This is a genomic window from uncultured Gimesia sp., from assembly GCF_963976445.1.
GTDB lineage: Bacteria > Planctomycetota > Planctomycetia > Planctomycetales > Planctomycetaceae > Gimesia.
This window is the reverse complement of sequence record NZ_CAXBKP010000004.1, coordinates 288,357-346,027: the sequence shown is the minus strand read 5'-3', so window position 1 is coordinate 346,027 and position 57,671 is coordinate 288,357. Positions and strand designations below refer to the sequence as shown.

Below are 57,671 nucleotides of genomic sequence, written 5' to 3'. Positions count from 1 at the left end.
TGAAATCGTAAGATTATCTTCGTCAACCTGAGCGTCACCGATCGAGACTTGCGGGGCATCATCATCGATGATTGTGATTTTTACTGGTGAACTATCAAAGTAAATATTCCAACCAGTTATCTCTAGACCTAGAGAACCAAAGAACTCTTCATTGAACTCTTCCTGAAGATCATTGATAAGGGTTACATTAAAACTGTGAGATTCTCCGGCTGCTCCTGAAAATTCGATAGTTTCATATAGGCTTATATAATCTACACCAGGTTGTGCATTCCCACCATACGTGATAAGCCGAACATTAAAAGGTTCTACGACTTCGGTTTGGTCCTGAGTGACAGTCACTGTTGCAGTTCCATCCTCATGCACAATGACATCACTAACGGAAAGTGCAGTACTGTCGTTGTCATTTATGATGCCGAAGGTTATGTCGGTTAATCCATAGACAGATTCATGGATAACTAAATTCGTGGAAGGGTTCTCATACCGAATACCTAGGTAGTCAGGCCCATCAACAACATTATCACCATATACATCAACTGTAAAAGTTAAGATTTGAAATCGAGCGGTTGGGTCAGCGGTAAAAGTCAAGGTCGCGGGAGGGGCAATTACTTCGTGTAGTGAAGAGTTCGAGCCAAGAGTCCTGTAATCGATAGTTGCAACAGAATTGAGATCACCGGCATCTTTTCCGGCGCGCAAAACAGAAAATGTGACTGATTTGTCTTCACCATCATCACCTTCAATAATTTCTTCGCCGTAGTATGGTGCGAAAAAACCAGCATCATCATTGAGGATGGTTCCTGTTCCCTCATTTGCAACCTGAATCAGCGGAGCATCTCGTTGATTTAGTAAGCCACTAGTTCTTTGAATGTTAACAAGCCTGAATGTGAGATCTTTGTCAAAACTAATCAAGTCGTCGTCCGGAATTGCAACATTAATAATTTTCTGCTCATTTAGAGTTCCGTTGAAGGTGAGCGTCCCGGAAGCAATTCTGTTTGTAGGGCCAGGTGTCGCTCCAAGGAGTCCGCCAGGTAATGGTTCGAACCCTCCGTATGGTGTCCCATTCACCATACCAAGGCTAGGAGTAGTGCTGTCAATATAATAACTCACAGTGATCTCTTGACCTTCCTGGAGAGTAATCTCAGAATCGAGCGTTACGGTAAAAGTGGCGGTTTCCCCTTCATAAACTGGAGGGGCATCACCGACTATGAATGATGCGATATCATCATTGTTGATTTTTCCCAAGCCATAAATCGAACCTTCCGCATCTGAATTTCCCGCAAGTTCAATATTTCTGCCATGTGCCTGCAAGTTGTCAATCGTTACCTGGTACTCATACAGGGCCTCTACTACTGAATCATTATCGATAATATCTACGACGATATATTTTTTCTCGTTTGCATCGCCTGTAAACGTTAATTGCCCCGTCTGAACCGGTGAGTTATTGGATGTTTCGAAAAACAGGTAATTGGGAATGTAGTCATATACCAGCGGTCTGTATTGGGGACTGCCAACTAAAAAATCAACAGTAATATCAGCATCTAATTCGACATCCTGGTCGAGTGTGACAGTGAAAACAGCCTGTCCAGCACCTTCCAGAACCGTGATATCATCAATGGTGATTGATGCAGAGTCATTATCAACAATGGTTGCGATTGCCGATGATTTACTAATTGGAGTTGATGAAGAGTTCTGAATCGTAACTGTAATTGTTTCATCGAGTTCAACCCGATCATCGCCTATAATCTCTATCGTGATTGTTTCATACTGGAAATTACTTTGTGAGTCGGCAGTGAAATTAATGGTACCGGTTGAATTTGTGGCTGTGTAGTCAACTCCGTTCTCTGCTGAACCTGCTGAAATAAAATATTCGACGCTGGCTGACTGAGATAAATCGCCCCCCCTGGTAACATTCAATGTGATAAATTGGGTCGAACCGGCATCACCTTCGGTAACGACAACATCTCCGATTGAAATACCAACGTCATCATTTTGGATGGTTCCTATTCCAATGGTGTCAGAAATGTAGGAACCAGGGGTGACTGGCAATAGCTCAACAAAAACTGTTTCTTCGAATTCAGTTTCATGATCACCATAGATGGGGATCGAAATTTGTTGTGTTTGCACTGTTGCTGTTGGATCAGCTGCAAACGAAATCGTGGTCAAGTCTACTTCAGGGTAATCAAGACCAACGATGGAAGTCCCTCCAGCAATGGTTTTATAGGCCACAGAAACTTCTTCATTTAAATCCCCCGGAATTTCTCCTGAGCGGGTGATAGTAAATGTCAGATTTTGAGTACCCGTATCTCCTTCGATAACCATTGCGTCGCTGATCGCGATTCCAGAGTTTATTGAATTAAAAAACCTATCATCTGCAACGAGCGTGTTTCCATCTAAAGCGACATTAATATCATGGTTATAAAAAGTGTAGGCTTCATCACGCTCTACGGGAATACTTTGTGATAGAGTCCATGTGCCATCTGTCAATTGATATATATGTACAAAACGGTCTGTAGTAACTTGAGGATTAGGTGGCACAATGTCACCCCAGTCTCGAATATGCCCTTCTCTGGTTTTAATCGCAATTGTTTCACCGCTGATTGCAACAGCGTCAATGGTGGTATTCCAGTACCATGGTGTGCCATTAATCACAGTATCATTTTCTTGAGGTAGTTCGAGTAGTAGTTGTTGCCACTCATTTTCTGTTTTTGTGAAAACCGTAGCGCTACCATTTGACTGAGCCACTATTGTGTCATCATCAATGTCGAATACAGAACCTCCAAAGATCAAGTTGCTACTACCCGAAAGGCCATGTGCTGGTGCTAAAAAAGTTTCCCCACCCCAAATCCCTCCTTGTTGAGTGAAAATGGAGAGGGTTCCATTATTTGTGTTGGATGCAACCAGTGTGTCTCCATCAACTTTGATATATGACGCAAAGTCAATACTTTCATAATGATGGGGATAGGGAGTATAATATTCGTAATCTGATGTTGTGATTTTTTGTGTTTCGTTCCAAGTTGATCCTGTGCGCGTATAAACGTAGACAGCACCTGCATCCTCTCCATACTCATCATCGCCTGGTGCACCGACAAAAATTGTATCTCCGCTAATGCTAACACTGACTCCAAATAAGTCATAATCATTAGCATCTTCTGAGTTGGGAGTTAGTTCAGCTTGCTGCGACCATGTTGCACCGGATCGAGTATAAACATACACAGAACCACGAGTTTCACCATGAACATCGTCAAACCCAACTCCGATGACAATCGTATCACCGCTAATATCTGTGGAAGTAATACTTTCAGAAGAGTCGAGGCTGGGAAGTATCAATTCGGACTGATATTCCCAAGTGTCATCTGTCGAATCGGAAGGAGTTCCATTTTCGTTTCTGACGTACACATACGCGCCAACATTATCTGCAATTGGTGCTACATCGTTGATCGGATTGGTGACTACCATGTAATCACCATCAATAGTGGTTTGAGAACTGAATGAGTGGTCTGAATGGTTTGCAAATGGAGTCCCTTCAGGATCAAATCCGGTCAGCATCGTTCGCTCTTCGAGCGAATCGACGGTGGTCAGGCGGTTTTGTTGGACGGCTTGCCATCGTTTTCGAATGGTTCTTCGGGCACGAGAATTATAGCGAGGACGGCGACGAATACGGGAAACCAAGGCAGATAGCCAATTGGATATGAGCACGGCGAACTCCTTCTCGACTAAATATGAATCTATTGCAAATATGTGTGGGGGAGGTAACTACCAGATCAATGAGACTTAGTACATAAAGTACTGACGTAGTATACGCAACAGTCCTGTAGACGGACGTAGAAATGACATTATGTATAACTCTCAAGAGGAGGAATCTACCGTGCACAGGAAACGATATCTATACAAAAATAACGATTTCGTTGATATTAACTCAAATACAAATGGGATGTTAAAATAGGTATCTTTAATCATGGGTTTTGTGCATGAAAAAAACACTTCTTAAAACAGAATCCGTTCGCTGTTTTTCAAGCTGGATTTCTATGTGGTATCAACGATCGGAATTTAAGTTTGATGGGGAATAATGTATTTCCCGTCTGACATGAAAGCGGCGCTACGCCACTGCACTATTGGATCCTAAACGCGAACTCTTTTGACTAGTTCGCTTCCCTTGAAGCACGTCGTAGACAGGAATGCAGATAGACCGTACTACAGTTCTCTACAGTTCAGTTCCATTTTAAAGATGACCAACATCAACCAGATCATCTTCACTGCTGAAATACCGTAACTCCCTGCTGAAAAAATCTGTCTTGACCGAGTCATGGCATTTCAAATAATTCCCTGTTACCTGCGTCACGCGCGAGAACACTACTGGTTCAGCTGAAGTCCTCGAACCTCTGAGGAAATCAGCACTATAAAACCGGCTCGTTTCAGCAAGATTTGCAAAAACACTGCTCGCCCGCACCTCAGTTATCAAACGACATCGCAGCACTTCACACCGCCTTCGCTTACTTTCACAATAACTTCCCGAGCGATCACGTGTCGTTCGCAAGAAAAATAAACGACTCCCCATTGACGGCCCCACGCCCTTGCAGATGATCTGCCTATCAAACAATCGCATAAACAAAAGGAGCAGCGATCCCAAATGTTTAATTACATTATCTAGGGTAGGCCCGGAGGCACATTCAAGCCGAGCGCAGCGAGTAGAAAATGGACAAATCAATTCACAAAAACAGAGCACGAAACCATCCTCGAAAGTAGGAGCGGAACCCATGTGTCCGCCCGCAGAGTAACTGCGCCCCAACCAGAAACACGATCCAGAATCTTCAGAATGTCTACCAAATATGAGCGGATCGGCGCCAGCCGCCGTTTCGAACCAAAGTGCGAAAACAAACCAACGGCAAACAAATCCTACCAGATATCACCAGCACACTCTCAGGTGAACTTTCAGAGCAATCCGGGGACATAAAAAGAGCCGCAATCCTCACTCTCTCAGCGTTACCATAACGCAACAGATGCTGAAAGATGCCCAGAAAGAACTCGATTCCCAACGGCAGGATTACGATGAGCAGAGCCCCCACAGTGCACTGGGAACCAAACGACGCTGATGTTTGCAAATTTCCAATGGGATCATCATTTGGGGCAAGGTCACGAAAGCAAATGCGAAGCCATGTGACTGGTGTCAGGCCCGGGGAAATTCATGTCAAACACTGAAATACCTGAGTATTCTACGCTCTAATTTCTTGACTTAAGTATCCAAGACAATATATAAGTAAACTAAAGAAACATATTTGCGAACAAGTATACACAAACCCAGAACCCCTGCCGCTTACTACACCCCACTTTGCCCGCCCATACTAAAACCCTTGCAAAAATCCAACCTGACTTTTTTTACAATCCAGTGCTTTGTCAAGCTAGAAATTGAGGGTTGGGAGTGTTGTTTACGTGCTCCGTTGTCGCACTCTCGTAATATCCATCAACCCCATATTTAAAAATGACACTCCACTAGTCGCTCTCAAATAGTTTTCCGCAATACAATCCCATTGATTATTCAGAAGAGTCATTGAAAATGAAGCTTTCAAAAAAACACGGATTTACCCTGATAGAACTATTGGTCGTGATTGCCATCATTGCAATCTTGATCGCCTTACTGCTGCCGGCGGTTCAGCAGGCTCGTGAAGCAGCCCGCAGGAGTACCTGTAAAAACAACCTGAAACAAATGGGGATCGCATTACACAACTATCATGATACCCATAGCGTCTTTCCCTATGGATTTATGGTCAAAGGGAGCTACGGGGCTTCTCCGAACTATGGCTCGTATCACGACCGTGATACCTGGGCGCATCAAATTTTACCCTATGTCGATCAGGCCCCGCTTTATAACATCTACGCAGCTGACAATTCTTATTTCGTGCATCAGATTACTAATACGGCCATCTCGCGGGCTGTGATTCCAGTCTACCTCTGCCCTTCTGATCCCTCCACACCTGGGAATGCGGACAATTCCTATCGAAATCAAGGAAGTTATGTAGGATGTGCTGGAAATACCAGAATCACAAATAGTAGCAGTCCTTTACCAGGAATGTTCTATAGAAACTCCAAAACCAAAATCCGTGATATTCTAGACGGGTCATCCAATACGATTGCTGCCAGCGAAATCGTGATCCGAGGGAACGCAGCCACGACAACTTATTGGGGTTGCCCAGGCTGCTTCGGTATCGGCGGGGCGCATGGAGAAATGTCATTCTCGACCCACGAGACGCCGAATACCTCAATTTCCGATCAAAACTACACCTGTAAGTCAACGACTTGGCCTAATTCTCCTTGTGTCACGCGCGGCGCTTCGGGGTCGGACCCCACATTCAACTTCGCACGAAGTTATCATGTTGGTGGTGTCCATGTTTTATTGGCGGATGGCGCTGTGCGATTTATATCTTCGAATATAGACCGTGCCACATTTCAGGATCTGGGAGACCGCGCTGATGGCCGTGTGATCGGCGAATTCTAAAGTTCATCAATTGGTATATTACTCTCACCAAAGCAGGACGAGTATTGTCTCGGCCTGCTTTTAAATAGTTCGTGCTAGAGGAAACTGTGACTCATGTTCAATATCACCTTAAAACGTTTTAAATCAGATTTTTTTGCGCTGTGTCTGCTATCTATCTGTATGCTGACAGGACTCTCCGGATGTGGCGGTGAGACTGGCCCCAAAAAATATTCTGTTTCAGGAAAGGTGACGTTCAATGGGGAACCGGTTCCGTCTGGAGAAATCTTATTTCGCCCGGAAGAGGGTCAGGGAAACCGTGATGCAGGACGAATTCTTGATGGCGCGTATGAAATAGAATCTCTTCCCGGAAATAAGGTTGTTGAAATCACAGCTTACCGCGAATCAAAAACCAAATTTGACGAGTCAAACCCAGGCGAACGGACCCCCATCCAGGAACAATACATTCCAGAAAACTATAATCAAAAGAGCGAACTGAAATTCGAAGTCAAAAAATCCGGCCTCGACAGCATCGACTTCGATCTTAAAAATTAAAAAAGACAACATTCGTGTCAGCGGCAGTGCCATTCGAGTCAGTAACGAGTTCTTCGGGCGAGTAAAAGGGATCAGTCACCGCTTGCGTTCAAAGAGCCAGCCCTTGCGATAAAAGAACAGCAGCATCCCCAACGCGACGGTTCCCATTGCAATCCACAGAATTGTGTAGGAATACTCGTAGTGAAGTTCCGGCATATGTTCGAAATTCATACCATAGATGCCCGCCATGAAGGTTAATGGAATGAAAATGCTGGCCATGATCGTTAAAACCTTCATTACTTCATTCGTCCGATTGGCGACCGACGACAGATAAGTATTCATCAGACCGCTCACCATTTCACGATACATTTCGGCAACTTCCGACGTCTGGATACAATGGTCATAAGTATCACGCAGATAAACGCCGACCTCTTCGGAAATCAGCTTATGATCCCCTCGCACGAGTTTATTGAGCGCTTCACGTTGAGGCCAGATGGCCCGGCGCAGGTTGATCAGTTGGTTCTTGAGCCGATTGAGTTCGCCTAACACTGTCGGAGATGGGTTGTCAATCACGACGCTTTCAAGTGATTCCAAGTGATTTCCGACCGCTTCCAGCACAGGGTAATACCCATCGATGATCGTGTCTGCGATGACATAACTAAGATAGTCCGGGCCGCGTTTTCTGATGATACCCTTTTTGGAGACCAGTCGATTACGAACGGAATCGAGAATATCGCCCGGTTTCTCCTGAAATGTAATCAGATAATTTTTAGCAATTACTATGCTGACCTGTTCCATGTCGACGACGGGTTCGCCGGTGCGCTTGTCTTCCCCCATCCGCACCATGCGCACGACGACTAACAACTGGTCGTCGTACGACTCGGTCTTAGGTCGCTGCGGTACATTAACAACGTCTTCGAGTAGCAAAGGATGCAAGTTGAAGATCGTTCCGAGTTTTTTCATGATGCTGCGATTGCCGAAGCCCTGGATGTCCACCCAGGTGACTTCATTTTCATTGAAGGCTTCCGCCAAATCGTCGATATTGTCCACCGTTGACGTACTATGCGTTGACTCAGAATAGTGAATTAACGAGATTTTTGGCGGCGGTGCCTCTTTGGAAATCACCAGTGTTCCAGGAAGTGCACCAATCTTAGGTTGCTTCTTGCGAAATAGACTAGAGTTCATATGAATTCTCAAATATTGGAGGAAGGTAACGTGTTGTGAAGAAGAGCGAATCTGGCACTCCCAGATTCACAGAGTTGTCGGCAGCCTTCTCACCCAGTGTTCCGGCTTGCCCAAGCCCGCTGGACGTCATTGTTAGAACGAGAAATGGGAGGAGCAGACATTGTTGACCAGAATGAAAACGCGGCAAATCATTCTCCCAGATAGCGATACAGGAGCGCATCCCATGGATCGCTCTCGCGGTATCGCAGCAGTTCCTCATTCAGTGGTTTGCGAAGATCGCTGTTGATTTGCAATGCGATCGCGTACTCCTGAATGTTGAACAAGACTGGCAGGACGTCAATACGGTTGCTGAATTCTTCACGTGCCAGGTATTTCAGCAGGGCGGCATCGTATACGACCGCATCAGCCCTGTCTTCAACGACTGCCTGGATTGCTTCTTGCGGCGTGCTGTAACCGTGAAAGAAGATACGACGTTGCCGCAGATATTCAGCACTGGTACTCGATGTCACCGATGCCACGCGGACATGGTGTAAATCGGTCACGCGCGTGATTCCTGAATTGAGTTGTTGCACAGTCATCACTGAAGTGATCACGCCAGTTAATATTAATAACACGATAATGCTGGCAAACATCGCAACCAATGCAAGCAAGCGCCCCATCTTGCTAACCGGAACGATGCCTTTGTGTCCTAGCAGCATAATGAGAGCCCACCAGACGCCCATACCAATTCCCTGGCGACGCTGACTCCCAAACGTTGTTGTATTATTCTCTCGCTCAAACAGCCAGAATAGAAATCCACAAACAACGACGATGGCGACCATGGCCAGGACAAGCTTAACCAGCCGACTTGAAAACACACTACCCAACAGTGACCATGGACTGGCTCGCCTCCGTGAACTGACTGCAACACCCAGTCCCGTCGAAAAGTGGGGGTGACAGAAACCGACACGTTCGTGGCGATCCGAGGTGACGCTAATCGCGGCGACTGCAGCATCGAGTTCGCCTGTTTCCAATTTCGAGAGCATCTCTTTAAGAGGGAGTTCCTGAAACTCATACTCTAAATTCAACTCATGCGCTAAATGTTTCCAAAGCTCAATACTAATTCCGGTCCACGTTCCGTCAGCGTTCTTAATCGCAAACGGCGGACTTTGCTTAGTCCCGACTTTCAGAACAATTTTCTCCTTGGCCTCTGGCTTCAAGGAGGTCGTTTCTTGAGACCAGAGCGTTGATGAATCGTTCAACATCGTAAATACGATCGTCGCGAGCCATACCGGGCGGAACAACCAATTAATCATATCAATGGCCCCGTGTCGTCGAGATTGACGGAACGCGTCGCATTAGCGGCAATAATGGTTTCTTAGCAGGCAAATCCAATGTATCTGCGTGAGCCGAGATCTGTATCGCCGTGAATGAAATCGCTCGTTCCGCAGAGGCATAGCCCTCCAAACCATCACGAACGATAGAATGTTCCAGCGACTCGTTAATTAAACATTGATCTTCGTTCCCGTTTCGATTCAATCCTCGGTCGCGCAGCGCAGACGTAACTACTTTCATGACGGGTTGATTCCTGACAAAATAACCAACTTATATCGAACGAACTTTCTGAAAGGGCATTTCAGGATTGAGCATATCGTATCAGACTCAATCCATTACACCTACCCCAATAGAGTTTAATACCAAGCAATGCATGCAGGCACACTAGACGACGCGTGGGACTGATTTGTAATTGTGACCTGCCAACAAAACATGTCCCTGGTCTCATGTGACAGGCCATCCTGCGCGACTCTGAGAGGTCTGTAATATGGTTGATATCTGCTATTACTTTTCTGCTTCAATCGATTAAACTGTATCTCGTTATTTTTCGTGTCCTTGAGGTAGTTCATATGTCTGAAAATAAACGCTGGAGAATTTTTCGGTTTTTATTCTTTAAAACCCCAGTTTTTATAGCGGTCTACATTTTGAGCATTGGACCGATGGCTGCAATTGTTTATGACGCAAGTGGGAAACCTATCAATCCTGAAGTTGAAAAATGGGTAGGATTTTTCTATATCCCATTGTCGGTAGCGTTTGAAAGCAGTACTTCGTTTAAGTCGTACCTTTTAACATACATCACTTTCTGGACTAAGCTTTTTTAAACGTCATCTCGCATACATTGAGAGTTCCGGTTCTCAGACGCTATGGTACCTAAAAGGGGCAGCGACTAGTTCTGCATTTTCAATCCAACTGCTTTGCCGTCGAGTTGCCATTGTGGGTCGACTGATCCGAGCAGATGTGCCAGAGCGGTTGCGGTGACGTCGACCAGATAGGCCTGTTTGGGAATTCGTCCTGGTTGCACTGACGGGCCATGGGCAATCAGAAACACCCGCCGGATTTCCGGCACCTTCAGTCCCTTACTGTGACTGCGTTTCAAACCGCCATGATCGGTGCAGATAATCGTCAGCCAGTCCTCGTTTTCAAAGTTCGGGCGTGACTGCATCGCTTTGAGGACCCTGTTCACGCGGGCATCGATATTTTCAATCGCCGTGATGTATTCGGGAACCTGGGGACTGAAGCCGATCGCATGTCCGGTGGCATCGGTCTGATGGAAGTAGACAAACAGCGCCGTGGGGTCCTCTTCGCGCAAGATCCGCGCCGCCTTTTCTGCAATCGTTTTATCTCGTTTACCTTCCCGCGCAAGGGCACCCGAATCCTGGGGATTGGGTCGCTGAAAATAAACACGCACCGAATTGTTTTCGTGTAGCTCTAGATTCAAGGCCCCTGCTTTTCCATTATAATTGCCGAGCAGAATGCTACGCCCTTTGTCGGTCGTCCGAAAACGGGTTTCCACGGTAAAGTCAGACCGGGTGATGTCTCTCAACGGATCTGACAACGGGATCCGCAAGCCATGCGTTTTGTCTCCCGCAGTCGGCAGGTCGAGTGCCTGTGATTTGGAACCCGACGATCCCTTTATCAACTTCACCGAAGCAGTTTTGGAAAGTGTCTTTGCTGGAAAGGGACCTTCAGAGTGACCCGCGGTATCCGCGAACTGATCTTCAAACAGATATTCGGCGAGCAGACCTTTGCGATTTACCGACGGCCCGTTCGCTGCCGTCTGTGCGATTTCCTCAGCCGTCAATGACCGTTTCCACAGCCTGACATCATCTAGTTGTCCTTCAAAAGTGATTTGACCTGTTCGGGAATCCCGACCGAGATAATAGAAGTCACCTTCGAGTGTCGAATTCAAATCAACCCCAGAGAGCGTGTCGATCAGTTTTCCGTCGAGATAGAGCTTCAACTCATCCTTTTGTCGAGTCGCCAACAAGTGATGCCATTTCCCATCGCGTGTATCAATCTTGAGTTTATCCGCAGAGACGCGCAAATCAGCTGACTGAGTTTTGCCCCGTGGCAAGGGAAAGACTTCGGCGATATCCGCTTCCGACAAAATATGTTCATGAATCGGCCCCCAGGAGACCAGTGACGCCGTTTTCGCATCAGGTCGCTGACGTTTCAGCCGTTTGAAGAAATGCGGAAACAGTTCGTAGTTCTTGCCCTTGAATTTATTATCGTGCACTCCATGTTTGTCGGCCCAGACACCGGTCAGAATACTCGACCAGCCGGGCCCGCTGATGGTATCGTTCTTCTGATAACGTGTCCCCAGGATATCTGCCTCGTCGGTAAACGCTCCCTCACGAATCAGCCTGTCAAAGGTTGGCGTCTTCGCTTTCGCCAGCGCATCGGGCCGGGTCCCATCCATGCCGATAATGAGCACTCGTTTCTGTGATCGCTCCCCCACCGGTTCCTTCGCCGACAAGGACGGCAACAAAAATGTTGCCACAATCACACATGAGAGAATTCCCACAATCGGCTTCGATAGACGCATCACAAGATTTCTTTCTATGAGAGAACAAAAATAGACTAGCAGCAGACAACAATCTTGTCAGTCTAATCACCCTTCAGTATAGAGCGGCTTCCGGAGTGAATTCAATTAAGAGAACATGAAGAAACGTAATTGGCCCATTTACTGAGAGAACTGTCCTTTCAAGTCTTTCCCTGTCTATCCGAGACTCGCTTCGAAAATTCCTTTCGTTAGGTCGCCTCTGCAATACAACATGTGATAACCAAACATTTCACCATCATCGAACCAAAACTCAAATGAACCATCATCGTTCACCAGAATCGTTTCCAAATCAATATTGGAGTTGAATTGCTGTGCGTCTATTTCTGCTTCACCATCATCCCGCCAGCTTTCATTTTTAAATGGTAGCAATTCCTGCACTAAATAGTCACGAACGCGCTGTTTCCAATCAGCCTGCTGGTCCCATAGTTGATGTGCCGTTTGTAATGCAGCATCGAGTTCATCGAGATCACTCACATTCAGGGTTAATTCCACATTTTGGTTTTGCCACTGAGTCTTTGTCGTGAAAATATTGTGATCGCGATTGAGCGTAAAGATTCCTAACTGAGGGTCGGTATAAGTTACAGATTTTTGTAGATCAGCCAAGCACTTGTTTAGTTCTGAATCTGATGTATCAATCCCGATGAACTCAATAAGCCGAGCACCATTCCAGTTAAATTCTTCTGAAGCATAAAAAACGCGTGCTTTAACGCGATAAATATTATAGGGAACTAATAATTCACGTAATACATCACATTCTTCTTGACTACTAGTAAAATGAATCGCAAGTTCTTTTTTCTTGAGGTCACCATACGGTATCTTCCAAGCATCAAATTCAAACGTCAGTGTCGTTTGGCCGTCAGATTCATTTCGCCCTCCACCTCCATTAATAAAAACACCTAATACATCAACAATTGGGCTTGTGGAATATAGTTCCTCAATCTTTCGCCTTCTGTCGGCAAAAGGATCATCAGAGTTTGAAGTATCAGAATTATGATTAACCATGTTGAATATCTTTGAATTAGCAATTTAGAGACAGGGCAGATAACAGGGGCAAGAATTTTATTCATAGATACCTGCCCCTTTCAAGTTCCCTATTGGCCCTGGAACAGCTCAGTCAAACGTTAGTTTCACGCGATCCAGCATCGGCTTGGACTTGTTCTTCGTCGTGTCCGTCATGCGGAGTTCGAATCCGAAACCAGTACCGGCGGGCAAGTCGTTCAGGTCGGCCTTAGCGGGGGTCTTCTTGACGTGTTTCGACAAGCCGGGCGTATAATCGTAGGTCTCTTTGACTTCCGTCCAGTCGGTCCACTTGTCGAGCTTGCCGTCGTCGTTTGTATCGACGCCGACGCGGACTTCGACTTTCTCAACCCAGGGACCGGGGCTGACGTAATCTGTTTTTTGCTGTGTGAACAGATAGAAGCGTCCGTCAGCGAATCCAATGTCGGGGTCCGGGTGGCCGTTCCCGATCTTGTCGCACCAGGTATATGGTCCATCGATAGTGGGACTCGTGAACCAGCCGACGCTCATGTGGCCGCCACCCGCGGGGTCATAGTCGCCGAACAGATAGTACTGCGTGCCGACACAGATCGCTGCCCAGTCACCATAGGCTTCCTGCTCCGGTTCATGAACGTTGTACTTGCCGATGTTCGTGTTCCAGTCCGGGTGCTGTAACCAATGCGGGTGTTTGTATTCGGCAACCTTACCGGTATCTTTCGTGCGATTATCCACAGGGGGCGCGAGGAACTTCCAGTCCTTTACACCGTCATCGCTGACAGCGTGTGCGGCGAGCGGCGAATCCCAGGACCGCTTACTGGCGTTGATCGGGCTCCAGTCTTCCAGAATGACATGGAAGCGCCCCTCTTTATCACGAATGAAACCCGCGTCCGATCCGTGCGATGGATCTTTCACCGCCAAGCCCATATTCTTGCCGGGTTTGCCATCAGTCAAATCGTCGTCGATATAGACATGCGGGTCCTGGTCATTGGGGTAGTCGTAATAGATATAAACCTTGCCATCTTTCTGCTCCGCACTGGTCACCCAGCGAGAAAAGCCTTCGGTAACTGGCCCATGATGAACCCAGTTGACCATGTCGCGGCTCTGCCACCCATGGTACCCGCCGAGTCCCTTTTCCAATCCGCCCGGCGCATCATATTGATGCGACCAGGGTGTCGTCTGCAATTTGACGTCGAAACCATCGAGCGTCACGGGCTTTGCTTGGAACCCTTTCTTTCGCTTGCCGCCGCCATAGCGACCAAACACCCAATAGTTATTCGGCCCGATCGTCAGAAAGACCGGCGCGTCCTGTAGATTCGCCGGCCCCAAATTCGAAACCGGTTCCCAGTTCTGCCAGACAGGTGATTGATCCAGTACGATCGAACGGGCCTGACGCTTCTTGTCGAACCGCCGCACTTTGCTGGAGAAGGTGGCGATCTTGTCGGTCGGGATCGCCGTACCGTCTTTGAGTTCCATATTAGATTGCTTGGCCGTAGCAGCCTTCCAATCGTCTTGAGTGTCGATCACCCAGTTATCAGCGGCGAACGCCGATGTTGTGAGGGCGGTAAACAGGACGCTTAGCAAAAGGGACATCTTCATATGATGCATTTATGTGGTCTCCATGTTCTGTCGAGCGGTCTCAGAATAAAATCGCCTGAATGCCATCGCGATCGTGACGACAAGGCAATTCGCGGCATGCTTTAGATTAGCCTCCCCCGTAACGGATTACAACACTCGTCTCTCTCACTCAGTCAAGTGATTGTTGCGATGCTACACGATCCCAGATAGAATCAAACATCACATATCAACCATTGGCTTCGCTGATACGATGAGGACTCTCCCATGCTTCGCGCCCTTCTGTCACTGACCGTATGCCTGTTACTGTTTCAGCCCGCTGTTTCTGCTGAGCCCAAACAGCCGAACATTTTATTCATCATGGTCGATGATCTGGGCAAGGAATGGATCAGTTGCTACGGAGCAGAAGACATCAAAACGCCCGCCATCGACAAGCTCGCTGCGACCGGGATGAAATTCAACAATGCCTGGTGCATGCCTCAATGCACGCCGACCCGCGTGACACTGTTGACTGGCCAGTACCCGTTTCGGCATGGCTGGACCAATCACTGGGATGTGCCCCGCTGGGGTGCCGGCGGCCATTTCGACGCCAACAAAAACACGACGTACGCCAATGTATTGCGCGAGGCTGGCTATGCAACCTGCGCCGCCGGAAAGTGGCAGATTGATGACTTCCGCGTCGAGCCCAACGCGATGCGGGACGCCGGCTTTGATGAATGGTGCATGTGGACTGGCTACGAAACACACAACCCGCCCAGTGCCCATCGCTACTGGGACGCGTTTATCAACATCAAAGGGAAAGGCAGCAAAGCCTACACCGGCCAGTTCGGTCCTGATATCTACTGCGACTATCTCATCGACTTTATCGGCAAGCACAAGGACCAACCGATGCTGTTATATTACCCGATGGCGTTGACACACGGCCCCTTGACCACAACACCCGACAACAAAGACGAAACGAACAAGCGGCGTCTGTTTGCGGGCATGGTCCGCTACACCGACAAACTCGTCGGCAGACTCGTCACAGCAATCGACGAAGCCGGCCTCCGCGAGAACACCATCATCATCTTCACCACAGACAATGGAACCGGCGGCATCAGCAATTCCCGCCTGGGCCATGTCGTTCGGGGAGGTAAGACGAAAATGTCCGAGCAGAACGGCACCGCCATGCCATTCATCGTCAACTGCCCTGGCACTGTCCCATCTGGTGTGCAGACCGACGCGCTGATCGATTTCACCGACCTACTCCCAACATTCGCAGAACTGGGTGGCGGTAAGTTACCACCGGAGCGCGAAGTAGATGGAAAATCATTCGTACCATTGATTCTCGGCAAGGCCAAAGACAGTCCGCGAATGTGGATCATGTCTATGGGCGGCGGACCTGCAGTGTTGCGCGGGGGTCGTGTGGTCCCCAAACTGGTTTACGATGACCGCGTGATCCGCGACCAGCGGTTCAAGTTGTGGATAGATACGAACCGGAAACCAATCAAGCTGTATGATTTGAAAACGGATCCATGGGAAGAACAGAATCTGATCGACTCAAACGATCCTGAAATAACCGCGGCATTGAAGCGACTTACCACAATCGCGACACAATTCCCCAAGCAGGACGGGGCGCCGATTTACGAGAAGAATCCCCCGCAGAAGTGGGATAAGCAGCTGGAATTTTCCGGAAAAGGCAAAAAGAAAAAGAGACCATAGGTTTCTCTCTTTTTAAATTCCGTACCGTGATCTAATCTGCTTATTAAAAAAACATCCAGATTCCAGGAATTGTTTGGACCCCCAAAACGAGTCTCTCTATAATCAGTCCATGTCAAATCGAAGAAAATTCATCAAAAACGTAGCGGGGCTGGGAGCCTCGTTGTCACTGTTCACGACTCTGACGGTGCGTGCGAAGGAAAAACGCTCTGCCCGTCGACCTCTGATTCTGTGCAGCCGCGGCGAAGAATGGGCCGAAAAAGTACTCCGCCCCGGCTGGAACGTGTTGGAAGCGGGAGGCGACATTCTCGATGCGGTGGAGAAATCCGCGCAAGTCACCGAGTTGGACCCGGAAGACCAGTCCGTGGGATACGGGGGACTACCGAATGAAAACGGGGTCGTGCAACTCGACGCCTCTTTCATGGATGGCAGGACGCACAATTGCGGTTCCGTGGGCGCGCTTGAGAACATTAAAACGCCGTCGTCCATAGCCCGACTCGTCATGGAGCGTACCGATCATATTCATCTCGTCGGAGAAGGCGCCCGACAGTTTGCCAAAGCACACGGATTTAAGGAAGAGAACCTCCTCACCGATAAATCGCGCAAGATGTGGCTCCGTTGGAAAGAGAACCTGAGCGATAAGGACGATTGGCTGCCGCCCAAAGACGGAAATTATGACTTGGACAAACGGCCCACGGGCACCATCAATATTTTGGCCTTGGATGCTGAAGGCGATCTCGCGGGATGCACGACGACCTCGGGGTTGTTTGGTAAGCTTCCTGGCCGGATCGGCGATTCTCCTATCATTGGAGCGGGTCTCTACGTGGACAACGAAGTCGGTGCAGCGGGCGCTACAGGACGAGGCGAGGAAATCCTGCGCACCTGCGGCAGCTTTTTCGTCGTAGAGCAGATGCGTGCCGGAAAGAGCCCTCGCGAAGCGTGTGAAGCGCTCTGCCAGCGGATCGTGAAGATCAACGGCGGCGCCGACAAAGTCGACTTCAACGACAAGATCGTCGCCATCAACAAAGAGGGAGAAGCCGGCTGCGCGGCAATCCGCGGTCGAAAAGACAAGCCGCCCAAGGCAGCGATCATTACTGCAGCGGGTGTGCAAATCATCGAAGGCTCCTACCTGATCGAGACCAGGTAATTTCTGCAGACGCCACTTTTTTGTGAACAGTTCTTCCAGCACACTCTCTATCGGATATTTTCACAATGCTCAGATTAAGCCAGCTTGTCCTCGCTTTTACCATAGCCTGTTTCAGTCTTTCTGGAATCGTACAGGCAGAAGGTTATCTGACATCAATCGGTAAAGGCGCGGATCAGATTCCCGTTGTCGTAGTCAAAGGCACGCCTTATGAAATGGGCAAACAGCAGGGAGCGTTGATCAAAGCCGACGCCACAGAAATGATTCTCTCCCTGACGAAAAGAGTGCAAACCGCTGAGCCAGAACGTTGCTCGAACGCGAGTCTGGATACTGCCTGGAAATCGATCGCACCGCATACAGATCCCCGTTTTAAAGAGGAACTCCGCGGCTTTGCCGAAGGGACGGGCATGTCGTTGAAAACACTGCAACGGGCGCATGCGATGCCTGTGGTGATGGACTATTCCTGCAGCAGTATCGCCGCCTGGGGTTCTGCCACCAAGGATGGCCATCTCTATCAAACAAGAAACCTGGACTGGTCGATGGAATTAGGGGTGCAAGATTATCCCTGTATTACGGTCTACATTCCCAAAGACGGCATTCCTCATGTGAATATCACGTTCGCCGGATTCATCGGGGCCAACACCGGAATGAACGCGAAGGGAATTGTGCTTTCGGAGATGGGAGACTCCCCGGGGAAAGATTATCCGTTCGATATGAATGGCGTGCATTTCACAACGCTGTTTCGACAGGTCATGTACGATGCCGATGGTCTGGAACCAGCGATTGACATTTTCAAAAATGCGAAACGGATGAAAAAGTATCACTATGTCGTCGGCGACGGCGTCCATCTACGTGCCGTCAAGATGTTGGCCCACGCGCCTGATCTCGTGATCTGGAATGACAATGATCCCAAAGACGAATTGGCGCCAGCCGTCATGAAAGACCTGGTCTACCAGGACGAAGGCCGTGGCGCGTTTCAGCCTCTACAAAAAGTCTACGGCAAGATCGGCGCCCCGGAAATGATTGACATCGCCTGCAAGATTCCCATCAAAGGCGGAAACATTCTGGACGTCGTTTACGATGCCACCGCGCTCGAACTCTGGGTCTCCTACGCCGAAAAACAGCAGGAAGCCTATCAACGCCCCTTCGTGCACTTCAAACTCAAAGACTATCTTAAATAGTGGCTGATCCATGCGCGCACTACTAGTAAACTCCGGCATCTTAGCACTCGTGCCGTTCCTGATCGGCTTCGTGATCTCACTTTTTATTCGTGAATTGACCTGGGGCGAACGACTGCCAATGGCCATAATCCCCGCCTTCTGCACTTTCGTCGCTGCATTCTTGCTTGGCAACCGAGATTATGCCAGATACTCATCCACGATGAAGAACGTCCGCAACTATTTACTTGCCTGTAACGACTCAACCGACGAACACTTCTTGTCATGTAAACCATATGAGGATGATTCGTTGTTACTCGAAACAAGAAACGCAATATCACAATTCTTTGATGTCCCCTCCCTCAAAATCAGGCGAGATATTGACTTGATTCGTGATCTTCAGATCGACAAAATGGAGCTGCCGTTCAATCTCTCCGTCATCAGAGTCGTGATTGCATCCCGACAAGTTGAACCAAAACCGTTTCATTTCACAACGACAAACCTTACTTCCATTGATGATCTAACGAATGCCATCCTTAAGTTTCTTGGATGAGTAAAATAAATGATTGAATTAAAGAGGTCAGGAAGCAATAAGTTGAGACTTGGCCTATTCTGGACGGACCGTCGTTGAGACGAAACTCTTTCAACACTCGTGAGTCAGTCAACCGACCATAGGCAGTTCATTAAATAAAAGACCTTTTAGATCTTGCTCCTCTTCCAGATTTTTGAATACTTCATCCACGAACTGCCTGCTGCAAAGCGCGAGAGAACTCTTTGCCGCGAGGATCTTTCACATCAGACAGAGTCCAGTACACGACAGCATATCGATTATTTTCAAGATCAATATGGATGAGACCGCGATATCCCAACAATGCTCCTGAATGCTGCAATGCCGTAGTTTGCCCGTTACGTATCATAAGGCCCCACCCCAGACCGTATCTCTGACGGGGATATTGTCGACTGGTCATAAACTGCCATGCTTCGCGGCTCAACACCTGCTTCCGCAAGCTTTTACCGTGATTCAGGATCATACTCGCAAAGAGGCCTGTATCGGATGCGGTTGTGTAGAGACTGCCTCCAATGAGCGGAAAACGGAGTTTCTTTCCCAAGAGATGAGGTGAACCCTGGTGAGTAATGAGTGTCCCGTTTCTACCGCGCGCTCCGGGGCACGCAATATTTGCCGACTGTTTGCTATCCGGGAAATAGGTTGTGTGTTTCATTCCCAATGGAGAACAGAGTCGTTCCTGTAACAGATCCTCGAAACCCTTGCTGGTTACTTTCTCTGCAACATATCCAGCCAGACAGTATCCAGCGCCGCTGTAGGCATACTTTTCTCCCGGCTGGCTAATTAGCTTTTGCTGTTGAATCATTTTGACCGAATCTTCCAGACTCAGTTCAAAGTCACGAATCGCACGGGCCTGTCTGGCTGTCATGGGTTTTGCTTTTTGTGAATAGATGCCCGCACGATGTGTGAGCAATTCTTTCATATTTGGCGCCCGCGTCAGACTCTGGCCGTTTTCCAGCTTCCATAGACTCGCCTCCGTAATCCACTTGTCAATGGGCTGCTCAAATCGCAGTTGACCGCTGTCTCTGAGTGTCATAATACATGCTGCAGCGATTGGCTTTGAACAAGAGCCGATGCAGAATTGAGTCTCATCATTCACCGCTAATGTTGATTGTGGCTCAATGACCCCATACGATTTCGTCTTTGGAGTGTCGCTTGTTGAACCGACTGCAGCTTGTGCACCTACCAGAACTCCCTGTTCAATCCCATTAGAAATCAGTTTGTCAAGACGATTGAACAAAACCTGCCGATCAAGAGGTGGCTGAGCCATCAACTCAACAGTGACAGTCTGACAGACGAAGATGAAGACGGCAGACCACATGAATATTCGATGCCGGAACCAGGCACGATTTCTGTCATTCATCCTGTTATCCTCCCTCAAAAACGCTTCTAGCTTTCGGAAAATAAAAGGTGTCCAAAAAAAGGGGACCGGAATCTTTTTCTGATTATTCTGTGACATTCTTTCAGTTTTGGACACGAAACTTATTTCTTCTCACCGAACACCGCCAGCTGTGGCAGGTGGTCGCTGAGGGCGAACGAATTCTCGTCTGCCAGATTTAATCGAAACGCGCCTTCGGACAGCGGTCTTGACTCAACAATCTGGTTTGCAATCGGGCCGAAGGCCATGACATAATCGATGCGCTCGTTTTTCACGTCTGCCTGGAACGTGATCCCTTCGCCTTTGCCGACTTTGGCAAACGTGTCGATCCAGCCAGCCTTTTTCCACAATTGATATTCTGCGGTATCCGGACTGTGGTTCAGATCGCCGATCAACAGCATCGAGCGGCCTGAATCAAAATCGCCCTGCATTGATGCCAGCATCGCCTTGATTTCTTTCAATCGAACCGTGGGATCGACGACTGGATACAGGTGCGCAGAATGGACGATCAGTGGCGCGCCGTTGGGAAGCTTGATCGTGCCGCGTCCCCAGTGACGTGTGAAGAGGTCCTTCGGACGCTCGAATCCAAGTGGGACGTTCTGCGAATCGGTGATCTCGAAACGACTGATCAGAGTCCCCGGCCAACTACCGCCACTGGGAAATCTGACATGGTTCATGCCCAGCTCTTTGGCGATGGCTTTGGTGACCGCCTCACTGGGTGACTCCGAGAAGTTGATAATATCTGGTTCGTACAACGCCAGTTGCATCGCGATCCGTTTCACCATCTGGTCTTTCGCAACCGCTTTTCTCGCCAGAGGCCGATTGGCGGGCCACCCTCTGCAGCCATACACGTTGTACGTAATCACTCGCAGTGGCTCTATTTTTTTATCATCAGCAACAGCAGCAACAGCCGGAACAGCGGTTGCCGCTAGTCCGGCCGCCCCGAGAGCGGCACAGAATTGGCGTCGTGAAATTGTCATTGGAGTATGTCCTTAAGTTCTTGAATACTGACGTCAGTTGGATTCCCAGAGACTATCCATTTTATGATTCAACGCCACAGGGTTATTTCACGACAGGAAACTGCTTCATCAAGCTAGATGCCGCTTTTTTCGTTGCTTTCCAGTCGCCGGTTTCGTCAGGGACGGCTTTCACGATCACGGTGAAGTCGAGTTTCTCACCCTTTTTGAAGGCCTGCCCCCTGTTGTGCCTCAGGTAGTATTTGTGATAACGATCAAGGTCCCAGATGTGGCTCGCACTTTGATTGCCGACGATGACCTTAGGGGTATAGCACAACAGGCCGAGTTGCTGTGTTGCGTCAAATTGTGCCACCCAGATCGTATCTTTATTGACGGCCATTCCCTGTGAATGTGACAGCGGCCCCTGTTCAATCTTTCCGTCCGGAAGCTCGGCAATCCACTTTGTCGTCGTGGGAGGAAAGCAGTGCATGAAATAATACATCAGACCGATCTCACAATCTTCCAGCGCTTCCATCGCGGTCTGTTCTTCAACATAGTCGTTCGTGAGAATCACCCGGGCACGGACTTTGAACTTCCAGATCGTTGACTCCTTGATGAATTCAATCCGTTTCCCCGTAACCGTCTCGCCGGTCTTAGTGATGGGAACGTCCCGACCATCGACGAGCAGTTTGATCCGATGCACGACTTCGCGGCCCCCTTCTTTGTGTCCGGTCCCCCACCACTGCCCCCCTTTGGGCTGCAATACGGTTCCGTAATGGCCGTTATTCAGACTAAATACATCACCACGATAGAACATCTTCTCAATCGTCCAACCACTGGCCGCATCCAGTGGAACCGTGTAATCCTCTGTTTTAAGCGTCAGAAAACCAGTCTCAGGCACACCCGCATCATACAGACGCTGTGATGTCTCTTTTTTGTCGGTTTTTGCAGGATCGGCAGCGAGTACCTCATTTGCAGAAACGAACACGACGGCAATCCAACAGCTAAGAATAAGTTTAAACATGGTCATCGAAAGGTTTCTTTTTTGGAGGTGGGACAGAATTGCCACCATTTACAATTTTTCTGTGAAACACAGGCTCTACCTATGGCTTCTTGATCCGGGCTTTCTCAGCTTCCTCACGTTTTTTGACATCCTTCGGATGTTTGGAGAACGATTCGAAAACATCACCAATCACACGATCCGCCAGTTCGCTCAGTTCGGTCAGGATGATGGCTTCCGCTTCCGGCGTCAGTTTCGAAGCATTCGGCTCATAACCGCCGACTTTATGGGCGTCTGCTGTGGCAATGTAGCCCAGGTTTCCGTTGGCGTATCCCACGATGATGGGTATCGCGCGATCTGAGATGTCCTGTTCCAGTTTGAAACCGTATTCGACCATCGGCTCACCAGGCATCGTCAGCAACAGGTACGGGCCGATTTTCATCGCCTGCAACTCTGCGTCAATGCGGCCTGCTTTACCGGGTAACGAGATGACTGAGCTGGCAACGCGGAGCGGGTAGTGCTTCGCGCGACCGGCCAGTTGTTCCCGGGTCACGCTCCGCGCCAGTGTTCGCACGACGGCGCCGCCTAGATCCCTGCCCGCCCACTGGATATCAGCTTCATCAGCACAACGATACGGATACCCGGGCAGATTCGGACGAATATCGCCCGCACAGCCCTGCAGAAACAGCGAACTGGTCTGATTTCCATAGCACATTTCCACAAACGTCTGTGCTTCGCCGGGAAAGTCGGCACTCATCTTCGGATATCCGTTCGGGTAAGGCATCGATCCTTTATCGCCCCATGTGAAAAAACAGGGATGACAGACCGCATGCATGACCACCGCGACTGGAGTCAACGATTTCCCATCGTCGAACCGCAGCACTTTAACCCGCGGATCATTGGGGCCGTCCTCATTGAGTCGCACCACGGCCCGCCCATTAATCACTTTTCGTCGATTGATCCCAAACCCGATCTTGTCTTCCCCATAGCCGACGGTAACGGGACTCATTTTCGCCGCCGCCTGTTTTGCTGCTGTAGTGAGCTTCTCGATCAATTCCTGCCCCCACTTGGATTTGGAATCGAAGCCGGGCCCGGAGTGATTATGGGATGCGGCCACCATGATGTTTGCCGCCGGGATACCCGTTGCTTTCTCAATTTGCTCACGCGTCCGCTTCACAATTTCGCCATACGCACCAATTAAGTCCAGCGTGACGATGGCTGCTTTAGTCTGACCGTCATCCAGCACTAGCACACCGGCCCGCAGGGAATCACGCACGCCGGTCACCTTGCGGCGATGCCCGACGACCTCCAGCTGATTGACCTCAGCAGGCGTGATGTCCACTTTGGCAACGCCAGCACGCAGATTCGATTCCACAGCAAACTGCCCCTCCGCGGCAGAGGTCGTCCCGGTCACACAGGAAACAAGCAGCAGGTAAACAGAAAATCTTCGGATGAATTGGTGCATGGTTCAGGCTTCATTTCATGGAAATTGTTGGGATGATCCAAATCTCATCTGGCGCGATGGTTCATTGGAACGGGGGAGAGTTTCCAGCTTCTTCCAGTCTAGAGACCTCGAAATGAAGTATCAAGCATTTTAAATGCAGCTTCGCGACGCGACGTCGTTTTAAACCAGATTACGTCATCCAAACCCTTACCTCAGCCCGCATGGAAGTACCATCTCAAGAGATAAGACAAGTCACTCCTTGATCACTTTCATGATCTGAACGGTATAGAGATCATATTCGACCAGATACCACATGCCTCGGCATTTTGCCTCATATCTGAGGCTGCCGGGAACTGGATCTGCACCTCTGATCTGCAGTTGATCGCATTTCAATTGTGCTCTCAGTGCCCGATACACAAAATAATCGTTTGAATCTAAGTCATTCCCAAAGTCTTCCGCTCCCTTCCAGGCATTGAGTCGCTTGACCCCGGTACGGACTATCTCTGGCTCATAATCATGATCCTCTTCTAATATTGCAATTTCATAATCATCAAGTATATTCGGCTCCCATTCCTCAAACTTTTCAGCCGACAGATTTTCGAATGCCAATCCTTCAAGGTCAGTTATACGCTGGGGAACTTCCAATTGAACAGACTCTGGCTTTGGTTCTGAATTGCCAGAACAGCCTGAAATCACGAATGTAAGAATCATGAGAAAGTGCTTCATACTGTTAAGAGTAGAAAACCGTTCGTCTAGTTCCTGAGAATTAAGTATTTCATAACTATATAAATCATTTAATTGCGATCGAGTCTTCCCCAGCGTACCAGACATTGAGAATGTGTTACCCAAAATACAATTTGTGAATTTTGTATAAACAGAGCCTATACCTGCTTGTTGTACCATCAGGTTTCCCCCTATAGATGAGAGAACATATAACCCTTTTCTCTTCCGATTCATCAGGTGCTATATTTGTGAAACGTTTTTCTCTGCGCATCATTCCGCTGGTCGTTGGTCTTGTTCTTTTTTCACAATGTTATGCGCATGCCTGGAACTTTGCCGGGCATCGCATTATTGCGAGTATCGCCTATGATCAACTGAAACCCTCTACCCAACTGGCAATGGTCGAGTTACTGAAACAGCATCCCCGGTTTGAAGCGGATTTCCAATCGCGGATGCCCGACGTCATCAAAACTGCGAGTCCCGAAATCCAGAATCGCTGGATCTTCATGCGTGCTGCCACCTGGCCTGATATCGCCCGCCGTTTTGATGATGCCAACCGCGAAAAGTATCACCGTAGTACGTGGCACTACATTAACCAGCCGATCTACCTCGATGACGCTTCGGAACAGTTCCTCAGCTCCCGTCTGCCTGCGAATGTCGCAACATCAATCAAAGAGGGAAATGATCCACGGCAGTTTAATCTCCTGCAGGCTCTGGAATTTTGTGTGATGCAGATGAAAGACCCAGCCGTCAGCAACGCAGACAAAGCCGTGTATCTCTGCTGGATCATGCACCTGACCGGCGACAGTCATCAGCCCCTGCACTCCTCTGCCTTATTTTCAAAAAAGACATTCCCCGAAGGAGATCGAGGCGGCAACAGTATCCGCATCGGGAAATCGAATCTGCATTCCCAATGGGACGGCTTACTGGGAAACAGCTTTAAGTATTCTGAGATCGTCGGGCAGGCAGTCGGCATCGCTCGGGATCCGGCGATGAAACAACTCGGGAAACAAGCCACACAACAATTGGACTTTAGCGCCTGGATCAACGAAAGCCACCAGTTGGCCCGCGGTAAAGGTTACTCTCCCGCGATCTTGGAAGCGGCCCGCAAGAGTGAAGCCACAGATGGCAAATTCAAAAAGCTCTCTACGCTGCCAAAAAGCTACTATCAGCAGGCAGGCACCATTGCCGTCAAGCGGGCGGCCCAGTCAGGCTGGCGACTGGCAGAGCTGATTAATAGCGTACAATAAGCAAGCCCGTGTTCCATCAGAGGGCGGCATCGGTTGCCGGTGGTTTCACTTTCCACCAGACCAGTATCTGAGGCGGAAAAGAGTCGCCGTTTACCAATCCCTCGGCCACATACAACCGGTCGCCTTTCAGTCGATAGATGCAAGGCTGAATGGTCTTCTGTTTAAATCCCTTTTTATGTCCTTCCAACACTTCCAGGTCGTAATAAACCAGCAGATTCACATCTTCGAGCCGCTGCAAGCGAAATTTGACTTTGTGCCGATAGATCACATTACCCTGCCGATCTATCACCTTCACGTCCGCATGGTCTTTCGTCAGTTCCTGTTCCACAGTCACGGGCCCCGCTCTCTTATCATGCATCTGCCGCACCCATTTCCCCTGCAGCGATTGCAGATCTTCCTCAGGAGCCGGATCGGCTGCAGACAGATGGCTACTCCAACCCACGATGATTAATAGCAACAGTAACCGTTTCATTTCGTATCCCTGTCAATATAAAACTGGCTTTTCTCGCTCTCCGCTAGACCAGTCAGCGAAGCAAGACGAATTCTAATCTGGAAACAATTTTACGCCAACAGAAACTTATTGCGGGAAAGAAACCGTATTCACTATCTTGATCACTTCGGTACTAATAATAACCAGATAAGTAGTAGAAACAGTAGGCTGGAAAAGATGAGAAACAGATTCAACAGTATCAAGACAAACATTATTTTGCGTATATCAGGGCGTGGGCCGGAAGGAACTTCATTGCCATCGAGATCCGTCAAGCAACCACAATTGCGACACCGATATCCTCCTTCCTTCCATTGCTTTATCGTTTTTGTGGGAAAAGGTTGAAATGGCACGAGGGGTGTTTGACAGGAGGGACAGAATTTCCCCTGACATTTCCTGATCTTGTTATGCAGGATCAATATAACCGGCGCTGTGAGAATCACTAAAATGATTATTTTTATTATCAAGAAGAGACTCACGCCGCTGTTCCCTGCTTCCGGTGAATTCTTTTAGTGACTACGATATAGGTCATCGCGCCGACAAGTATTCCATGAATCACAGCTGCATAGAAACACGCCCAGCGAAATAGCGTTGCCCCCCACCAGGGTTGCCACCGCGGGTTGGCCATCGATGCTCCGTTCAAATCCAGAAATAACTGATAGGAATAGGTTTCTGCCGCTCTCAAGACAAGAGCCCGAAATAGAAAATGGGCCAGAAAGGCAGCGCTAAGTGACCATAGCAGGACAGGACCAAGCCAGACGGGAAGTTCTTTTTCTTTCACAAATCCACCAGTCTCGTCAGAAAGATAATCAACGGAAGATCGCATCACCTTAACCATGGTATCAGTTGTAACAAGTGATCAATGAGAGATCGATTCAGGAACCTTTCATAAAGAAGGCATTCAGATAAATGATTCATCCGAGTAGAGTTTATTTCAGATGATTCATATTACGATAATCGTTGATCTCCTCTATGAGAATGTCTGCCTGCTGATCAAAGTTTCTTTTGACTCGAATCAGTTCAAATCCGCGTTCCGCTTCCGATCGATCGACTGGCATATCATGAGCTGCTGAGACTTCCTGTCCACCGTCACCGGTCCCGGTCCCGCCTGGGGATCATGCCACTGACGCATCCACTTACCCGAGTAGCGACTGAGTATCTTCCTCAGGTGCCGGAACCGCAGCAACCAGAGGACCACTTCCAGCAATAATGACTAATTAAAGCAGCAGCCGTTTCATTTTAACTTCCCTATCGGTAGGAAGACAGAGTTCCAGATTAAGGTCCCAACAAAGTCAGTGAGTCGGCACGAATTTTCGCCAATAAGAACTTCGGATGTGTTCTAATTGGTATCAGCAACTGCGAGGCGGTAGTGTACTTTGTTACCAGCCATGATCTCGAGAATAGTAGAACCAATTTCCCTGATAATTATTATCAAATTTCTCTTTCGAATCGATTTCAACAATAAACGAATCACGCTGAAAATAATCGAATTCATCGTATTTTTTGAAGAGTCGAAATAAGGCATCAGCCAACCGCTCATATGTTCCATCACTTCTGGCCCGCTCAACTTGGTCGTCGGTGTAAAAGAAGAAACTCCCATGCGAGAATTGCCAGATTTCCCGGCGGTGCATACTCTTGATCAAGTCGTCGATTTCAGATTCTTTGATTTGAGAACGGACTTCATCTCGTGCATCCATTTCAAAGGATGTGAAAATGACGAACATATTTTTTGTCTGATATTTTTGAATGCCTACTTTTCTGAGTATTCTCTGAGAGAATGACTGCGATTGGGAATCATTGCGCTTTAAGATCTTTTTAAATACAACCGAAATCGCATCCTGTTTTTCAGAATCATAATTGAAAGCCCCATCACGGAATTTTTCAGCCTCGCTGGTAAACTCGAAAATCACATTCAACCGCGGCCGTTTGAACGGAGAGATCACTTCATAGCAAATATTCAACACCGGCGTGTTATAGGTTGCCTTGATCCACTCTGCTAACTCATCAAAGGGAAATAATCGGTTTCTCTTCCCCTGTTTGATAAGCTTGGATTCTTGGTAATCCTTATCTTCTGCAGTGATCATCGTTCTTCCAGCATTCTATAAAAGTGTCATTGAATTCCCAGATCTTATCTATTATTTGTGACACAATAAGTAGAACTATGTTCGTTTACACATCGACCACACAGGCACATTCAATGCAACCATATTGGTCATATTTGTGTTTTGATAATCCCAAGAAAATCGAGTACTCACCCCAGATTCATCTGCTGCAGAATCCGCGCGGTATCCTGGGCGGCTTTCGTCGGTTTGAGCGCCGAGACTGCGATCCCCGATACGACGCGGGTGATGTTATGATCTACCTGCCCCGCTTGGCCCCAGACTGATCCGGGGGGAGAAGTCATATAGACCGAGAAGGTATGATGGCCTGTGCCGGGGCGTTCGCCGATAATATGGAGAATTGCTCGATTGCCTGAGAGGCCGCCAAAGAGTTGCTCGCCAATCCGATAGCCGGCACGCACACGTCCGGACTGGACCACAATGTTCTGCTCCGCCGGCTCATAACCCAATATCTGCAACTCGGATCGGAGTTCTTTGAGAAACGGTTCCAGCTGACCTTCATCCATGATCGAGAGCGCATTCAAGCCGTCGGAGATCACGACCTGTACATTAAACTTCCCAGCATACCTGTTGCGCAGTTGTCGAATCGAAGTCTGAGAATCGCTGGAAAGCTGCTCGCCCGTTGTGGGGTGCAGAATGTAATCCAGGCGATCGTTTGATCGGGTCTTAACCGGTAGTACACTGGGCACACTGGCAACGAACTCCGGACTGAGTTCCGCCCAGATACTTTTTTTCGCGTCCTGATAGATCTGGTCGATCTCGATTTTTAACGCAGGATCTAACTCCGAAGGTTTTTGTCCAAAGCCTTCCGCGATGAAGACCCCGCGATTTCGGATCTCAGCGATCTGTTGGCGTCCGGCCTTAAGTATGGCCTCATCACTGCGCGTATCCCCTTTCTTGCGGCGGTACTGCAGGTAAACCCAGACCGGATCACCGAAGTGTTTGGTTGGTTTACCGCCGGCGTCGATCACACCAAGCTTCTGAAAGAAGGCCCACATCGCATCATTGACGCGCGTACTGAATTTCTCACGAACCCGAACATGATCCTGAAATCCCGTTGTCAGATACCCGAGCATCGGATCGATCTTGGTCGGCAGCGCCATCAGATACGCAGGGTTGGCCGGCATAATCTGATCCAGACACCAATCCAGATCCTCTAACGACACATCCATATGCAGCGTCGAACAAACATCCAGGCCGATCGTCAAACCGTGCAGTTTGCCCATCACGATATCTTCCAGACAACAGCGCACTAACTGCTCCCGCGTCCGAAAGACTTCCGGACCGATGAAACCAGCGACATCATTTAAATGCACCCAAGGGGCAGGCGTTTTCCCTGCTGCCTGTTGCGCCGCGGCGACGTCCTGAGTCAACACACGGGCAAAGCCATATTTCCGCGATTCATGCAACACCATATCAAAACTATGACTGTGACCATTGGTGAAGTCGGCCCCCTGCCCGGTTTCAAAATACAAACCGTATTTCCCCGTTCGCGAGCGTGCATAGTCGCGCATCTTTTTCAGACTGATATCGAATGTCTTGTTGGCGTCATCACTGCCGGCGATACTTTGAAACCAGAGGGCCGTACTCCCGGGACTCTGTCGTTCCACCTCCGCCTGCACGTCAATATGCGACAACACACAGTGCGGCATCACATCCTCGAGATCGAACGTGACCAGCAGATCGTGAAGAACCAACTCCACGGCCTTTACCGATTCCGGCTCACTGGAAACCGGATTCGTCCCGAGCAGCACATCACCCACTGCATAAGACCAGCCATCCAGAACCTGCCAGAAAATGTCGTCCAGGTTGTCGGTCGGCGAATTCGGCTGAAGCCGAGCCCCCAGATAACCCTTCGCCCCAATCTGGCTGCCGGGAAGCGTATTAAAGACCTTTGCACCAACGGTAATCAGTTCCCGCTGACTCATCAGCTTGACCACACAACCAATCACATCACTGGAGAGACCTGATGACACCGATTTGATAGTCGCTTCGTTTTCAGTCAGCAACAGTTGTTTTAATTCACCGACTGTCATTTTCGCAGCACGAACGCTCGCATCAGGAGACTGTCCCAGCACAATCATTTGATGCAGTTCGTCCTCAAAAACAGGATGTGCATTCAGATCTTGAATCCGGGTTCGCTCGATCAACGTGCGTGCGTTGTTTCGGGATGGCTCATCGACGGCCGCCACGCCGACCATCTGATCCCCTTCCTTAAATTCATTCGCCGCACCAAGAATCTGCCGATACAGTGTGGGATCGAATGCCCCTTTGATGCGCTCGATGTATGCGAAGAGATCTTCACCGCTCTGAATCTCAGGAATCGAAATGCCTTCGACGCTGCTTTCCCCTGCAACCAGCTGTTTTGACTGAGCCAGAGAAAGCGTCAGAGCAAACGGAGCCCCCATCATCGCCTGTACGAAATCACGTCGGTTCCACTGCACGGTTCCGTTTCCTTTGAGAGAGAGACAGTAAACTCAAGCTACCAGAGGCAGCGCCTCCTGACTGGTCAGTAACAATCATACCATTCAATCAAACTGAGATTCAAGAACTCATCTCCTCTGATTGATGGGATCAGCTCAAAATGTCATGTACCACATGACCATGCACGTCGGTTATACGGCGATCAATGCCGGCGGTGCGAAAGGTCAACTGGGTATGATCGATGCCCAGCAGATGCAAAATGGTGGCATGCAGATCGTAACAGTAGGTTTTCCCTTCTGCTGTCTGGTATCCCAGATCATCACTTTTCCCGTGCGTTGTCCCCGCTTTCACCCCTGCGCCGGCCAACCAGGTCACGAAGGTGCCACGATTATGATCGCGGCCTTCACTCCCTTGTGCGAACGGGGTGCGTCCGAATTCGGTCGTCCAGATCACGAGTGTATCTTCCAGCAGGCCGCGTGACTTCAGATCTCGGAACAGCGCCGCAATTGGTTGATCGGCACTGCGCGCAATGGCGGGCAACTCGGTTTTAATATTGCCGTGATTATCCCAATTATTCACGGCTCCCTGGGGACCACTCCAAACCTGCACGAATCGCGTCCCCCGTTCCAGGAGCCGCCGCGCTAGTAAAGCGCGTCTGCCAAAATCTTCCGTGACTTTCTCATTCAAGCCATAAGCGGCGTGCGTCTCTTTTGACTCACGAGACAGATCAAAGGCTTCCGGGGCACTCAGTTGCATTTTCGCCGCCAGTTCTCCTGCGGCGATTCGTGCTTCGAGTCGTGAATCGTCGGGCCGCGGCTCAGCATGCTTTCGATTCAACTGCTGTAGTAATGCGAATGTATCTTTGTCGGCCTTACCACTGGCAAAGGCATACTGCGAATCGGCGAACAGATTGGGAATCGGCGTTTTGCTCGTTGCCTTCACCAACGTTCCCTGATGCTTGGCAGGGAGGAAGCCACAGCTGAAATTCCCTTTCTGATTATAAGGCAGCCCCCGCGTATCCGGCAGCACCACAAACGTCGGCAGATTATCCGCCAGATTTCCCAGAGCATAGGAAACCCAAGCGCCCAGACAAGGAAAGCCGGGCAGCATGAAGCCCGTATTCATCATGTAGCTGGCGGGACCATGCACGTTGGTCTTAGTCGTCATCGCCATCAGAAATGCCAGTTCGTCAACAATCTTCGCCTGATGCGGAAACACGGAACTGACCCAACGCCCTGTTTCGCCATGCTGCTTGAATTCAAAGGGACTCTTCATCACCGCACCGGCTGCGGCAGTGAAGCCTTCCGGCTTTTCCTTGGGGCCCAGCTTCTGACCATGTAGCCGCACCAGTTCCGGCTTATAGTCGAACGTATCCATTGGACTGGCACCGCCATTCATGAACAACTGAATGACCCGTTTGGCCTTCGCCCGATGATGTAAGCCTCCGTTCAAATCAGCCGACGGCGCGGCACCGGATGCTTGCCCCAACCAGCAGGCCAATGCAGCAGCACCAAAGCTGCCCCCCGAACGGGTCAGCAATTCACGTCTTGAAATGGGAAGATTCATTTTCGATGACCTCGCCGTTATTCAACAAAAAGAAACTCATTGCTGTTCAATACCAGCCGACAGACCGTCGCCAGCCCATGTTCGCTCGCTAAATCCGTCATTGATTTCAACTCGTCAGGAGTCGGCTCGCGCAGCCACGTCCACAACACAATTTGCTTGATTTGATCAGGCAAGTTGTCGGCCGACTTCTGGGCCCGCTCTGCCATCTTCTGTGACTGATGTAACACAAATCGATTATTCAACAATACCAGCGACTGCAGCGGCGAAGCAGAAAACCCGCGTACTGGAGCAAGTAATCCCAGATCCGGAAAATCCAAAACGTCCATCAGCGGATCAGGAATCCCGCGCCAGACCACACGATAGATACTCCGCCTGTAGGCGCCCGGACTATCAAGATCGAACTTGTCATAATGCAAGACGGGCGTCGCCTGTGGGCCGGGAGTTTGCGTAAAATAAGTGACACCCGGCCCGCCCATCGTGAAATCGAGCTTCCCACTGGCTTGTAATACCGCATCCCTGAAACTCCCGGCATCAAGCCGCCGGCGCGACATGCGCGCCAGCAGACGATTGTCCGGGTCATGTTTGACTAACTGCGGTTGATAGACGGATGACTGCCGATAGGTTTTGCTATTACAGATCAACCGATGCAGGTGCTTGAGCGAGCCGTTATGATCTCGTAGTTCGCAGGCTAGCCAGTCGAGTAGCTCGGGATGCGACGGCGTGCCTCCCATACGTCCAAAATCGTTCGGCGTGTTGCAGAGTCCTTTGCCAAAATGATAATGCCATACACGATTCGCGATACTCCGCCAGGTGAGTGGATTCCGCGGATCCGCGAGCCAGTCAGCGAGCGCCGCCCGACGTGCTGATTCTGCATGACCGGGAGGCAAGTCAAATCGCCCGGGCAATGGTGATAAAGCCGTTAACGCACCAGGACCAACAACCTCGCGAGGCTTTTCAAGATCACCGCGCGATAAGATTCGAATTTCGCGAAGTTGAGGAAACGTCGCCACCCCGGGCGCATTGGCTGAGGCAGAGGCGGCCGCGTACACACGGACTTTGGGTGGAAGTTTTTCCAACTCCTGATCGGCACGGTGTTCCAAGACAGTAGCCGCCAGCAAAGCCTGTTGCTCAGGCGTTCGCTGTTCTGCTGGCACCGTTAACACAGTTTCGACTTCGGCAGGGATGGCGATCACATCCAGCTTCGGTGCATCGGTCACTGTCAACATAAATCGCCCGATAATATGCGCGCCTCCATGGACTTGCTTTAATGTCACCGCCAGACGCGACCCCGGTTCGAGACTCAGCGGATTTTTCAATTCAAAAACGGCATAGTGCCCGACACCGACGCTTGGATAAATGCCCCAGGCAGTTTTCAGGTTTCCATCGATGGCATGTTGAATCGTCCAGCCTGCCTGATTAAAGTCGGCCGTCGCCTGACGAATCGGCACCAGTCGCCCTTCCCCGGCATTAGGGGGAAAGGCACGCAGTTCGAACTCACTTAAATGTAGATTTCCATTGTGGGCGCGGCCCGGTCCTTTGTGGGGCAATGAATCATCGATCAGCAAATCCAGTCGGACTGCGGTGATCGTGGAGAGAGGTGTATTCGCAGTGACGACGATCGTTTCCTGATCAGGAGGCGGTCCCGTCGAAAGCACGGAGGCATCAGTCTGGCGTTTTAGATTCGCGCCATTCGTCGACACAAAGACTTCCGGCTCCAGAGGCAACCAATGCGGTTCGGGGCCACGCGACTGTTCCCACTCGGCAACCAGCTTCAGATTTTCTGGTTTTAAGAGCAGATCCGCATTCTTCTGCTGTGCTGCGATCTTGATCGATTTCCAGTGCGCACGCTGTTCAGCCACCAACTGGTCGTTATCAAAAGGGACATCCCCTTTACCAATCCCGGCAAACACTGCCTGCAGCGCGAAGTAGTCCGCCTGCGTAATCGGATCAAACTTATGCGTATGACAGCGTGCACAATTCGCAGTGGTACTGGTAAACGCGCCCATGGTCTGCGTTACCAGATCATCTCGGTCGAGGTATTCAAATGACTTGGGAGCCGTCGCAGCTGCACTGGAATCGTAGGGGCCCGCACCGAGAAACCCCAGTGCCACCATCAATTTGGAAGACTGCGGATAGAAATGATCGGCCGCCAGTTGCTCGCGGATAAACTGTGCCCAGGGTATATCCTGATTGAATCGATCAATGACATAATCACGATACCGCCAGGCATGAGGTCGAAAGACGTCATGTTCGAAGCCATGTGTGTCGGCATAATGCACGGTATCAAGCCAGTGACGCGCCCAGCGTTCACCATACCGCGGGGATTTTAAAAGTCGCTCTACCAGATTCATGTAGGCGTTGGGATCTTTATCTGCGATAAATGCTTGAGTCTCTTCTATCGTTGGATGAAGTCCGTGCAAATCATACATCACGCGCCGGATCAACGTGCGACGATCTGCTTCTGGTGACGGTTCTAAGCCCTCGCTTTGCAGGCGCGCATGAATAAAGACATCAATCGGGTTCTCCTTCCCATTTCCGGGAAGAGTGGGACGGGCCAGCGGTTTGAGCGACCACCAGTCGGTCGCATTGGTATGATCTACGGTTGGTTTTGTGGTTCTAGGATCGTGTGCCCCCTGTTTAACCCATTGAACGAGAATCGCGATCTCTTTCTCAGTCAGCTTTTCTTCCGGCATTTTCAAATCGGGATCGCTGTGCAGTACTGCTTTGATCAGCAAACTGCCATTGGGATCACCGGGAACAATCGCAGCGCCACGTGCTCCCCCGTTTTTCCATCCGCTCTGCCAGTCAAGTGTCAGATCCCCTTCCATTACTCCTGCAGAATGAGAGTGACATTCAAAACAATGTTTCTTCAGAATGGGTTCGACGGAATCACGGAAGAATGCGTTTTCGTCCGCAAATGAAAGTCCGCCCGGTAGCATTAGCATTGACCAAAGAAAAACAGCACGAATTTCATTCATCGGTTGAGCCTCCCGGCAATTTCTTCAGCACACAGTAAGACCTGTTTTCCCACACTGGCAAACATACTCTTCGGCATCCGCTTGGACGGAGCCGAGACCCAGACCACAGCTAACAACTTTTCTTCTTGATCCAGAATTGGCGAGGCAACACAGTGGATGCCTTCATCAGCCTCTGCAAAATCGGTTGAGTAGCCTCGACTTTGAATCCGCTCGCATTCCGTCTTCAACGCAGCGGGATCAATAATCGTGCGTGGCGTGTCTGCTATTAAGGGAATCCGTTCAATCGTCGCCTCAACATCTTGAGAATCTTGGAAAGCGAGCAGAACCTTGCCAGGTGCGTTATTATGCATGGGAAAGCGGAGCCCCACATCCACGGCAATTCTCAGCGGATGCAGACCACTCACCTGTTCGATGATTACGCCTTCATCACCTACGCGAATTCCAAGCTGGATGGTTTCACGAGTCTCGTCACGCAGCTCCCGCATTAGCGGCAGGGCTTCTTCAACCAGACTCACATCCCCCACCTGAGGTAGCCCTAACGTCAGAAACTTGGTCGATAGCCGAAACCGCTTGGTCAGCGGATCACGTTCCAGATACTGGCGATCTGTAAGCGTGTGCGTAATCCGAAAGACCGAATTTTTATTCAGCGACAGTCGCGCCGCCAGCTCACTGATGCCCAACCCTTCGGGAACCTGGCTCAATGCTTCCAGCACATCCAACCCCCGCTCCAATGCGGGCACACTCGTCGTGGCAGTTTTCATTGGCCCCCTTCCGACTAGAACAACGTCACACATACATAACGCGTCACACCAAGATAACCAACAGTCGCATCAGTGTCAATTGATATCACATGTTTGAGTGACGTTCCGGCGAAGACTCAATCCTGATTGAGGGGCCCAACTGGCCAGCCAGTGAGACAGGGATTTTTGATTTGACCGCTGTTGATTACTTCAGCGTTCCATTCATACCGCTGCCCCGGGTCAGCTTCTCTGGCCATTTGCAACATTTCCTCAACAGTATAGGTACGTAGAACGGAAACGATGCCATCCCAGAAAACCAGAACAGGTACAATGGGGATCAGATAAGTCAACACAAGCCGCCTGATTCGAAAGGGACTGACGAACGGTGTCAGCAGTATCACAAACAGGGGTGACAGTCCAAATCGAATCAGATGTTCGACATCGCGTTGCTGTGCCTCAAAAACGGCAATGGGTTCGTTGACTGCGATTGCGTTCTGAAGAATCGAGACGACATCTGCCGGCTCAAAGTGATGCAGACTGAGAAACTGCGTTCGCAGACCCACGAGATCCGCGGGAATCTCCCTGGCATCAATACTTCGCAAGTCCGTTTCGACGACCTGAGGTAAAGCGAACGCAACCTGATTCATACCGGCCTGATTCGGATAACGGTCCGTCAGCGTAATTTTCAAATCCGGTACCTTCGACTGCAGTTCCGGCACCAGACTCAGCCACGGACCACCTCCCCCGGAAGCAATGTCCACGATCTGTGTTTGACCTGTGTGCTCCAAAATCTCGGTGAGTCTCGGCAGGGTACCACCAAACAGATTGAACTTAGTTGAAACAAACCGCAAATAGTCTGTCATATAATCCCGGAGCAGGCTCGGCAGCCATTGGCAATCTCCAAATTCAAACAAATGTCGTCGCTTCATGAGTCATCGGCATCATAAATTTAAAGGATTTGATTATTTCCTGAGATGTTAAACAGGATAACCAAATCTCCTTCCTGACGGGAGTCAGTGAGACGATGTTTCTGAAATGACGCCAATGGCGCACTTAAGCCATTTGCGGCGCGGAGTTAAAACAGGCACTCGGTTGCTGCAACAGATACTTTTCTAATTGATCTGCCGGCATGGGACGTCCGAAGTAATATCCTTGTCCAAAATGGCACCCCAGTCTTTGTAGCTCGGCCACCTGGCTTTTTTCTTCAATCCCTTCCGGAATCAACATAATGCCCAGATTTTCCGACAATACGACGAGTGAATTAATCATCGCCGCCATGCCTTTGGTCCGTTCGACTTCGGCAATCAATGAGCGATCAATTTTCAGGGTATCCACCGGGAATTGATTCAAAGAACCAAATGACGAGCGTCCGATGCCAAAATCATCAATGGCCAGTTTGACCCCGATGTCCTTGATATCTTTCATCGCCTGTATTGCTGATTTAATATCAGAGGCGAACGCATCTTCTGTGACTTCCAACTGAATATTCTTAGGTTGAACCTGGAATTCTTCCAACGTGCGTTGAATCGTATTGACTAAAAGTGGACAGGCAAACTGTTTTCGTGAAAGGTTAATACTGATCATAGACGGTGTTTTATATTCCAGTCGTTCTGACCAGTCGGCATATTGCCTGCAGCCTTCTCGCAAGACCCATTCCCCCAGTTCGATAATCTGTTGAGAATCTTCGGCAATGGGAATAAATTCACCTGGGCTAATCATTCCATGCTCGGGGTGATTCCAGCGAATCAATGCTTCGACACTACAAACTGCACCACTCTCCAAAGATACAATCGGTTGATAAAACAAAGCCAGTTGATTGTATTCGATCGCCTTTCGGAGATCATTTTCCAGCATCATTTCACGAATCACACGTTTTCGCATGGAATCGTCGAAAATGATGTACCGACTTTTTCCCATCCGCTTCGCTTCATACATCGCCGTATCCGCATCACGAATCACATCTTCCGCGCGTTTGTAATGCTTGTTTCCAATCACAATGCCCATACTGGCCGTCGAATAGACTTCGTGATTTTTCAGATTGTAAGGCCGGGCAAAATCGATCAACAGACGTTCGGCTACGGTAATCACTTCGTCTAAATTCCTAATCCCATCCAGTAGAATAATGAATTCATCACCGCCGAGTCTTCCCGCAGTGTGCCCTGCGACTTGACGACTAATGGAATCGGTACACCGCAATTGATTGCGCAAACGCGTCGCGATTTCAACCAGTAACATATCGCCGACATCGTGCCCTAAACTGTCATTGACCATTTTAAAACGATCAAAATCAAGAAAGATTGCGGCGTAGTTGGAATCCGACTCTCTCCGCGATTTTTGAATCACCTGACTCAAACGATCATGAAACAGAGTCCGATTCGGGAGGCCCGTCAACTTATCCAGCAACGAAGCCCGCTCAAAGACTTCCTTACTTTTGCGCAACTCGATCTCGGCTTTCTTGCGTTCAGTCACATCAAACACCACGCCATCGACCATCACACCATTCTTGATGTCAGCAGATACTTGCCCCTGTTCCCAGACAAAACGAATCTGACCGTCTGCGCGCACTACACGGTAGCCAACTTGAAATGACCTTGGCTCTTCAGAAGCAACTCGAACAGCAGTATTCACCTTAGCAACATCTTCAGGGTGTATGATACTAGCAAATGTCCTGACTTCGTTATGTACTAACTCTTCGGCTGGATAACCAACAAGTTCTTCAACGGTCACACTGATAAATTCTAAAGTCCGGTCCTCATCGATATGAGAACGAAAGGTAACACCAGGAATATTATTGACCAGAGTTCGAAACTGCTGCTCGCTCTGCTCTAGCTCTCTACGCTGTGATTCAATTTTCCCCAGGGCCTGTTCTATTTCAACTTTTGCCTGAATCGCCTGATCCCGAGCCCGTCTTTCCTGTTCTTCACTTTGCTTCAATTCCGCATTATAAGTTTGAAGTTGATCATTCGCCGTCATTAGCCTCAGGTTGTATTTCCGGAACAGCACCAGGAGAATCACACTTGGAGCAACGGTCATAAAAAAGACAACAGCAACACTGACTCCCCCGCGCCAGACGAGTTCGCCTCCACTTTTTGTCGCATAAGTCGCACTTTCGACAGCTAGCCGGGTTGATGATGCGATCAGTTCCCGCATTCCATCCTTGAAGGGTGACATCGCCAGATTCGCCTGCTCAGCTGAGTCAATTTTACCATCCTTGATTTGCGCCACCACTGACATAAAATACGTACGGTATTGTTTCACCGAATCGCTCAACAGTATCTGTAAATGTGTTTCTTCCTCATTTGCTACATGTCTGCTAAGAAAGTCGGTATCAATCGACAGTTTGTTCCAGGCAGTGCGCCACTTCTTCAGGTATGAGGCGAATTTCTCTGGATGATTCAGATTCAGAAAAACGTCTTTCTCATAACGTCGGCACTGCAGAACATCAATGGCTACTTTTCCAGACAGCGCCTGCCGCGCGACATCACCATGAATCACATGCCGTGTGAGTGCGACATGTTTCAGTTCATACACCAGAACAAATACGCCAAATACAATCACAATCACGATCCCCATCAATGGAATCAAAGGCCATGAAAAATGGGCTAAACGTTCCGTTTCTCTATCGTGATTATCGAATTCATTTGATTCTGAAGAGGGTTCCATGATTCTCGCTTTAAACATATGAGTGCTATACGATTTCATGAAACGTAGGTTATTTTTTATATATTGAGCTCGGTTTTAGATTTTTCGCGGAAATCAAAAACAAAATTGCAGTCAAACACCTCCACCCTGGAATGAACAAAACACCAACAAATCTCGCCAGCGTGTTGATGAGATCACTATTCTCATTGAAAATGACCAGAGGACTTTTCTCTCGAAACAACATGTACAGTAACACTCAGCATTTTTATATCAATCAGATGCAGAAGTGAGCATATTTCTGATCCCTCTCAGTCAGAAGTTTCTGATTCATCACTCGTTGCTTCTGTCAATTTAGGAGCAAACCAGGGATAAATGGCAGGAACGACCAGCGATGTCAACAGGGTGGATGTAATCAAACCACCAATGACAACACTGGCCAGCGGACGTTGCATCTCGGCCCCATCGCTTTGCGAGAGTGCCATCGGCAGAAACCCAAGACTGGCAACCAGCGCCGTCATGAGCACGGGGCGCAACCGCGACATCGCTGCCTGAAATGTGGCATCCCCAACGGGCACTCGTTCTTTGATGCGCAGATTTTCAGCTGCACTCACCCACACCAGACCATTTAAAACAGCGACACCAAATAATGCTATGAATCCCACACCAGCAGAAATACTGAACGGCATCTCGCGTAATGCCAGCGCATAGATTCCCCCTGAGGCAGCCATCGGAACGGCCAGAAATATCAACAACGCTAATCGTACTGACCGAAAGGTTGTGTGCAGCAGAAGAAAGATTAACAACAGAACGATCGGCGTAATAATCACCAGTCGCTTGCTGGCGGACTGCAGGTTTTCAAAATCTCCCCCCCAGCGTATTTCATAACCTTCAGGCAGCTTGATCTGTTCTTGAATAGCCGCTTGTGCATCGGCGACAAAACTGGCGACATCACGCTCTCTAACATTGGCTTGAATAAATGTGCGACGACGGTTTGATTCATGTTCGACCGAGGGAGGCGTTTCTTCAAAAGTGATCTCCGCCAGTTCTCTCAGAGGCACGGGAGTTCCCGTCGAATTGGAAACCGGCAACTGTTCCAGCAGACTGATTTTCTCACGCCAGTTTTTTGGGATGCGAACGATAATCGGAAAGCGCGCGCGGCCTTCAAAAATCAGACCGACCTGATGGCCCCCCAGTGAAGAAACCACATCCATTACATTTTTCGAATCCATCCCATAACGCGCCAGCACATCCCATTTCGGCTCAATGCGAATCGTCGGCAGACTGGCCTGAATGTCCGCTTTTACATCCACGGCTCCCGGTACTTTTCTGAGCACCCGTTCGATTTCCTTGCCCTTTGAACTGAGAATTGATAAATCGTCGCCATACAACAACACGGCGACATCAGCTTTCACACCAGCCACCAGTTCATCAACGCGCATCTCAATGGGCTGTGTGAATCCAAAAGCGACTCCTGGAACACTCGAATTCAATTCCGCAGACATTTCTTCAATCAACGCATCACGTGTTTTTTGTTGCGGCCATTCTTTCTGGGGTTTCAGAATCACCCAGACATCAGTTTGGTGCACGCCCATCACGTCGTTAGCAATCTCCGGTCGCCCCGTTTTACAAAACACCGTTTTGACTTCAGGGTACTTGATCAACACTTTTTCAATCTGCGTCGACATTTCGACCGAGCCTTCAATCGTCGCACTCGGCAGACGCACCGCTTCCACCAGCAAATCCCCCTCTTCCAGTCGGGGCATAAACTCGGCCCCCAGATTTCTGCCGACAGGCAGGCTGATCAGAAACACCAGCAACGCAATACCTACCGTCATCCAGGGACGTCGAATTGTCCAGGAAACCAGAGGCCGATAAATCCACTTTACCCAGCGAATCAACCAGATCTCTTTTTCTGTCATCTTTTTAGGCAACGACAGCGACGCCAGTGCGGGCATGAGTGTGAGCGACAGTACCAAGGAACCCGCCAGAGCAAATAAAACCGTCAATGCCATCGGGCGGAACAATTTCCCTTCGGTTCCCTGCAGTGCCAAAATGGGCAGATAAACAACGGCAATGATCAATTCACCAAACATCGTTGGTTTACGAACTTCAATCGCCGCGTCTCGAATCACGGAAAGAAACGGCTTGCCCTCTTTGTTCATCGAAAGACGTCGAATACAGTTCTCTACCATAATCACGGAACTGTCTACGATTAATCCAAAGTCGATCGCCCCCAGACTCATTAAGCTGGCCGTGATTCCGGTTGCTGCCATTAAATTTGTTGCAAATAACATCGATAATGGGATCGCCAACGCCACGATCAGCCCTGCGCGAAAGCTTCCCAGCATCACCAGCAGCACCACGATTACTAAAATACCACCTTCCACCAGATTGGTCATCACAGTTCGGAGCGTACGGCTGATCAAGGACGAGCGATCATAGGTAATTTCCAGAGTCACTCCTTCCGGGAGCGTTTTTTGAATTTCTACCAGCCGCTCCTTTGAATCTGCTACCACCTCTCGGGAATTCTCGCCAATCAACATCATCACCAGCCCCGTCACCGCTTCCCCTCTTCCATCGCGGGTCACGGCTCCCTGCCGCGTCATGGGAGCAATTTCGACTTTCGCCACATCACGCACCAAAATGGGTGTGCTATTGGGATCATGGCGTACCACGATATTTTCGATATCAGTCTGATTCTTTAACAGTGCCTGGCCACGTATGAAACGTTGCTCCTGATTGTGGACAACATAGCCTCCCCCGGCAATCGAATTATTATTTTCAATTCGTTTGAAGAGATCTTCCAGAGAAATCCCGTAACTGTTGAGCCGATCAGGATTCGGCTGCACTTCGAACGTTTTATAGAAACCGCCGTGCGTATTAATTTCTGTCACGCCTAACACTTCACGCATTTTAGGAGCAATTTCCCACTCCAGCATCGTGCGCAGCTGCATCGGTGTATAATCTTCACCGCGGACTTCAAATTGCAGGATTTCTCCGAGTGCCGTCGCCAATGGTCCTAGTTGAGGAGTCCCATAACCGGGAGGAATGTCGGCTGCAGCGGCAGTAATTCGCTCAGTGACCAGTTGCCGCGCCCAGTAGAGATCAGTTCCTTCTTCAAAGACAATTGTAACGACAGAGATTCCGAATTTAGAAACACTGCGTACTTCTTCTACCTTAGGTAGGCCCCCCATCGAAGTTTCAATAGGATAAGTAACATACCGTTCCACTTCCACTGGGGAAAGAAAGCCGGCATCGGTGACGACCTGAACCTGCACGTTCGTCATATCAGGTACCGCATCAATGGGTAAATGCAGGGCTGAATACAGTCCCCCCGCCGCCATGAGCAATGTCAGCACCAAGACAATAAATCGGTTCGCCAGTGAAAATTCAATCAAGTGTGACAGCATCAGGATAACTCCAGCAGAAAGACAGATAAGAAAGTGATCGCCGAGAAACTACTCTTCTCGTTCCAGCAGCAGTTCGGACTTCAGGATAAAAGCCCCATCCTCAACAACCTGTTCTCCCCCCGCGAGACCTTGTTGCACTTCAATCCAGTCTTCTGTTTTCAGCCCCGATTGAATATCAACACGACGAAACGATCGATCCGAATCCTTGATAAATACAAATTCCTGAGCTGCATCATCCAGTACCGCTTTAGCTGGTACTGCAATCACATTTGCTTTCTCCTTACCAGGGATCATGACCTGGGCAAACATGCCTGGTCTCAGGATCCCTCCCGGATTTTTAATCTCAGCAATTAAAGGGACTGAGTTGGTCGTGGGAGAGACTTGCCGTCCCAAATAATACAGCCGCGCGGTAAAGATCTGATCGGGAAACGCAATCACCTTCACCTTCAAATCCTGACCACTGTTTAGCGAAACGGCACTCCAGTCAGATTCACGAATATCAGCGGCAACCCACAGCGTGTCGGTTTGTGCCAAAGCAAACAAAGAATCCGAGCGATTCACTCGTTCTGACTGACTGAAGGTCCGCTCTTCAATCGTCCCAGCGAAGGGGGCGATAATTTCCAGTCGCGACAACTTTTCGGCGGACTTCATGTCATCACTATTTAAATCGATCCTCGCCCCGATTAACGATTCCAGATGCTGTCGACTAATCGTTCTCCGGTGTTCGGCATCGTTGAGTTCCGCCAGCATCTGATCCCGATCCAGGCGAACGTCATAAATCGATTGCTCACACAACGCTTTCAGAGCAGCGCGGGATTCCTGGACATCGGCTTCGCGCATCTGTTTCGATTGTTGAGAAATCGCACCTGACTTTGCCAGCGGAGCCGACTTTTTGTCGATCATCAACGCCAACAGATATCGAGAATAAGCGGGCAACAACTGGGAACGATAGCTACCCAGTTTTGCATCCGTAAATTCTTCTTCGACAGAATTCATCGTGCGCTGGCTCAGCAAAGCATCAATCAATTTCTGAACATTATTCTGGATCAATGATTTCCAGTTGTACTGTTTTTGAACCAGTTCATATTCTGCCGTTTTTTGGAGCAGATCCGCGCGAGCCGTTCCAATTTCAGGACTGTTCAAAACAGCTAGGACTTGCCCCGTTTTCACAATGTCGCCAGGTTTTACCCGGACTTCAACCAGCACTCCTTCAGTAGGCGCTTTGACAGAAACATGTTTCCGATCATCATACTGCAACCGTCCCGGGACGACGCGGACCTGATTCATCGACTGCCGTTTGACTTGTGAGAACGTGAACTGAACCGCCTTGCTCTTCTCGTCTGAGAGCTCAACCGCCGCAGAATCCTGCTCCGGTTCAGCGACACCTTCTGAAACTTCAGTTTCGGCAGTCTGATTTTCGACTATTATTTTCTGAAGATGTGGCCAGAGAAAACCGATTCCGATGACTGACAGTACAACGACCAGGATTAAAAAGACTCGTGATTTCATAATAGAATTCTCCCGCATTAACGGAAAATGAGAGAGGAATCATGCAGCATTTTGATCAACGATGGATTAATCGGCGCATAACTCCGGTCGTATAAGTAAACGACGTTCTTTCAGGGAGAATAGAAATCAGCAGAGAGAAACGCTGATCAAGTCACGAAGTGACTGGCTTTGAGATGCCTGCAGGAAATGTCCGAATTCTGTTTGATTCTGAGGAACAGGCAGCTCCAATTGCAAGAGCGCGGTATAGGATTTCACGCTGGCCGATTCCAAAATCTGCTGCAATAAAGCCGCTTGCGCAGATTCAAAGGCAGGTAATGACTGTGAAGACTCGCCTACGATGAAATAGTGCTGAGCGGGGAACCGTTTTTTGAGGGGATCATGACTCTGTTCTTCCCCCAGATAGACAAAATGCAGGTGCCAGCCTTGTTCAGGAGCTTGAATCTTCACTAAGTCCGTATGATATTGATCCAGGTGGGATGGCAGCCAGTCACCGCTATTCGCGACCACCGGGTTCACGTCATGGTTATGGAGCCACGGAAAAGGCAAATTCCATAACGACAGCAGTAGACAGACACGAATCAAACATCGTGTTGTCCAATGTAGCCGCGATTCATAGTCAATTAATGACGAATGGATTTGCACTGGAATCATATCCAAGGAGGAATAAAAAGGACGCTAGTCCCAAGGTGGGGAATCGCCGCGAAACAATTCTATTTGTATTATTTGTCTCCTACAGAGAATATGTCAAGTCTTTTCTTTTCAGGATCTCTTCACTTCTGTGACAAGACACTTCGTCTCAAACGCTTATTGAGACTCAACCTTGCTGCCAGGAACACAGGTACACTCCCCCGGTCCCGTGTTTTGTTCCATTTCAAAATCTCTGAACTGGTTTTATATCGCCTTGAAAACACCAGCAGCATGAGGCCGCAATTCGAATCAAACTCAGGATTCGTCAAATTCCTCCCTGGAAATAAATTCAGAATCAGAAAATCTCGGCATGCTCTCAACAGTTGACGCGCAATATTTGGGACAACACTCCGAAATCGTTGAAAGACAATATGGCAATATATTTTTTCACAAAGGGACACGGCATCACACCTTGCTGAATAGAGCCCCAACCAACTAAACTAACGCTCGCAGGACCTGCTGCTCTTCCCTGTATTTGTTTAACCGTTTTATTACATCAAGAAATTAAATTTCGTATGACTATTCGTCGTCAGCTCATAAAGGCTAACCTGCTTTTCACACTATCTCTGGTTCTGTTTGGGGTCTCGCGCCTGGAAGCACAGACTCAACCTTCTCTTAAGACGACTTCTCAGCCGACTGCCCCCACCCCAACCGAAAATGGCCCCTCGATCACCACGGAAGAGATCCAAAAACGAATCGATCAGGTCAAAGAAATCAAAGACCTGACTGAGGAGAATCAGAAAAAAGCCATCGAGTTCTATACTCAGGCACTGGGAAACCTGCAAAAAACAGCCCTTTTCCAGAAAAACGCCCTCGATTACGCCGCCAAAACGCAAAATGCGATGCAGCTTGTCAATGATTATAAAGCCAAAATTGAGAATTTGAATCGACAATCTGCCCCTTCCTACTCCAAGATCATTAATCTGCCCCAACTCGAACAGGATCTTGTCCAGGCAGAGCCTCAACTGGAAGAAGCGAAACAGAAGTTGGCCAATTGGGAAGTAGAACTGGCTCGTCGTCCCAACCGTCAAAAAGAAGCTTTAAAGCGTGCCAGTGAAATTGATGAAAAGCTAAACGAAATCCAAAAGCAATTAGCAGTTCCTGCTCCTGCAGACGAACCAGCTGCTGTGAGCGATGCCAGAAAAAAGGAACTCGAAACACGTCAAATTCTCCTTAAAGCGGAAAAACCGTCTTTAAAGAACGAGCTTACATCCTATGACGCCGAGGATACCGTCGGATTTCCACGAATTTACTCGGATTATTTAAAACTGGAAGTCAAACTAAAAAAAGACAACATTGATGCTTTAAAAGAACAGATCAAAAACAGACGGGCCCTTGAATCCAGAATGCGCGTCCAGGAAGCCAGAGACAAAGTGTTTGCCACGCATCCACTTTTACAACCGATGGCTGAAAAAAATCAGAAGTATGCTGAAGAGATCCAGGCACTCAATAACAAAATCGAATCCGTAGATCAGAAGTTATCACAAACCAGCAAGACCCTGGATGATCTCAAAAAACAATTCACTCAGACTAAAGAAAAAGAAAAGTTAATTGGGTTAACGGGCCCCATCGGATTATTGCTTCGAAATCAGCAGGCAATGCTACCTGATATCCAAAGTCGCGAACAAAATATTGAGCATCGCAGCAAATTGATTGATGAAGTTCAACTACAAAAATTTGACCTGGAAGAAGAATGGGCAGACTTTCCGACAGCCGAAGAAAAAACAGCAGAAATCATCAAAGACAGTAAAGATGAACTGACTAAAGAAGAGGAAATCAATCTCCAGAATATTGTCGAAGATACTCTGGCAAAGCAGAAAGAATATTTAGACTCACTAATCAAGAGTAACAAAAATTACTTTGACAAATTACTCAATCTCCAAATCGAAGAACAATCGCTAGTCAAGCAGACCGACGCCTACTCGGATTATATCCAGGAACGCATCTTCTGGATCCGAAGTTCCGCTCCAATTTCAGCGTCCGAATTTAAGCAAACCCCCGGTTCACTCAAATGGCTGCTCTCCCCCACTCGCTGGAACGAAGTCTTTCATGCTATCAAGCAGGATGTGATCACGAATCCGATCATTTATGGAACCGCGTTCTTCTGTTTCCTGAGCCTGATTTATCTAGCCTATAATGTGCGACAGCAACTCCGCATCATCAACAAAGAAATCATTAAAAGTAATTACCGAAAGTTTGCGATCACTGCGCGCGTTGCTTTTCTCACGATGTTTATCGCCATCGTCTGGCCGGGGTTCATCTGGTTTATTGCCTGGAGACTCGGCAGCAATCCGAATGAACCTGTTTTCGTCAAAGCCGTGGAGTATAGTTTAAATCAAGTTGGCTGGCTGTTATTTTTCTGGGAACTCATTCGACAAATCTGTCGTCCCCTGGGTCTCGGCGAATCTCACTTTGGCTGGTATAAACAAACCGTTTCCTACGTGCGCAGAAACATTCGCTGGGTTATTTCTTTTTCAATCCCACTTCTGTTTGTCACGCTTTTATTACACGGAAAAGAAGTAGATCGGAACCAGGACTTTCTGGAACGTCTCTGCTTTTCCGCATTACTGGTGGTTTATACCGTTTTTGCCCGTCGGGTCTTCCACCCCCGCTCCGGTCTATTTCAGTCAATCCTGAATTACAATCAGGAGGTCTGGTATGACCGCTGCAAATTCATCATTTATTTTTTGACACTCGTCATACCCTGTTCCCTGATTCTGTTATCACTCATCGGTTTCTACTTTACGGCAATGAGTCTGTTTCATTTGATCTTCCTGACGCTCTGGTTATTTCTAGTCGTCATTTTATTCAGAGCATTACTGTTGCGCTGGATTCTGATCCATCATCGCCAACTCAGCTTTAAGCAGAATCAGGAACGCTTGCAGACGCTTCGCAAAGATGCTCAAGAACCGAGTACCGAAGCAACGATCGCAGGCATCACAGGAATTACCATTGAAGAGGAAAACCCCTCTGACCTCACAAAAATCTCAGCTCAGATCAAAAAACTGATCAACGCATCCATCAGCGTGATTCTGCTGGTCGGCATGTTCTGGATTTGGGGAGATACGCTGCCGGCCTTTAATCGACTGGACAGGTCTGAAAATAAAATCTGGTTCACCACAACTCAGACCCTGGAAGAAACCACTGATGAAAACGGGGAACTGAAATCGAAATACATCGAAAAACTCGAACCCGTCACCTACTATGATCTCGTAGTGGCCATCATTCTGGCCATCTTTGCTGTCATTGCCACAAGAAATATCCCGGGGCTATTGGAATTTCTTGTGCTGCAACGACTCCCTCTGGATACACCGGTGAAATATGCCATTACAAGCCTGGCCCGCTATTTTGTTGCCTTGATCGGAATTTTCATTGTCTTCTCTACGCTCGGCTTAGGCTGGTCAAAATTGCAATGGCTGGCAACCGCATTGACGTTCGGGCTGGCATTTGGTCTACAGGAGATCTTTGCCAACTTTATTTCCGGCCTGATCCTGCTGATCGAACGCCCGATTCGCGTAGGCGATATCATCACCGTTGATGAAGTCACTGGCGTCGTGTCCCGAATTCGGATGCGTGCCACGACAATTACTAACTGGGACCGCAAAGAATATATCGTTCCCAATCGCGAATTTATTACAGGTAAACTACTGAACTGGACCTTAACCGATTCTGTGAACCGAATCGCGATCACTGTAGGCGTTGCCTATGGCACCGATACAAATAAAGCGACTGATCTTACCATGAAGATTGTGGTCAATCACCCACTTGTGCTCTCAGACCCTGCTCCCAGTATCACATTCGAAGCCTTTGGAGACAGCACACTTAATTTGACTCTTCGGGCCTACCTTCCGAATCTGGAAAACCGGTTGAAAGTCATACATGAACTGCATACCACGATTCATGAAGAATTCAATAAAGCAGGGATTGAAATCGCATTTCCTCAGCGGGATGTGCACTTATTTTACGGCGATAAAGCACTCCAGCAGACCACTTTGAATTTGAATCCAGAACCGGGAAATTCTCAAGACAAACCAGAACAGAAGTAGCAGGTGATTTCAGGAAGTTTCCAGCCGCTTCGCCACAAAGGTACCTTTGATGACAGCAGCAACCTCGTCGTCTCTGGTCACGCGCGATTGTAGTTCAATACGAGCGCGTCCCTTGCGTTGTAATCGGGAATAAAATTGCTCCCAGACTTGATCGTCAGGAAAAGGGCATTCTCCTTGAAAGTCAGATTCAATCGGTCGTAGAAATTCCACTTCACTTTTCTGGATCACAATTTTGTAGCGGTGCCCGTCTGCTCTCAGCCGCAGATGAATCAACGTCCAACCCGCCAGAATACCCAGACTGGCAATGCTGCCGCCAAAGGCGGTTTCCTGATGATTCAGATTCGGAGCCAGTCGGGCACTTAACTTCAAGACGGCCTTCGCTTCCGGCAACACTTGGATTTGCATCGCTCGTGTGACTGGAATGTGCTGATGCAAATATGCCGTCACTTCCTCTGCATCAAACTCCATCCTGATGATCCTCCCAGCAAAACAATCGGCACATATACGAGATACGTATATCGAAAGTAGTCTGATGCATCATCTGGAAAAATACAAGCGTTGCCGGACCCTCATCATAAATTCGTCAAGCCGTCATCACCCGGCAGCAGGAGACGGCGGAAGAAATTCAGGCCCCTGCTGTGGAGGGACTGATCGATTGGGCGGAATCGCTGGAGGAAACACCGAAGGCGGCTTGCGTGATGGTTTCCAGCGGGAATCATACTCCGGCTGAATGGGATCAGGCTGAATTAGTCCAGGCTGACGAAGCGGCTGTAATGGCTGTTCCCGTTCTGTTTCAAAGGGCGCTCCTTGGCGAGGTACGGGAAACAATCTTCTTTCCGGCAGAACTTGTGGATGAGGCGAATACTGTGCCTGTAACAGATCAATCGAAAATTTCATCCCCTTGATCGTCTGATTCAACTCACGTAGATTTTGCTGCGGAATCATTCGGTAAGGAAATCCGTGGCATTGAAAACAGGGCTGCGGATAACCATTTCCCCCATAGAACTCATACCCATTCGGTCCCGTAGGTTTGATCACAGGGTCACGCAGAACCGGCAACCTTCCTGCCTGCAGTGATTGATCCAGATCGTCAACCAGCATGCTTAAATCTGCTAACGCCTGATCCATGCCCTGGACCGGCGCATTCAGAACAATCATCCTGTGAATATCGTCCGCGATTTCGTGTATTTCATAGGCCTTGGCAAACAGGCTGCGTTGCCCTCTGATTCCACGAAACTTCGTGCGAATCTCGCGGCACAGTGTAAAGGAATCGTGATTGAGCTTCCCCCCAACCACTTCCGGACTCATAACCTGATGCGCGTTCATACCCGGTTGCGCGTAGAGAGAACCATCCTGTACGACGACGATCATCAACAGCGCCACCATGCCCCCCCAGCGAATGTATCGTTGAAACATAACGTTCTCCCTTCATGTGGACAAAACCAGCACACACTTGGTGCCTCATCTTTGATAGACCTTTCATTTGCATGACTCCAACTAAGGCAAAGCACGTTCCTGAAATGCAACATGCCTTGTTTGTTGCCAATAAACGCTTTCCAAAAAAGAACTTAGTGCGTAAAATTGTTTGTCACACAATGAAAAAATGGCAACGGGCAAAAGCAATCTGATGTGATTTCGATGACAATCGTATCAATTTGATGCGGAACTACATGTAAACTTGACTCGTAGCCTCGACCACTCGATTGCCAAATTTCTCTTCGCACGACACAATAACCGGGTAAAGAAAAAACCACCTTAAACAGAGCCCCCATAAATACTTCGATAGATTCAGGATTCCATGCCTCTTACAACCAAAACAATTGGCCCTCTCAGTTGCCAGATTTATGATAAACTTCCCCCAGGACAGTCTCCGAAAATCATCACCATTATCAGTCATGGATTCGGCGCACCGGGAGATGATCTGGTCCCGTTGGGGTCAGAAGTACTCAGAAAATATCCTGCCTTAGCAGAACAGGTTCGCTTCGTCTTTCCTGCAGCGCCTCTCTCCTTAGTCGAGATGGGAATCCCCGGAGGTCGTGCCTGGTGGATGCTGGACGTGGCAGAGTTGAACGCCGCCATTGCATCGGGAAACATTCGGGACCAGAGAAATAAAACGCCCGATGGCCTATTAGAAGCGGCTCAAAAATTCCGTGAATTTGTTGATGCGCTACAAAAAGAATCTGGGTTACCCCTCTCTCAGTTTGTGCTGGCCGGGTTCTCGCAAGGTTCCATGATCTCAACCGAAGTCGCCCTGAACCTGCCTCAGCCACCGGCAGCACTGGTTCTCTGGTCGAGCACCCTATTATGTGAACAAAGATGGACATCTCTGGCAGAAAAAGCAGAAAAGTTTCCGATTCAGCAGAGCCACGGCACACAAGACCCCATACTCCCATTCGATGGGGCAATCTGGCTAAAAGACATGTTTGAGCAAAATCAATTTGCCGTCGATTTTTCCGAATTTATGGGTCCGCACACCATACCGGAAATTGCATTGGAGAAATTTGGTACCCTACTGACTGGTTTGACGGGCACAGACTGAATGAAGAACAGGTTAATCTGTGGAAACCCCTTATTTGTAAAGGCAATGCATTGAGACTGGTCTCTGCTCAAGACATAATACAAGATTATATTTTTGTTTTCATTCTATCGCTGCAATTCGGTCACATTTCGAATACAGAGCACACGGTCATTATCACAAACTGATTCCAGGATTTACGTTTATTTTAAAAAGACGGGATCAGAAAAGAAACGCATGAAATCATCTCTTATATTCCAATTCAATACGATCTTCTCATTGCTTCTGCTTGTGCTCCATGCCAGCCAGCCTGCTGTTGCAGCAGAAGAAACGCAACCCTTTGAAGTCAAACAAATTCATGTCGGATTTGATGGCCTCTACAAAGTAGGCCGCTGGGTTCCCATTGTTGTTGATCTCACGACAACCGCACCGCTGGAACTGCAACTCTCTATCGTCGCACTGTCACCAGACGGTAACCCGACGGAAGTTCCATCAAAAGTCTACTCACTCCCGAAACAGGGAGACTATCAGCTGTATGCACAATTCAAATCTGGTTTACTTGACAGCCCCTTAAAAATTCGGCTGCGAGATGTAAAAACACAGTCAATACTCCGTGAAATCTCATATTCACCCCAGTCATCTCGGAACAAATTTACGGCGATTGGCTTGAAGCAATCGGTAGAGCTCTGGGCACTGATCGGTGAGACTCCCGGATTCGATCCTGTTTCAGCAGAGACGCCGGATGCGATCGATAAAAACCGGAGCCAGTTCACCACATTGATTTCAGACAAGTCGATCCTGCCTGAGACCGCTTATGGATATGACTCGCTCGATTCGTTAATCATAGATGCAGATTATTCGGTCAGTGTTGAAAAAAATCGGGCCATTCGAAACTGGGTTGCCAACGGTGGGCACCTTGTTATCTGTGTTGGGAACAACGTGGAAGCCTATCAGAAAAGTGAATTTGCGAAATGGGTACCGGTAAAAGTCACCGGTAAGAATCGAGTACGTGAATTAAGCAGCCTGGAATTATTTGCCGCCGTTCGTTCTCGGATTCGTGGTGTCGCAACCGCTGCCCAAATTGAAATAGATGCCGGCGAGGTCCTGGCATCCTCCCTGAATGGACCGCTACTGGTTCGGGTTCCCTTTGGTCTGGGCGTTGTGACATTCCTCGCATTGGACTTGAACACCAGTCCCCTCGTCAACTGGGATGGTTTAACAAACCTCTGCCCAAAACTGGCGACCAGACTCAAACAGTCTGGTTCCAGCAATCAACAGAATGACGTCTTGGGCAAGCGGATTTCACAGACAGGAATTTCCGAATTGGAAACGCAAGTGTTTCATTCGCAGCAGAATTTCCCAGATGTCCAAAGACCCTCCCACTGGTGGGTGATGGGCCTGATTCTGTTTTATCTACTGCTGGTGGGACCGCTCGATTATTTCCTGGTCCACCGTATTCTAAACAAACCCCATGTCACTTGGATTACGTTCCCGACCCTGGTCTTGCTGGCTGTTGTCTGGGGAGTCACAACGGCGCAGAATGATAATGGCAATACACTGCAGTCAACCCAACTTAATCTCGTAGACTATGATGCCTCAACTGGCCAGCTGCGTGGTCGTTTTTATCTGAATTTATATAGTCCCGAAATGCGTCGATATCAGGTGAATGTTGCTTCAACTGTTCCGGGAACACAGAATTCGGCCGAGTACATTCCGACCCATCTCTGCTGGAATGGCCTACCGGAAACAACATTCGCAGGCATGTACCGGTCTGCGGAAGGGACAATCACAGGCCCCGCCTACCAGTTTGCTAAAGACTCCCAGTCCATCATAAATCTGCCAATATTAAAATGGGGAACGAAGAGCCTCAGAGCAGACTGGTCTCGTCAACAACCCGACTTAGTCGAATCTCGTCTGACAGGAAATAGTATAGGCCAGCTCTCCGGAACTCTCACACATCAGTTTTCGAGTCCCCTCAAAGAGTGGGTGATTGCTTACCGAAACCGGGTCTATCTACCGGTTGTGAATCCGGAACAGCTTGAAGACTCTTTCATTCCTGCCGGCCAGTCCTGGAATATTAATGCCCCCCGCATCGAATCGCGCAACATCAAGGGATACCTGACCCGTGCCGTCTCGCGCCGCATTGAACAAAAAGGGCAGCATAATGCGACCATCATTACCGTACAAACCGACTACGACCCGTTATCCAAAGACACATACGAAATACTGAAAATGCTGACTTTCCATGAAATGTCAGGAGGATTTGGTTACACCAGACTCACAAATCTCTCAGCAGAGCAACTGGACCTGACCGAACAATTACGTCTGGGGAGAGCCGTTTTATTTGCCAGACTGGATACTCCCCTCAGCCAGGTGCAACTTGATGATCAACAACTCGATCAGAAACAGCAAAGCACCTTTATCAGAGTGGTCATCCCCGTTAAGAAATCAACAGACATTCAATATGAATTACCTTCGGTGGAAAACAAAGACGATGATCAGCCGAAGGATCAGAAGGACACACCTTCCGGGAGCGATAAAGAGTGATTGAAACACGCAATTTAACCAAACGTTACGGCGACTTGATCGCTGTCAACAATATCAATCTGAGTCTGGGAGAAGGCGATGTCTTTGGGTTTATCGGTCCCAACGGCTCCGGCAAGACAACCACGATGCGAATGATTGCCACTCTGCTCAGCCCGGATTACGGCGAAGCTTATGTCTGTGGAAAATCGATCTATACGCATCCGGAAGAAATCCGAAGACTGGTCGGTTTCATGCCTGACTTCTTTGGTGTCTACGATGACATGACCGTGCTCGAATATCTTGAGTTTTTTGCATCCGCCTATCGAATCAAAGGTCCACAGCGTCGGAAAATCTGCGAAGAAAAGCTGGAATTGGTCGACATGACTTTCAAGCGGGACGCGATGGTCAATCAGTTATCCCGTGGCCAAACACAACGCATCGGACTGGCGCGCGTCCTGCTGCATGAGCCGCAAGTGCTTCTGCTGGATGAACCGGCCAGTGGTCTGGACCCACGCGCCCGAATCGAAATCCGCAACTTGCTGAAACGCCTGGGAGAACTCAAGAAAACCGTAATTGTCTCCAGTCACATCCTGCCCGAACTGGCTGATGTCTGTACGCGCGTCGGAATGATCGAAAAAGGCAATTTGATTGTTGACGATAACGTTGATGCAGTCATGAAAAAAGCAAGGCAGCGAATTCTGCTCTACGTTGGCGTGAGCGAAAACACAGAAAAAGCCGCTGCCCTGCTTGAATCTCATAATCTGGTATCAAATATTGACATCGAAAAGAATGTCATGCTGGTCACTCTGCAAAATGATGTCAAAGATTACACCTTCATTCCCTCGCTGTTGATCAATGAAGGGTTCCATTTGAGCTTATTCCGCGAAGAGGAAATCAACCTGGAAACGGCATTTATGGAATTGACCAAAGGTCTGGTTCAATAATCCCACTCCCACGTTAACTATTTCTTTTGGGCAGCGGCTCGTTTTGCTTTACGGGCTGCTTCCGCTTTTTCCTCTGCTGCTTTCACCTCTGATTCCGGCTTTCGCTTCTGCTGCAACAGCCATTCGTAGACTTTGGGATTATCATAAGTCTCCGTCCACGAATCGTGGCCCGCGTCCGGATAAATCGTGAACGAAACATCCGCATTCGCTTTTTTCAATACGTCCACCAGAGACTGGGAACGTTCCAGTGGCACCGCGCCATCTTTGGCTCCGTGAAACACCCAGATGGGTACGTGCTTGATTTTTTTTACCCAGAATTTTTCTCCACCGCCACAAATGGGAATGAGAGCAGCAAACCGGTAAGGAGTATGAGCAGCCAGTGCCCAGGTACCAAACCCGCCCATACTTAACCCGGTTACATAAATACGATCTTTATCAACGTGATACTTCTTTTCAATTTCATCTAGCAAGGCCGTTAACTCGACCGGTTGCCAGAGTTGACCTTTGGGGCATTGAGGCGAAACAACAATAAAAGGGAACGGTTTTCCATTTTTGACTAATTTCGGCGGCCCATGCACGGTGACCAGATCCAGATTGTCGCCTCGTTCCCCTGCACCATGCAGAAATAATACTAAAGGCCACTTTTCTTTTTGATCATAATCTTTCGGCAAATAAATGAGGTAGTCCATCTTCACAGGAACCCGTGTATTCAGTTCGGCTGCCACCTGTTTTCCTGATTGCGCTTTCTCTTCAGCCTGTACTGCTGACACACCAGCTAGAACAAACATGGCCAATAATCCTGATAGTAGATTCCGCAGCATCTGATTCAATCTCCCTCTATGAGAAATGTTGTTATTGAGAATTTAAACAAAATAGGACATGAGCATGACAGAGAATTTTCCAGACTTCAAGCCTATACAATCACATCAAAACTGCACCAAACCATATGTACACATCCCTGATTAAAAAAAATCACTCTATTCTAAGCTGAAATCAATCCAATCGGACTCGATTTTGAGTCACTTGCCTGAATCTGTTGCCGCTTTGGCTCACCCCGGCAGAATGCTCTTCTACCCCAACTCATTTTTTGATAAAGTTCGCCCCTCAACTCTCCCTTTCTCCCCTGTCGATATCTTTCACCACTTTCATCTCTCCCATGATTTCTACGTCCTATTGCAGAAATAGTTTACATCCGAAATCAGTCTCATTGAAAAGGCTCGTTCAGAGTCTGCTCCTGACTGGTTTGCTGCTCTGCTGCGCACTACCTTCTGGCTGCCAGAAAAGCCTGCTCCAGAATATGCGACAGACGCAGATGCCAATCACTATGAAAGAGAAAGTTGCCCCGGCAATCCCGGAGGAACTGGAAGGGCTCCACGTTTATCTATCCCAGGATTTGTGGAGCCGAAACGATCACTGGTCGGCCTTTCAAGAATGGAAAACACTTCAAACTCACGTCGCGAACAAGACCACAGCCCCGCTGGATGTACATCGTTGGGTGTTTGGATCATCCGAACCAGAGAACCTGTTGTCAGAAGCAGTGAAAGCAGAAACTCCACCGGCTTCTACCAAAGGCCCAAATATTGCAGATTCGAATGAGCCTGCAAAGCAAAATGCCCCAGAACAAAATGTCTCAGAGCATAATTTACCGAGGCAAACATCTCCGCCATCAGACAAACAGACTGCCGAAACGGCTACCCAAAAACAGGAACACTGGTCGTTTAATGCATTGCAAGATTTTTTCATCCGCACAGACTCTAAGAACTTGGAGACTGATTCCTCGCAATATTCAGAAAAATTTGCGAAACTAAAACTGCTTTCAGAGCAAGACTCTCTCGCGGGCTGGAATGCGGCTATTTTATGGGCAACGCTTTCTCCCGAAACAGCTATAGAAACCATCCCCATCCTGGAAAAACTCGCCTTCGAGCAAATAACATCTGATCCGCCTAAGAAAAAGAACACGCCTGCACAGCCTAAGCCACTTCCTCTCTCACCTGCCATGAGACATGCCGCCATCAATGGAATCTCGCTGGTGCTCTCCCATGCCGATGCAATTCCCCTCGACACAAAAAACAAACTAACCCAAGCATTGCAACGCCCCGACATCTCAATGGAAATTCGCTACGAATTATTTTGTGGTT

Annotated in this window: 40 protein-coding genes (2 of these 40 cut by a window edge); 12 read left to right on the top strand and 28 right to left on the bottom strand. The window is 48.8% G+C overall.

The annotated features are described in order from the left end of the window. On the bottom strand, positions 1 to 3,693 hold part of the coding region annotated (locus AAC022_RS07245; protein ID WP_339729543.1) for a Calx-beta domain-containing protein (this coding region is incomplete at its 3' end). 11,281 nt of the annotated region lie to the left of the window's left edge; 3,693 of 14,974 annotated nt are visible. Positions 3,694 to 5,548: 1,855 nt separating this feature from the next. Between AAC022_RS07245 and AAC022_RS07240 the strand changes: the two genes are divergently transcribed. Together AAC022_RS07240 and AAC022_RS07235 are read left to right on the top strand one after the other, a co-directional pair. Then, positions 5,549 to 6,487: a DUF1559 domain-containing protein gene (locus tag AAC022_RS07240; RefSeq protein ID WP_339729540.1), complete on the top strand. Its 939-nt coding sequence runs from the start codon at positions 5,549 to 5,551 to the stop codon at positions 6,485 to 6,487. Between the two features lie 93 nt (positions 6,488 to 6,580). Continuing rightward, positions 6,581 to 7,018, top strand: coding sequence for a hypothetical protein (locus AAC022_RS07235; RefSeq protein WP_339729537.1), 438 nt, complete (start codon positions 6,581 to 6,583; stop codon positions 7,016 to 7,018). Between the two features lie 75 nt (positions 7,019 to 7,093). Here the strand turns inward: AAC022_RS07235 and corA are convergent, their stop codons facing one another. The 6 genes from corA to AAC022_RS07205 form a co-directional block, all read right to left on the bottom strand. Further along, positions 7,094 to 8,182 carry a magnesium/cobalt transporter CorA gene (corA, locus tag AAC022_RS07230; RefSeq protein ID WP_339729536.1) on the bottom strand — a complete coding sequence of 363 codons (1,089 nt, stop codon included), beginning with the start codon at positions 8,180 to 8,182 and terminating at the stop codon, positions 7,094 to 7,096. A gap of 188 nt (positions 8,183 to 8,370) precedes the next feature. Beyond that, complete coding sequence (locus tag AAC022_RS07225; RefSeq protein WP_339729533.1) at positions 8,371 to 9,477, bottom strand: transporter substrate-binding domain-containing protein; 1,107 nt, start codon at positions 9,475 to 9,477, stop codon at positions 8,371 to 8,373. A 1-nt stretch (position 9,478) separates the two neighbouring features. Then, entirely contained in the window at positions 9,479 to 9,736 is a 258-nt protein-coding gene (locus AAC022_RS07220; RefSeq protein ID WP_339729531.1) for a hypothetical protein, read from the bottom strand. 646 nt (positions 9,737 to 10,382) lie between these two features. After that, positions 10,383 to 12,041: a LamG-like jellyroll fold domain-containing protein gene (locus AAC022_RS07215; protein ID WP_339729528.1), complete on the bottom strand. Its 1,659-nt coding sequence runs from the start codon at positions 12,039 to 12,041 to the stop codon at positions 10,383 to 10,385. 174 nt (positions 12,042 to 12,215) lie between these two features. Further along, positions 12,216 to 13,061: a DUF2262 domain-containing protein gene (locus tag AAC022_RS07210; protein WP_339729525.1), complete on the bottom strand. Its 846-nt coding sequence runs from the start codon at positions 13,059 to 13,061 to the stop codon at positions 12,216 to 12,218. Positions 13,062 to 13,169: 108 nt separating this feature from the next. Continuing rightward, entirely contained in the window at positions 13,170 to 14,468 is a 1,299-nt protein-coding gene (locus AAC022_RS07205; protein WP_339729523.1) for a hypothetical protein, read from the bottom strand. Positions 14,469 to 14,894: 426 nt separating this feature from the next. Here AAC022_RS07205 and AAC022_RS07200 point away from each other — a divergent pair, with 426 nt between their 5' ends. The 4 genes from AAC022_RS07200 to AAC022_RS07185 all read left to right on the top strand — a co-directional run bounded on the left by AAC022_RS07200 (position 14,895) and on the right by AAC022_RS07185 (position 19,179). Further along, positions 14,895 to 16,328 (top strand): sulfatase-like hydrolase/transferase, encoded by a 1,434-nt coding sequence (locus AAC022_RS07200; RefSeq protein ID WP_339729521.1) that lies wholly within the window; start codon positions 14,895 to 14,897, stop codon positions 16,326 to 16,328. Between the two features lie 109 nt (positions 16,329 to 16,437). Next, positions 16,438 to 17,472 carry a N(4)-(beta-N-acetylglucosaminyl)-L-asparaginase gene (locus tag AAC022_RS07195; protein ID WP_339729519.1) on the top strand — a complete coding sequence of 345 codons (1,035 nt, stop codon included), beginning with the start codon at positions 16,438 to 16,440 and terminating at the stop codon, positions 17,470 to 17,472. A gap of 65 nt (positions 17,473 to 17,537) precedes the next feature. Then, positions 17,538 to 18,650: a C45 family peptidase gene (locus AAC022_RS07190; RefSeq protein WP_339729517.1), complete on the top strand. Its 1,113-nt coding sequence runs from the start codon at positions 17,538 to 17,540 to the stop codon at positions 18,648 to 18,650. A 10-nt stretch (positions 18,651 to 18,660) separates the two neighbouring features. After that, positions 18,661 to 19,179, top strand: coding sequence for a hypothetical protein (locus AAC022_RS07185; RefSeq protein ID WP_339729515.1), 519 nt, complete (start codon positions 18,661 to 18,663; stop codon positions 19,177 to 19,179). Positions 19,180 to 19,360: 181 nt separating this feature from the next. Here the strand turns inward: AAC022_RS07185 and AAC022_RS07180 are convergent, their stop codons facing one another. The 5 genes from AAC022_RS07180 to AAC022_RS07160 form a co-directional block, all read right to left on the bottom strand. Then, on the bottom strand, positions 19,361 to 20,554 hold the full coding sequence (locus AAC022_RS07180) for a serine hydrolase domain-containing protein (RefSeq protein ID WP_339729513.1): 1,194 nt from the start codon (positions 20,552 to 20,554) through the stop codon (positions 19,361 to 19,363). Positions 20,555 to 20,673: 119 nt separating this feature from the next. Then, entirely contained in the window at positions 20,674 to 21,549 is an 876-nt protein-coding gene (locus AAC022_RS07175; protein ID WP_339729509.1) for an endonuclease/exonuclease/phosphatase family protein, read from the bottom strand. A gap of 82 nt (positions 21,550 to 21,631) precedes the next feature. After that, the gene (locus AAC022_RS07170; RefSeq protein ID WP_339729507.1) at positions 21,632 to 22,555 is read right to left on the bottom strand and encodes a hypothetical protein; all 924 of its coding nucleotides are present in this window, start codon (positions 22,553 to 22,555) and stop codon (positions 21,632 to 21,634) included. A 73-nt stretch (positions 22,556 to 22,628) separates the two neighbouring features. Continuing rightward, on the bottom strand, positions 22,629 to 23,990 hold the full coding sequence (locus AAC022_RS07165; protein ID WP_339729504.1) for a hypothetical protein: 1,362 nt from the start codon (positions 23,988 to 23,990) through the stop codon (positions 22,629 to 22,631). Positions 23,991 to 24,221: 231 nt separating this feature from the next. Then, on the bottom strand, positions 24,222 to 24,872 hold the full coding sequence (locus AAC022_RS07160; RefSeq protein ID WP_339729501.1) for a hypothetical protein: 651 nt from the start codon (positions 24,870 to 24,872) through the stop codon (positions 24,222 to 24,224). 68 nt (positions 24,873 to 24,940) lie between these two features. On the opposite strand from AAC022_RS07160, the gene AAC022_RS07155 reads away from it, so the two are divergent. Beyond that, complete coding sequence (locus tag AAC022_RS07155) at positions 24,941 to 25,939, top strand: S1/P1 nuclease (RefSeq protein ID WP_339729499.1); 999 nt, start codon at positions 24,941 to 24,943, stop codon at positions 25,937 to 25,939. Between the two features lie 16 nt (positions 25,940 to 25,955). On the opposite strand, the gene AAC022_RS07150 is transcribed toward AAC022_RS07155, so the two are convergent. From AAC022_RS07150 to AAC022_RS07090, 13 genes are all read right to left on the bottom strand, one after another. Beyond that, positions 25,956 to 26,411: a hypothetical protein gene (locus tag AAC022_RS07150; RefSeq protein WP_339729497.1), complete on the bottom strand. Its 456-nt coding sequence runs from the start codon at positions 26,409 to 26,411 to the stop codon at positions 25,956 to 25,958. Between the two features lie 490 nt (positions 26,412 to 26,901). Next, on the bottom strand, positions 26,902 to 27,252 hold the full coding sequence (locus tag AAC022_RS07145; protein WP_339729495.1) for a hypothetical protein: 351 nt from the start codon (positions 27,250 to 27,252) through the stop codon (positions 26,902 to 26,904). A 103-nt stretch (positions 27,253 to 27,355) separates the two neighbouring features. Continuing rightward, positions 27,356 to 27,484 carry a hypothetical protein gene (locus AAC022_RS07140; RefSeq protein WP_339729492.1) on the bottom strand — a complete coding sequence of 43 codons (129 nt, stop codon included), beginning with the start codon at positions 27,482 to 27,484 and terminating at the stop codon, positions 27,356 to 27,358. Positions 27,485 to 27,805: 321 nt separating this feature from the next. Beyond that, positions 27,806 to 28,510 (bottom strand): hypothetical protein, encoded by a 705-nt coding sequence (locus AAC022_RS07135; RefSeq protein ID WP_339729490.1) that lies wholly within the window; start codon positions 28,508 to 28,510, stop codon positions 27,806 to 27,808. 167 nt (positions 28,511 to 28,677) lie between these two features. Continuing rightward, positions 28,678 to 30,990, bottom strand: a complete 2,313-nt coding sequence (gene eutB / locus AAC022_RS07130) for an ethanolamine ammonia-lyase subunit EutB (protein ID WP_339729488.1) — start codon at positions 30,988 to 30,990, stop codon at positions 28,678 to 28,680. A 130-nt stretch (positions 30,991 to 31,120) separates the two neighbouring features. Further along, positions 31,121 to 32,536, bottom strand: a complete 1,416-nt coding sequence (locus tag AAC022_RS07125) for a DUF1501 domain-containing protein (protein WP_339729486.1) — start codon at positions 32,534 to 32,536, stop codon at positions 31,121 to 31,123. Between the two features lie 17 nt (positions 32,537 to 32,553). Continuing rightward, positions 32,554 to 35,514 carry a PSD1 and planctomycete cytochrome C domain-containing protein gene (locus tag AAC022_RS07120; RefSeq protein ID WP_339729483.1) on the bottom strand — a complete coding sequence of 987 codons (2,961 nt, stop codon included), beginning with the start codon at positions 35,512 to 35,514 and terminating at the stop codon, positions 32,554 to 32,556. After that, positions 35,511 to 36,275, bottom strand: coding sequence for an IclR family transcriptional regulator (locus AAC022_RS07115; RefSeq protein WP_339729481.1), 765 nt, complete (start codon positions 36,273 to 36,275; stop codon positions 35,511 to 35,513). The genes AAC022_RS07120 and AAC022_RS07115 overlap by 4 nt, the downstream gene beginning before the upstream one ends. A 116-nt stretch (positions 36,276 to 36,391) precedes the next feature. After that, positions 36,392 to 37,183, bottom strand: a complete 792-nt coding sequence (locus AAC022_RS07110) for a class I SAM-dependent methyltransferase (RefSeq protein WP_339729478.1) — start codon at positions 37,181 to 37,183, stop codon at positions 36,392 to 36,394. Positions 37,184 to 37,307: 124 nt separating this feature from the next. Then, positions 37,308 to 39,917 carry an EAL domain-containing protein gene (locus tag AAC022_RS07105; protein WP_339729476.1) on the bottom strand — a complete coding sequence of 870 codons (2,610 nt, stop codon included), beginning with the start codon at positions 39,915 to 39,917 and terminating at the stop codon, positions 37,308 to 37,310. Between the two features lie 287 nt (positions 39,918 to 40,204). Continuing rightward, positions 40,205 to 43,306 (bottom strand): CusA/CzcA family heavy metal efflux RND transporter, encoded by a 3,102-nt coding sequence (locus AAC022_RS07100; RefSeq protein ID WP_339729474.1) that lies wholly within the window; start codon positions 43,304 to 43,306, stop codon positions 40,205 to 40,207. A 48-nt stretch (positions 43,307 to 43,354) separates the two neighbouring features. Further along, on the bottom strand, positions 43,355 to 44,815 hold the full coding sequence (locus AAC022_RS07095) for an efflux RND transporter periplasmic adaptor subunit (protein WP_339729472.1): 1,461 nt from the start codon (positions 44,813 to 44,815) through the stop codon (positions 43,355 to 43,357). A 126-nt stretch (positions 44,816 to 44,941) separates the two neighbouring features. Continuing rightward, positions 44,942 to 45,457: a hypothetical protein gene (locus AAC022_RS07090; protein WP_339729471.1), complete on the bottom strand. Its 516-nt coding sequence runs from the start codon at positions 45,455 to 45,457 to the stop codon at positions 44,942 to 44,944. A 560-nt stretch (positions 45,458 to 46,017) separates the two neighbouring features. Here AAC022_RS07090 and AAC022_RS07085 point away from each other — a divergent pair. Next, on the top strand, positions 46,018 to 49,548 hold the full coding sequence (locus AAC022_RS07085; protein ID WP_339729468.1) for a mechanosensitive ion channel domain-containing protein: 3,531 nt from the start codon (positions 46,018 to 46,020) through the stop codon (positions 49,546 to 49,548). Positions 49,549 to 49,557: 9 nt separating this feature from the next. Here AAC022_RS07085 and AAC022_RS07080 read toward each other — a convergent pair whose 3' ends face one another. Both AAC022_RS07080 and AAC022_RS07075 read right to left on the bottom strand, forming a co-directional pair. Next, a complete protein-coding gene (locus AAC022_RS07080) occupies positions 49,558 to 50,016 on the bottom strand; it encodes a YiiD C-terminal domain-containing protein (RefSeq protein WP_339729467.1) in 459 nt (152 codons plus the stop codon). A gap of 126 nt (positions 50,017 to 50,142) precedes the next feature. Next, entirely contained in the window at positions 50,143 to 50,964 is an 822-nt protein-coding gene (locus tag AAC022_RS07075; RefSeq protein ID WP_339729464.1) for a hypothetical protein, read from the bottom strand. Positions 50,965 to 51,346: 382 nt separating this feature from the next. Between AAC022_RS07075 and AAC022_RS07070 the strand changes: the two genes are divergently transcribed. The 3 genes from AAC022_RS07070 (at position 51,347) to AAC022_RS07060 (ending at position 55,533) form a co-directional block, all read left to right on the top strand. Further along, positions 51,347 to 52,087, top strand: a complete 741-nt coding sequence (locus AAC022_RS07070) for a hypothetical protein (protein ID WP_339729461.1) — start codon at positions 51,347 to 51,349, stop codon at positions 52,085 to 52,087. 213 nt (positions 52,088 to 52,300) lie between these two features. Beyond that, a complete protein-coding gene (locus tag AAC022_RS07065) occupies positions 52,301 to 54,610 on the top strand; it encodes a hypothetical protein (RefSeq protein WP_339729460.1) in 2,310 nt (769 codons plus the stop codon). Further along, positions 54,607 to 55,533 carry an ABC transporter ATP-binding protein gene (locus tag AAC022_RS07060; RefSeq protein ID WP_339729459.1) on the top strand — a complete coding sequence of 309 codons (927 nt, stop codon included), beginning with the start codon at positions 54,607 to 54,609 and terminating at the stop codon, positions 55,531 to 55,533. Before AAC022_RS07065 ends, AAC022_RS07060 begins: the two co-directional genes overlap by 4 nt. 17 nt (positions 55,534 to 55,550) lie before the next feature. Here AAC022_RS07060 and AAC022_RS07055 read toward each other — a convergent pair whose 3' ends face one another. Then, positions 55,551 to 56,321 carry a prolyl oligopeptidase family serine peptidase gene (locus AAC022_RS07055; protein WP_339729457.1) on the bottom strand — a complete coding sequence of 257 codons (771 nt, stop codon included), beginning with the start codon at positions 56,319 to 56,321 and terminating at the stop codon, positions 55,551 to 55,553. 536 nt (positions 56,322 to 56,857) lie between these two features. Here AAC022_RS07055 and AAC022_RS07050 point away from each other — a divergent pair. After that, positions 56,858 to 57,671, top strand: partial view of a HEAT repeat domain-containing protein gene (locus AAC022_RS07050; RefSeq protein ID WP_339729455.1) — the start only. It continues 1,913 nt past the right edge of the window; the window shows 814 of its 2,727 coding nt (coding positions 1–814); it begins with the start codon at positions 56,858 to 56,860; the stop codon falls past the right edge of the window.

Bases quoted from the DNA above. Each gene is read 5' to 3' on its own strand.
- AAC022_RS07095 (WP_339729472.1), bottom strand. From the start codon at position 44,815: ATGAAATCACGAGTCTTTTTAATCCTGGTCGTTGTACTGTCAGTCATC.
- AAC022_RS07120 (WP_339729483.1), bottom strand. From the start codon at position 35,514: ATGAATGAAATTCGTGCTGTTTTTCTTTGGTCAATGCTAATGCTACCG.
- AAC022_RS07200 (WP_339729521.1), top strand. From the start codon at position 14,895: ATGCTTCGCGCCCTTCTGTCACTGACCGTATGCCTGTTACTGTTTCAG.
- AAC022_RS07105 (WP_339729476.1), bottom strand. From the start codon at position 39,917: ATGGAACCCTCTTCAGAATCAAATGAATTCGATAATCACGATAGAGAA.
- AAC022_RS07100 (WP_339729474.1), bottom strand. From the start codon at position 43,306: ATGCTGTCACACTTGATTGAATTTTCACTGGCGAACCGATTTATTGTC.
- AAC022_RS07065 (WP_339729460.1), top strand. From the start codon at position 52,301: ATGAAATCATCTCTTATATTCCAATTCAATACGATCTTCTCATTGCTT.
- AAC022_RS07190 (WP_339729517.1), top strand. From the start codon at position 17,538: ATGCTCAGATTAAGCCAGCTTGTCCTCGCTTTTACCATAGCCTGTTTC.
- AAC022_RS07135 (WP_339729490.1), bottom strand. From the start codon at position 28,510: ATGATCACTGCAGAAGATAAGGATTACCAAGAATCCAAGCTTATCAAA.
- AAC022_RS07195 (WP_339729519.1), top strand. From the start codon at position 16,438: ATGTCAAATCGAAGAAAATTCATCAAAAACGTAGCGGGGCTGGGAGCC.
- AAC022_RS07235 (WP_339729537.1), top strand. From the start codon at position 6,581: ATGTTCAATATCACCTTAAAACGTTTTAAATCAGATTTTTTTGCGCTG.
- AAC022_RS07070 (WP_339729461.1), top strand. From the start codon at position 51,347: ATGCCTCTTACAACCAAAACAATTGGCCCTCTCAGTTGCCAGATTTAT.
- AAC022_RS07125 (WP_339729486.1), bottom strand. From the start codon at position 32,536: ATGAATCTTCCCATTTCAAGACGTGAATTGCTGACCCGTTCGGGGGGC.
- AAC022_RS07080 (WP_339729467.1), bottom strand. From the start codon at position 50,016: ATGGAGTTTGATGCAGAGGAAGTGACGGCATATTTGCATCAGCACATT.
- AAC022_RS07215 (WP_339729528.1), bottom strand. From the start codon at position 12,041: ATGCGTCTATCGAAGCCGATTGTGGGAATTCTCTCATGTGTGATTGTG.
- AAC022_RS07140 (WP_339729492.1), bottom strand. From the start codon at position 27,484: ATGCCAGTCGATCGATCGGAAGCGGAACGCGGATTTGAACTGATTCGA.
- AAC022_RS07055 (WP_339729457.1), bottom strand. From the start codon at position 56,321: ATGTTTGTTCTAGCTGGTGTGTCAGCAGTACAGGCTGAAGAGAAAGCG.
- AAC022_RS07240 (WP_339729540.1), top strand. From the start codon at position 5,549: ATGAAGCTTTCAAAAAAACACGGATTTACCCTGATAGAACTATTGGTC.
- AAC022_RS07115 (WP_339729481.1), bottom strand. From the start codon at position 36,275: ATGAAAACTGCCACGACGAGTGTGCCCGCATTGGAGCGGGGGTTGGAT.
- AAC022_RS07210 (WP_339729525.1), bottom strand. From the start codon at position 13,061: ATGGTTAATCATAATTCTGATACTTCAAACTCTGATGATCCTTTTGCC.
- AAC022_RS07170 (WP_339729507.1), bottom strand. From the start codon at position 22,555: ATGACCATGTTTAAACTTATTCTTAGCTGTTGGATTGCCGTCGTGTTC.
- AAC022_RS07220 (WP_339729531.1), bottom strand. From the start codon at position 9,736: ATGAAAGTAGTTACGTCTGCGCTGCGCGACCGAGGATTGAATCGAAAC.
- AAC022_RS07160 (WP_339729501.1), bottom strand. From the start codon at position 24,872: ATGGTACAACAAGCAGGTATAGGCTCTGTTTATACAAAATTCACAAAT.
- AAC022_RS07165 (WP_339729504.1), bottom strand. From the start codon at position 23,990: ATGCACCAATTCATCCGAAGATTTTCTGTTTACCTGCTGCTTGTTTCC.
- AAC022_RS07110 (WP_339729478.1), bottom strand. From the start codon at position 37,183: ATGAAGCGACGACATTTGTTTGAATTTGGAGATTGCCAATGGCTGCCG.
- AAC022_RS07180 (WP_339729513.1), bottom strand. From the start codon at position 20,554: ATGAATGACAGAAATCGTGCCTGGTTCCGGCATCGAATATTCATGTGG.
- AAC022_RS07075 (WP_339729464.1), bottom strand. From the start codon at position 50,964: ATGTTTCAACGATACATTCGCTGGGGGGGCATGGTGGCGCTGTTGATG.
- AAC022_RS07150 (WP_339729497.1), bottom strand. From the start codon at position 26,411: ATGAAACGGTTACTGTTGCTATTAATCATCGTGGGTTGGAGTAGCCAT.
- AAC022_RS07225 (WP_339729533.1), bottom strand. From the start codon at position 9,477: ATGATTAATTGGTTGTTCCGCCCGGTATGGCTCGCGACGATCGTATTT.
- corA (WP_339729536.1), bottom strand. From the start codon at position 8,182: ATGAACTCTAGTCTATTTCGCAAGAAGCAACCTAAGATTGGTGCACTT.
- AAC022_RS07185 (WP_339729515.1), top strand. From the start codon at position 18,661: ATGCGCGCACTACTAGTAAACTCCGGCATCTTAGCACTCGTGCCGTTC.
- AAC022_RS07145 (WP_339729495.1), bottom strand. From the start codon at position 27,252: ATGCGATCTTCCGTTGATTATCTTTCTGACGAGACTGGTGGATTTGTG.
- AAC022_RS07085 (WP_339729468.1), top strand. From the start codon at position 46,018: ATGACTATTCGTCGTCAGCTCATAAAGGCTAACCTGCTTTTCACACTA.
- AAC022_RS07175 (WP_339729509.1), bottom strand. From the start codon at position 21,549: ATGACAATTTCACGACGCCAATTCTGTGCCGCTCTCGGGGCGGCCGGA.